The following is a 57671-nucleotide window of genomic DNA, read 5'->3' on the forward strand; positions in this document are numbered from 1 at the left end:
AAACAATGGATTGCAAAGCTTGCCAGCCAGCATGGGTTTCATTTGAAAAACACCCATACTATGCCGGCAAACAATCAACTTCTGGAGTTTCAGCGTTAGTCTTTAACGCATAAGTTTATTTGGTATTGGGAACAATTCTTAGCTCAACACGACGGTTTAGCTGACGACCGCTTTCCGTGTCGTTGTCTGCTACTGGCTGACTTTCACCGTAACCTTCAGTTGTCACACGACGGGTATCAACACCGTTACCAACCAAGTGGTTACGTACTGCGTTCGCTCGGTTTAAAGAAAGCTGCTGATTGTATTCAGCAGTACCCGTACTGTCCGTATGCCCCTGAATAAGCATGGTGGTTTTTTCATACTTTTGCAGCACTCGGGCAACGTCGTCTAAAACCGGGTTGAAGCTTTGCGAAATGGTTGCACTGCCGGTAGCAAAGGTTATGTTGCTTGGTAGCTGCAGACGAATGTTATCGCCTTCACGTATGACTTTAACGCCGCTATCGGCCAACTCTTCCCTAAACTCTTCTTCCTGCTTGTCCATATAGGAACCAATAGCACCACCTGCTAACGCACCAACAGCAGCCCCCCAGACATAACGACTTTTATCGTGGTCACCCGTGCCTTTTCCTAATAAAGCACCTGTCACCGCGCCAATCGTCGCACCTTTTTGAGTGTTACTCATATTCTCACAGCCGACTAAGGCGAGAGATGTCATTACCGTTAATAACGCTAACTTCTTCATACCGTTTCCTTTTTAACGCTTTGAGTACTCATAAAATTAGCATCAAATCAGAAATTCGCTAACGCTATTTGCAGTTCTTTTACGCAACCCAGAGCTAAATATTAGGCTTATATTCAAAACCTTCTTCTGCCTGAGAGTCGGAGAAGGTTTTTATCTTCTCTTTACGGTTCAGCATGGCATTCACCAGTGAGTTCGGGAAAACCTCAATGCCGTTATTAAAGTCTTCAACGTTCTGGTTAAAAATACGAATGGCCGCGCCAATGTTCTCCTGTTGGTCAGTAATTTCGCGCATGAGTTTCTGGTAGGTTTCTGACGCTTTCAACTCAGGGTAATTTTCAACCGTCACATTTAAGCTTTTTAGTAACTCGCCAGTTTTGGCTTCTGCCTGTTCAAGCTTCGCTGTATCGACTTTGCCACTATCTAAACCTTGAAGCGCGCTGCGAAGTTCAGTGACTTTGGTCAGTGTCCCCTGCTCAAACTCTTTGTAGTCTTTCACCACATCTTCTAAATGAGGAATGATTTTATTTTTCTGGCGTTCCTGCGTAATAACGTTCGCCCAGGCTCTCTCAACCGCATTCGCCCGGTTAATAATCGCGTTGTAAATGGCAATAATAGCGATAACCAAAACTACCGCGATACCAATAGCTATCCACATTCCAGTCATTGACGTGCTCCTAAAAGTTACTGTCCAGCTTAGTCATCACATAGTGAACATGACTCAGTGCTGCCTTTAATTTTTCAAACTCCTGCTCGCCTTCTAATGCCTCGATAAAAGCCTCAAACTCACTTATTTTAACCTTATTCGGCGTTGCAATAAGATCCTTGTCAGCAAATGAGAGACATAAGTCAGCCGCATCATTCACTTCAAAATTTACTTTCGATAATACATTGCTAAGCTCTTCAAAAGCGACAACAACCGTTGGTTTCATGGCTTTAGCCGCTTCAATCTCACTAGCAGCGACCACCTTAAATACTTTATTAAACCGGTTAGATGCAGGCTTGTAAGTTGCTTTACCTGCCCCGGGTAGGTTAAAGCCAATAACCGCAAAATTACGCAGTAAGCCAAAAGGTAAAATCAAACCATAGCGATCATAATGATCATATTCACGACGGGTGCGCGTTCTTACCCGACCGTTACTGTCAGTGTAGGTGTCAGTAACAATACGCTCATCGACGTAGTGAAAATGGTAGTAATAGTACTCAAACGAGTATTCATCGCCCTGATAACTGCCTTTAAACAGCTCTTGAATTTCACGGCTGTAATTACCTCGGTGAAACTCACTAAAACGTTGTTGAAACTGGCGCGCTGTCGCTTTCCCATTAAAAGTGACCGGCGTAAGGTTATTATCGAGCAAGCCGTCGCGCTGTAACAAAGCATGAGACACTTTCGCCATAAGATGATGCGGGTAATAAGCGGTAATACCGGAAAGCAACGTTAATGCCCCGCCGGCCGCAATAATAATCCAGGTACTTTGCTGGAAGTACTGTCGCTGAGACCAGTCCCAGTAACTCAGTAGCCCTGTTGCTAATAAGACGACGGTAAAAATAATCCAATAGACTTTTGTATTAAATTGATAACTACCAGAAAAACATTTGAGCTCAGAAATAACTGCGTCCAGCTCCTGCCGGGAGCGGCTTAATGACACTTGCCTTTTAATGTTTTTTAGCAGCGAAATAAGTGCTTTGTTGTTTTTATAATAGAGCACGTTTTGCAATATCAGTTTGTTTGAATTGAGGAAGAAAGCTTAATATTTCTTCCTCACCAGTACCAGCAAAACTTGGAGTTAATGATAAGCTATCGCTAAAACCAGTAATTATTGTTTGCAGTAGGAGTCATTATGAAAGCGGTAATCTTAGATAACGACAGTTTGGGTGAAGGCGTTGATTTATCTCCTATTGAAAATCAGGTCAACGAGCTGGTTTGCCATTCACTGACTTCGCCCGAACAAGTCGATGAGCGTATTAAAGACGCTGACATTGTTATTACCAATAAAGTGGTGCTGAACGAAGCTTCTTTAAAGAAGGCAGAAAAGTTAAAGCTCGTTTGTGTGCTAGCTACAGGTATGAATAATATCGACTTAAAAGCTGCTGAAAAGCTTGGTATCCCCGTTAAAAATGTCGAAGCTTACGGAACGCCCAGTGTGGTTCAGCACACATTAATGATGATGCTGTCGCTGGCCACCAAAATGCCGGTAATGCAAAAACGTATGGCCGCTGGCGACTGGCAAAAGTCCCCTTTATTTACTCTGCTTGACCCGCCTACTTATCAACTAGAAGGCAAGCATTTAGTGATTGTCGGCTCGGGTGAACTTGGGCAAGCGGTAAAAAAACAGGCTGAAGCATTGGGTATGCGCGTAACCTTTACCGCTCGACCGGGTAAAACAGACGACTCGCGCCCAAGTTTTGATGAGCTATTGCCTGAAGCCGACGTTATTTCGTTTCATTGCCCGCTCACCGACGAAACAAAAGGCTTGCTTAACCGCCAGAATATCAAGCATTGCCAGCCTCACACTTTAGTCATTAATAATGCCCGAGGTGGCGTTGCAAACGAGCACGACGTGCTGGACGCATTACGGAAAGGCCAAATTGGCGGCTATGCAACGGACGTTCTTCCGCAAGAGCCGCCAAAAGACGGTCATCCGTTGCTAGATGCGTTAAATGAGCCCTTGAACCTCATTGTAACGCCGCATAACGCCTGGACCTCTCCAGAAGCACGACAACGCATTATTGAATTAACGGCTGAAAATATCTCAGCGTTAAAGTGATAGCCTTCTTACTACTGATAGCGGCTTAACTCGTGAAAAGTAACGCGAGTTAAGCACGGTGTTTATAGAAGTGGCGACCCCCGCCACCAATATGTAATATCAATAGCAACGGCAGTATATAAGTACCCAGCACCTTGTGCACTTCCTCTGCAGGCTCATGAATCCATTCGAGAACTCTTAAGTCAAATGATACGGCAAACCAACCAAAAACTGACAGTGGATCATTTTCAGTAAATAAATACAGTGGTCCCGTTACAATTAAAACCAGCATTGTTAATAGCAGAGCGTAATGAAGGTATCTGGCAACCCTTTCTGTGGAAGTGTGGGCCGGCTCAGGGAACCCCTGATACAGTCGTAATACACTGCGCCAGCCTATTAATAAGAAGGCAAAAAAGCCAACACCAATGTGGGCAGCTTCAGAAAAATGTTTTACCTCCCGGGAGTCGGCAAAAAACATCATAAACCCGAGTGTCAGCATGACAATAACTGCCATGGCGCCTAGCCAGTGCAATATGCGCGATAATGGTGAATAATGCCTATCCATAATGTTACTCCTTCTAGTCATTAACTTCAGAGTAACAGGACAATATTAAGCCAACATTAAGGCTTTCTGGAGATTACAGGCTTTTCAAGCAATGCTTGATCAGCCTCAACTTTTGCAACAAACCAATCGTCTTCAAGAGCAAGAGTCAACTTTAACCCTAACTGTTTGGCTAAATTACTGACAATACTCAGACCTAACCCAGCGCCTTCTTCTCTCAACTGCCCACCACGATAAAAACGCTCGGTCAGCCGCTTAGCGTCAACGTGGTGGGATTTTTCAATACGATTGCATATTGTAAAGAGAGAACCATCACATTGAACGTCAATCGATGATTGAGGTGCTGCATATTTAATCGCATTATCAACAAGGTTACTGAATAACATCGTTAGATAACGCTCTTCTGAGCGCCATAAGACGGTGTCGGGAAGATCCACATCCATCACTAACCGCCGCGAATCAGCCCACTGGTAATAATCCGAAATGACTTGTCGAAGAATAGCGGCAGCGTTGACTTGTCTCCAATGCTGCGGCGGTAACTCCGTCTTGGAGAGTAAAAGTAGACTTTCGACCAGACTCACTAATCTATCCGTACTGGCTAACAGCGATTCCAGCTCTTCTTTTTGCTGCTGAGTAGAAGCTTTTTGCCACTGATTCTGCAACTGCGCTTTCAGGCTGGCCAGTGGCGTTCTGAGCTCATGCGCGGCATCCGCAGAAAACTGTTTTTCTCTCAAAAATGTCTGCTCGATACGCGTCAGATAATGATTTAACGCGCCTTTCACCAACGACACTTCCTCGGTGTCATTCGACTCAATGAACGGCCTATAATCGTCAGAGCGCTTGCGTCTAAGTGCTTCTGCCAGCCTTCTGAAGCTGGCAAAATTTCGGTTTATAGTCCACCAACCTAACCACAACATTAACGGTAATAAGGTTAAAATGGGCACAACCATATCGGTCGTCAGATCACTACGTATTTCAGAACGAAATTCATCTTGCTGTAAGAGAAGAATACGATAATCTCTAGCCGGCGAACTCAAACCGAAGCTATGCCAAAGTTCATTATCTACCGTCTTAACTGAAAAGCCTTCTTTAAAAGGGATAACAGAGGGATCCAAAGATCCTTCCGTTTGCATTATGCGCTTACCGTCAATCGTCTCAATACGATAGGAGAGCTTGTCTTCGTATGAATGCGCATTTATACGACTAATCGTTATGTCACGCGCTACACCAGCTCCATCACTCGGCAACAACGCCAATAGCGTTTTTGCCTGCTGAACCATCTCTGCATCAAATAGCTCATCAACCTCGTGACTTATTTCTGCGTAAATCCATATGGCAGATACCGTCGCGCTTAACAAATAAACCGCAGAGACAGCGACAAGGATTCGCCGACGTATCGAGTTGAGTTTCGTTTTTACCCTGCTCTTTAGCCACATGCTAAACGATACCCCACGCCGCGAATGGTCTGAATCCATTCCTTATTGCCAAGCTTTTTGCGCAAGTTGTGGACATGCACTTCCAACGCATTACTCTCTACCTGCTGCTCATTACGAAAAACGATTTGCTCTAACTTATCACGACTATGAACCCGTTCCGGCGCAGCCATCATTGCACGCAACAGCTCAAATTCACGTTTCGACAAGTTCACTGGCTGTTGATTAACAAGCACCTGAAAATTCAGCTCATCCAGGCTGATAGGCCCGCAACTCAACTCTGGTGTCGCATACCCTCGTTGACGCCTTACTAAAGCGCGCAGTCTCGCTGCAAGCTCGTTCATATCAAAAGGCTTTATCATGTAATCATCAGCACCAAGATCCAGCAGCTTCACAGTTTCTGCGCTGTCGTCTCTCGCTGTCAGCACTAGTACCGGCAGCACTTGTCCTTTTTTACGCAAGGAGGACAATACGCGACTACCATCTAAATCCGGCAGCCCCAGGTCAAGAACAACGACATCATAATTAACTCGCTGACTCTCACTAATCGCTGCCGCACCAGTACGAACCCATTGCACGTTAAATTGCCGCTCGGACAAACCAAGTTCAACGGCTTGTCCGAGCATTGCATCATCTTCGACCAACAATAGATCCATGTAGCTATTATCCTTACTATTTATTGTTCGCGTTGTATTTTAGCCAACAACTGACTCACTTCTGCACGACGTGCTTCATCCGCTAATGGTCGTTCAGGTCTGGGAGCCGCTTTCAATGCTTTTTGAGCGTAATGCTCTGCTTTTGCGTAATTGCCCTGCTCAAACCAATAATCCGCGTAAAAGTAGTTAGGGTCAATGCCATCGGGGTTAATTGTTAAGGCTTTTTCAAGCAGTTGCTGTGCCTTATCATCGTCACCAAATCCGAACGGCCAACCCGGGACTTTGTAATACAAGGTACCCAGAGAGGCATAAGCTGAACCATCGAGCGCATTCGGATCTAACTCAAGCGCTTTCTCCAGCGACTTTTTCGACTCTTTCGCCAGACTCAGCGCTCCTAACCCACCTTTTGCACCTGCGTAAGTGCTTTTAATAATACCCAACCATATATGTGCGGGGGCGGACTCAGGTTCTTGCTCAACCCACTGCTGAGCATCTGCGACAAGCGCTTCAAACTCTTGCTTTTGTTTGTCATTTTCTAATTGGTAGTTCACCGTTGCCCAGCGCTGTTGAAGGTCATGCAAGCGTTGCTGACTGTTATCGCTGCTATTAAATTCAGCTGATAACGCTGGCAGCCCCAATAAACCGATTAGAACAAATGCGTATAATTTAGTGCTTTTCATGGCGGTATTCCTCAAGTAATTGATATAAAGTATCTCGTGCTTTTTTTAAACTCCGTCCTACCTGTTCAGGCCACAGCCCGTTTAGGCGAACAAATAGCCGCTCCGGCCATCCGAGTGTTCGCAACCACGACTGTCTCTCTATTTGCGTGGCAAGCTGCTGCGCAACCCGCTGCGGAGCATCCTGTTTCGTTTTTAGTGTTGTATTTAATCGGCTAATCAAACCATTATTCAGTGAGGTCTTAATGGCACGTGGGGCTGCGTACATCACATTAATATCGCTGTTCAGCAACTCCCTATTCAACGCTTCGCTAAAGCCTCGCAAGCCGAATTTGCTGGCACAGTAAAGGCCTTGCCCCGGAAAACCGATAGCACCGAATACCGAGCCGACATTTAAAACCCAACCTTTATTGGCGCTTAACACCGGCAGAAAATCATGAGTCAATGCAATGGGGACCATTAAGTTCGTAGTAATGACACGCTCAATATCATCGGCAGTAGCATTACCGAACAAGCCTTCATGAGTGACTGCGGCATTGTTAATTAATCCGGTTACCGCTGCGCCCTGCTCTGTTATAAATTTAAGCAGCCGCACACGTTCACTCTGTTGAGTCAAGTCAGCCACAAATGACGTCTGATTAAGCCGCTTTGCCAGAGCGTCAAGCGTGCCAATGGTGCGTCCTACCATAATAAGCCTGGCCCCGCGTTGACTCAGTGCTTCTGCAAGGGCTTGACCAAGTCCGCCCGCCGCACCGGTTAGTACAATAGTTTGCTGTTGCCAGTTAAACTGACTCATAGCGGCTCTCCTGCCAGTTCAGGAAGAGCGCGAAACATGTCACCGTAAAGCCGATAAACATGCTTCGCTGTACGCACAATGACTTGCTGAGCTTTTTCATCGGTCACTTGGTTCATCAACTGTTCAAAAAACTGCACATGCTCCTGGTCTAAGTCACCGTGCGACAGTAAATAGCTGAACGCAGAATCCGGTAGTTGCAGTGCGTCTTTTATTTTTCCCGCAGCCTGTGTTGCCAGCTTAACGCTAGTGCCTTCCAGCACATGCGCCATGCCGAAAAATGCCGCAGGGTGCTCATTGTCGATAGCTTGATAAACCAGTGATACCATCGCTTGGGTTGATGTATGTGGTTCACTCGACTGCGCGACTTCAACGTCACCGCCAGCCGCCTTAATATCATTAAGTATCCAGCGTTCATGACCGTATTCTTCATTGATATACTCGATGACTGCTTTACGCAGCCACTCATCCCGAAACGATAGTTTGCTGCCACAACGCATTAATAATGGCGTGGTGTGCTTAACATGGTGGTAAGCCTGAGTTAAAAAAGCACGATATCTTTCTATGGTTATCTCACCCTGCAACGCTTGTTGAATGGCAGGCGCGCTCAGTAAATAGCGTTGTTCGTTTTGGGTTTGTTCGCATAAAGTATTAAAGAACATCATCGTATACCTCGTTAGCAGATGAATAAGTTGTAGGGTCAATAGCAACCCGATAAGCGTCTTTGATAGCGAGACGTCGTAAGCGCCCGGTGCCGGTTAACAAACCGTTGCTGACCGTGAAAGGTTCTTTCAAAACAACATAACGTTGAATGCGCGCGTAGTCCGGAAGCTGTTGGTTGACCTGATAAATAACCGAACTAACCTGCTCAGCTGTTGAAGGACTCGTCAGCACCACCAACGCTGTCAGCGGTATTTCTTCATCGCCAAATACTGCCGCTTGGTGAATCGCTTGCTGACTGCACAGTTCCGCCTCTAGCCACTCAGGGTCAATATTACGGCCATAGGCATTCACAATGATGTGCTTTCGACGCCCTAAAATGATTAATCGCCCGTCTTCATCAAACTGCCCTAAATCACCCGTGTTAATCTCGCTGGGAAACCAGCTGTCAGGGTTGTCCCAATAACCCAGCATGGTATTTCCTCTGACGACCACACCACCGTCGCGTACTGTGACAACGGCATGGTTCAGAGGGTGTCCAACCGTTCCTGGCACGACCGCAGCGGGCGCATTCAGCGCAACCACCGAACTGAATTCAGATAACCCATACCCCTGAACAACTGGCAGCCCCAACGTCAGCGCTTGTCGTTCAAGTGTTGCACTCAGACGAGCACCACCGACGGCGAGTAACTTGAACTGTTTCGCATCAATAGTCCCGCGTTTAGCTCCTTCGACAAGAGCATTAAGCAACGCCGGCGTGAGAATTAAGCTATCGGGTTGATAGTGAGATAATGCTGAAAAGAGCGTATTAGCGTGTATTGATGACGAGCCTTTCAGCCCTAGTGTTTCGCCTTTAAAAAGCAGAACTTCTGCTCCTAGCCACAATGCCAGATAAACACCCGCAATATTCTCCAGAAGAATAGATAACGGCATAATAACCATGTGGCGATTGACACTAACCTCAGCAACACGCTCAGCCAAAGCAGCAACCGTGTTCAGTTGGTTTTCGACAGATAAGCAGACACCTTTGGGTTCGCCGGTACTACCTGAAGTAAAAGTAACTTTTGATGTTCCAGACGGAAGCGGTTTGTTATCACTTACCTTTTTCTGTAAGTAGGACTGCTGTTGCTGACTGAAAAATGGCGGTACCGGTATGCAAACCTTATTAGCCAGCATGAGCGCTAAGTCTTCAATCACCCACGCAATAGAGTCTGGGTTTTGTAAAAGAAAGATTCTCTGAGGTTGCTGATTAAGTTGCTCAACTCGCTTATAAACCGCGTCTACAAGCGATTGGTAACTCAACTTTTGCTGTTCAGAGGACAGTGCAATTGCATCAGGAGCAGTTAACGCGTGCTGCTGTATTCGTTCGAACAAAGTATTCATAAGGCAACCTCGCGAACAGAGATATGATTTGAATCTTGTGTCGTAATAAGTTGCTCAAAAACGCAGCCTTGCTCTAACCACCCGGCCAACACCACCGGCTGATGCTGATAGTAGTTCCCCCAGAGGTCACGTGTTGACTCAGGTAACGCGCTTTGTTGCGCGGTTTCTAATGCTGTTAATGCAATACCCAAGCGACTAAAGTACTTTTGTAGCGCACGAGTGGCGGTAAATATCACAGCGGTTCGGTTATGCGAGTTCAGAAGCCTAACTACCGCACGAAATAATAAGGGTAAGTAACTTGGATCTAATGCCGCCATTGACCCAACTTCGGCCAGGCGTTCCGGGGGAGGCAGAGGTCTGGAGTTCACCTGGTAACCTGTAATAGGTTTGGTTAAATACGTCTGCGAAAATAGCGGTTGTTCGTCAGCCAACTGAACTCCGCAAGCAGCAATCAGCTTAGCGTCATCGAATACAGCGATAAGTAAACGCGGCAAAGAGCGTAGACAGGCATTGAAGTTAAGCCAGTAACGTTCACAAATAAATGATTCAACCTGCTCACGTAACGGATGATCCGGTAATATCCAGCAGTGACGCATATGTTTACTCCTTAAGTCAGCGGCTGAAACAGCTTCGATGCTGTCACTTTATAAATAAAGACTTAAGGAAAGCTTAAGTTGCAGTCAGAAATCATGGCTTAAGCGTTTGATTAAAAGTTCTAAATTTTTTAGAAAATTAGAAAAACAAAATACTGATCCAGGTGACTATTAACAGCAGCAACGCAAAGAATACCGCAGCTGACGCTATGTCTTTTGCGCGACCACTCAACTCGTGAAACTCAGCACCAATACGATCAACAACCGCTTCTACAGCCGAATTAAGTAGCTCAGTAATGACTAAAACAAATAAGCTCATAATGAGTAGCAGGCGTTCTGCAACGGACGCTTCAACGAGCAATGCGACCGGTATTAGAGCAGCACACATAAGAGCTTCCTGTCGAAACGCGGCTTCATAACGCCAGGCAGTTTTTATTCCTCTTAGTGAGTTAAACGTCGCTTTCCAAATTCGAGTCATACCGGTATAGGCTGGCTTCATTGTCTATCCTCTCCTGGCCCCTGATTTAAAATACTCGGCACAGTTTATTAAAGCAGTCTTAAGCTTTACTTAAGGAATGCCTGTTAGTTTCTTCACGTAGTCAGTAAAAAAGAAGAGCTAACATCTATGCGGGCAGCAACGTCTAACAATACCTTATGGCAAACTCTAGCACTGTTTAAACCAGTAGCCTATTTCGCAGGAGCCACTTTGGCGCTGTTAACCTGCTGTCGTTTATTACTTGCTGGACTCTATGCAGAGCGCGTTGACAGCGCTATTAACTGGCTCGACTTTATTGTACTTGGCGTACGCGCAGACTTAATTCAAGTAGGATACTTTACACTGATTCCATTATTAGTATTGTCGCCATTAAGTGTGGTTTTACACAAATCGATAGCTCAGAGGTGGTGGCGGCGATTATGGACAGCCTGGTTTTTGATTTGTGCATTAGTGTTGTGGTTCATGGAAATCTCAACACCCGCATTCTTAGCGCAGTATGATACTCGCCCAAACCGATTGTTCTTTGAGTACCTTGCGTACCCAAAAGAGGTTTTATCTACCCTAATACATGGCTTTACTGGTTGGCTTTTCACCGGAATTGCCTCAACACTGGTATTCGTTTACCTTTCATATCGTTGGTATAAGAAATCCGAACATAACTTCCAACCAAGAGCCATAAAACGGCGTTACCTAATCGCAGTCATTCCAGTATTAATCGTTACAACATTGTTCGGCATTCGATCGACTCTTGCACATCGGCCTGCCAATCCGGCATTTTTTGCGGTCACCTCCGATGCAATGGTTAATTCATTAATTTTAAACTCCACTTACACCCTTGAGTACGCACTGTATAACCTTAAGCACGAAGCACAGGCAAATCGTGTTTACGGGAAACTCACTGACGACGAGATCATTAATGAAGTACGAAAAGTGCCCTATTTAGCCAATTTAGAGTTTCCATTTGCTGAGTATCCTACCGTGCATTACCAACCTGCCTCAGCCAAGCGCAAAGTACCTTTAAATATTGTGGTCATTCTGGAGGAAAGCCTTGGTGCGACCTTTGTTGAGTCGCTCGGTGGTAAGCCATTAACGCCGAACCTTGAGCGTTTAAAGAAACAGGGATGGTGGTTTGAAAACCTCTACGCAACCGGTACTCGCTCAGTCAGAGGTATCGAAGCCGTAATTTCCGGTTTTTTACCAACCCGTGCTCGCTCAACCGTCAAGCTGTCTGGGTCACAGCGTCAGTTTTTCACGCTCGCAGACGCGCTTTCCAGAAAAGGCTACAACACTGAGTTTATATACGGAGGACAAGCCCACTTTGACAATATGGCGAGTTTCTTTGTTGGTAATGGGTTTCAGTCTGTCATCGACCAGGACGACTATGAATCTCCCCAGTTTGCTGGTAGCTGGGGAGTTAGTGACCAAGACTTACTGAATAAGTTACATCAACGCTTGTCACAAGCCGATAACTCAGCCCCCCAGTTTACTCTTGCGTTTACCTCGTCAAACCACGAGCCATTTGAGTTCCCTGATGGTGAGATTACATTAGCAGAACAACCTAAGCAGACGGTCAACAATGCGGTTAAATATGCTGACCATGCACTCGGTGAATTTTTTGAAAAAGCACAGAAGAGTGACTACTGGCAAAATACATTATTTCTAGTGGTCGCTGACCACGACACTCGAGTTTACGGCGATGAGTTAGTCCCCGTCAGCAAATTCCATATTCCGGGACTCATTCTGGGTTCGGATATTAAGCCAAGAACCATTTCTGCAATCAGCAGCCAAATCGACTTAGCGCCAACGCTATTATCTCTTGCCGGCATATCGGCCTACTTACCGATGGTAGGGCAGGATCTTAGTCAGTCCGATGTGCAACCGGCCAATCGAGCTATGATGCAATTTGGCGACAATTATGGTTGGCTGGAACAGCATATTAACGGTCCACGTTTAACGGTGCTGCACGTCGATAAATCAGTAAAACAATTTCGCTATCAATCATCGTCACAGTCACTAGCGCCAATTGAGGGCAAACCGCAACCGGAGCATATCCGCAAGGTCCAGGCTTTTGCGATGCTGCCGTCTATTTTATATCAGCAACGAGCGTACTTTGTGCCCAGGCAATAAGTTAGCTATCAACTATCCCCTCCTGCACACAAACGCAGTTCCGACCGGCATTTTTCGCTTTATATAATTGCCGGTCGGCCCGCCGAATTGCATCGGCGGCCGCTTCATTGGCTTCAACAGGCGCAGCCCCCATACTTAAGGTTAATACAGGCAGATCAGCTTGTTTGTACTCATGCGTAATCGCTAGCTCGACTATGGCATCACGCAATTCATTCAACTTCTGCTCAATGGGTTCAGCTGCCGGGATAATTATTGCAAACTCTTCGCCTCCATAGCGATATACTTTCAGGGGTGTTTTGTCGCGCAAACAATCGGCTATTTTTTTCAGGGCACGATCGCCCGCCTCATGCCCGTAGTTGTCGTTGTATGGCTTAAATTCGTCAATGTCGGCCATCATTAAATAATAGGACTTCCCTGACTCGATAGAGGCATTCAAATCCTTGTCAAAAGCTCGGCGATTAAACAGCCCTGTTAAACCATCCATATGCGCCAGCGCGTCTAATTGCTTGTTAGCCTCAGCCAACTCTGCCGTGCGCGACTCTACCTGCTGCTCCAACTCATTTTGTGCAGCAATAAACCGAGCCGCCATCGTTTTAAATGCATCTAGCGCTTGTTTAACTTCACCCCGGGCTTTTATAGATGCCGCTCTATGAGATAAAGCTTCCTGATAATTACGCTGCCCCATTAATGACGCTACTGTTGCTACTTCGTGCAAAGGTTTACTAATTTCTCTTTGAATAAGCCAGTACGTCATCAACAAAATAAGTATGACTAAGCCGACACCCGCCGCTACCAATCTAATTGGAAGTTCTACCGCTTGTTTACGAATGTCACTCAATGGGTAGGCGGTAATGTGCCACCAATTCGGACCAGCTATTTTATCGATAATAAGCAGTTGTCCTTCTATCTCGTTTTCTAAGATAAAGGACTTATTCGTCCAGTTTTCGCTTGTTACCAAATGACTTAGTTGCTGATACAGAGGCTCGTCATAGGTTTCTGAAGTAAGCGTTGAGCGCTCAACAATAGCCTCTTGCGCCAGGTTTGAAGCAGCAATTAAATCGCCTTTTGCATTTAAAACAATGTGTTCTGACTTCGGCCTTTTTTTCTGTGTTAAATCACTCAGCAAACTACCTAAAGCAACATCAAAGCTGGCATTGGCTAAATGCTGTCCATTTAAATCAATAGGTTTTTGGTAGGTAATAGTCCACACATCAGCAGAAATATCGTAATAGAGACCGGTCCAGTTAGGAGTTCGCTCTGGGTTTTCATTTCGAAGTGTTGATTTAACCACTGAAAAGTCAGTAATCACCAAGTCTTTGTCGGCCAAAAGTCCCCAAGGGGAGTCGACCGAATACATTAAAAGAATATTCTCAGGCATGGAAAAATGCGTGTTCGCAACATCATTCCGCCAAGCTGGCCCCAATTTGCTCAATGTCAATTGAGCGGCTATAACCCGTGCTTTCAGCTCATCACTTATTGACTTATCTCGGGGGCCCAAAAAAGCACTCAAGTTCTCAAAGTGATTAGAGTTAACCGCTATACCGCGATTAAATTCAGGCTTTAACCGTAAAACGCCGGGAGAGGTTTCTTGATACCATGCATCAAACCGTTGAGTAATGTCTTCGGTAGTTCGCGCTATGTCGTATTGAGAAAGAAACTCGTCCGCTAAAATATTGGCGTTACTTTCAATACGCTTAAATAATGCCTGGTTTCGTTCAAGAGTCGGTGCTAAGTCTTGCTGTAAAACCGTTATAACCCGCTCTCTGGCATTGTTATAGGTGGTTAGAAAGGTAACTGCAGAAGCGATAACAACAATGGAAATAGCCCAGATACTGATTTTTACCAGCAAAGCTGTTGTTAGTTTCTCCCGCCGCTGTAACCGGCGATCATCCTTTCGTCTTTCCAAAATACTAGACCATTGTTTTTTCGGTAAATCTAACAAGTATTTTGAACAAATGCTATTATCAAGACAAGCTAAACAACAATAATCGGAACCAAGGTCAACGTTATGAAAGAAATTAAATGGGGCTTAATTTTTGTAGTAGCCATTATTCTGTGGATGATAATTGAGAGGTTGGCAGGCCTGCATACCCACAATATTCAGTACCACGCTATATTTACTAACGTGTTTGCCGTAGTCGCAATCGTCATTTATATCTTAGCGCTACGAGACAAAAGAGCGTCATTACCCAATCAGGAAATGACATGGCTACAAGGCTTTATTAGCGGTCTGAAAATTGCCGTTGTCGTCGCTGTGCTATCGCCAGCTGTGCAGTTACTGGTTCACTACGTTATTTCGCCGCAGTTCTTTCCAAATATGAAAAATCACGCCATTGAATCTGGCATGATGAGTGAAGACCGAGCTGAAAAATATTTTAACCTGACATCGTACATGATGCAGTCAGCAATAGGCGCCTTGGCTATGGGAGCTATAACCGCCGCTATTGTCGCTTTCTTTCTAAAACGACGCTCTTAAGGGCGTCGTTATTTCACTTTACCACTTACGTAAAACCAACGCCCCTGTTCGCGGATAAAATCGGAGTGCTCTTCCATAAAGCCCACGTCACTACCCTCTTTGTAAAAGGCTCGGAAATGCACTTTACCTTTATCGCCTGTTTGTTCAGAGGACATGACCTGTAATTTTAGCCAATCGGGCGAGTCGGATAGGTCAAGCGACATGGGACGTGTACTGGGATGCCAGGTTTTAAGTAGGTAATTGGTCAGCTGTTTTACAAAGGCACAATAACGCGAGCGCATGAGTTGCTCTGGGGTTTGAGCGTAAGCTTGATTATGGTGAAGTTTTTCACAACACTGTGCGTAGCTATTGCCGCTGCCACATGGGCATTGTTCGTTAGTCATCCGTTACGCCTGGCTGTTTTCCAATAGAGGTTGAGAAGACCCGTTTTACCACCTATTAGAATCATAGGCAACGAAGCGCCGAACTTAAGATCCGGCGCTATCGTCTCGTTCGTGGTTATGCTTAGAAAGTAACCGTCACGCCCATCCATAAATTACGGGCTTTATCTTTGACGTTATAGTCATCAGTAAAAACAACTTCACTGACTGCGCCGCGTCCCGTGACGTACTCATATTCCCCGTCGCCGTTTAAGTCCGTGTAGGTCGTTGAATAGGTTGTAAAGTCGCGATCGAGCAAGTTATTCACACGCAAGTTTACCTGGGTATAGTCATTCAGTTGATAACTTAGTCCCAAGTTCAACAAGCTGTAATTTTCATAGTACTGCTGTTCTTCAATAACCGCGTCATAGCCACGATAGCGATCAGAGCGAATTTCTCCCTGCAGGTAAATGTTTAAGTCATCCGCTGCCTGCCATTCTAGCCAGAGGTTGGCCATGTGCTCTGCGGTATTTGTTAGCGGCTGACCAGCCTGGCTCCCCGTGATCTGCTCACTGTCTGTCCAGGTATAGTTACCACGTACCGCCCAAAGTTGACTAATGGCATAACGTCCGGCAACTTCAACGCCTTGCAAGTCCACTTCATCAATATTGATAACCTGACTAGACGAGTCATAACCCAACGCCTGGTAATCACCTAAGTTCACACATGGTCTCTCACCGCCGGTGACATCGCAGCTTGGAACGGTATCGCCTCGGCCAATTTTGTCTTCGAACTGAGTATTGAAATAGGTGATATTAAAGTTGTGATCAGCTCGTTGCGAATTCCAGTAAAGTGCTATTTCCGAGTTAACACTGGTCTCAGGCTCGAGGTTGGGGTTACCGGCAAATGGAATCGTACCTTGTCCGCCAAACCCCGTTATTCCATCGTACAAGTCGGTCGTTTTAGGTGTTTTATAGCCGGTGCTCACACCGCCTTTTACCACCCAGCTTGGCGACAGGTTATAAACAGCGTATAAACGCGGCGAGACCTGACTACCAAACACGTCGTGCTCGTCATAACGAACACCACCAGTTAGCGTAAAGTCAGCAATAGGCATCCAGTTATCTTCAACAAACAGCGAGTACATTTTTTGCTCTTGAATAGCGCCAGCGCTTCCTTCTTCCAGACCAAAAACACCGTCTTTTAGCTCGCCGTCAATAAGCTGACCACCAACAACCAGATTGTGATGCCCCGCAACATTTTCAATGGGAATATCAAAGCGCAGGTCTACCGTATACTGGCTGCTCTCCAAAGGTCTTGCCGGACGTGGCAGGAAAGTATCTTCCGCAATTTGTCGACGCTCTTGTTCAGTGAGCCCTTCGTAGTCCCCTGTGCCGTCATACATTTCCTGCAATAACAAACGCTCGTCGACGCTTAACGGCAATGTCCGGCCATTATTTTGCGTATCAACATGCGACACTGAGAATAAACTACTACCAAACGACCATTCAGCGTCGTGAATTAATGACCACCAGGTACGATCATAAGATTGGTCCTGAGCATAGCCAGCTCGTGGTGCGACATTACCCCCACGATCCTGCCACAGTGATTCGATACTGTCTTTTGTTCCCAGCGGATAAGTAATAGTACCGGTTTCTAAGTCATAGCTTGGCGTGTTGTCATAAGACTGATGCGAGTCGTCAAAATTGAACTTCAGGTTTTGGTTTTCTGCAGGCGTAAATGACAACGAAAAACCGTAATGCTCGTCGGTATTGTCAACAGTACGCCCGCCGCTACCGAAACCTAGTTGACGCACATGAACGGTGCCATTCGGGTCTACTGCCGGTTCAAACTCTGGACTGGACGCTTGCTGATCATACAGGCTGCCGCGTATACCCAGTGTCAGAACATCTTTAATAATGGGTCCGCTAACATTAAAGTCGGTGGTAAAGTCATCGCCAAAATCGTCATCAGTCTGCAAGCTACGGCCAAAGCTGATTGAACCATTCCATTCGTTAGCATGTTTCTTAGTGATGACGTTAATAACACCGCCGAGCGCATCAGCACCATATAACGTCGACGCCGGGCCTCTTATGACCTCAATTCTGTCAATAGCCGTTAATGGCGGAATATGATTAAACGCGTTGCCGCCAAAGTTATTTGGATAAATATCACCATGATTGTTCTGCCGCACTCCGCCAACCAGTATGAGAGTGTATTCGCCGGTTAACCCTCGCATACTAATGCTGCCCTGGCCCGTTTTGTCGCGCGACACGCCAATATCAACACCCTCCTGGAATTTCACCGCATCAAGCAAAGAGGTAAACGAGCGTAAACGGAGATCTTCATTAGTAATGACAGAAATACTGGCAGGTGCTTCAGTTAGCTTTTGCTCAAAACCAGACGCAGTAACGACCATGCGCTCAATGTCGTCCATGTTTATCGCTGCCGCTTTGGCCATAGCACCGTGAGAGAAAGTAGCAGCAAGAGAGAGTGCAACCGCACTCGGCAGAAACCTTTTCATATGTTCATCCCCTGTTATATGTTTAGCGGCGCTCATCATACTCAGGGGATATCATTTAGTAAATGCGAATTATTCTTATTTTTATTTCAAGTTTCTAATAACTATTTTCAGATACTTTTAATTGGCACCGACTATTCAAACAAAAAGTAAAAGCCATATGCGGCGACAAAGGCCGGTATAGCGGAGTATAACGTTGCCAAAAGTGCTGCTTTCGGGGCTAAAGCTATGGCAGGAAATAGCGCATCTCCGTCATTACTAATAGCATTACCAAGTTGGGCAGAAAAAGGAATAGAACCATTAATGTACAAACTAGTCACGAGTATTTGCGGTCCACAGCCTGGCAAAAAGCCAATAACCACAGCCATTAATACGACCATTGGTCCCCAGGAATTAAACATGCCAGCCACATCAATACCAAAAAGCTGTACCGGAATTTCGAAAGCTAAGAAGGCCAGCACAACCCAGCCTGTTACGAACTGAGTGTCTAGCACCGATTTATTCAGCCAGCCTTCATGATGCGTTGTAGGCTCTTCGCTGGTAATTGACGAATAACCGGTGAGATCTGACGTAAACGCCCATAACACCAAAATAAGAAAAGTCACTGTTGCGGCAATGGTCTCAACGGTATTTGAGGGTAAATTTAACGGCTCGTTAAGCTCAAACTGAAGTGCAACCGCTACTGCCCCAATAAGTGCGGGTATAAAAATAACTTTCCAAAAACGCACAGACCATCTCAGCACCGTTTTGCGGGTTCTGCTTGGCTCGGGTCCACACAGGCTTTCTTTGCTGTCAGAAGCGCCTTTACTCAGCAGCCAGTCGGTTTTTCCTTTATGAAACAGATTAACGATATAGCCACTGATGGCTCCAACTACCAAACTTATTGCGACAATAAGTAACGCATCGGCAGGCTTTTGTGCCAGCAGTAAGAACGCAGCGTCACCCATAGTACTGGTTAACACAGCAACTACCGCACCAAAACTTGTCAAACCGCGAGTGAACTGTGTAACGACAATAATCGCGCCGCCACAGCCGGGCAACGCGCCCAGTAACGCAGCTATAGCGACTTCCTGTAGTGGATGCCGTTGCATATAACTGGCTAAACGCTCTTTATCGAGGTTGCGAGTTAAACTGTAATACAGCGCCAGCGACGCAAAGACAAATACAGATACCTGCAAAAACGCGTCCGACAACACTTGAAGTGTCACCGCACGAGTAACAGGAACAAGCAACAATATGGCAAGCAGAATAGGAAGAATAATGCGGAGGTTCGGCTTCAGCTGACCTTCTTTGCATTCCATCATGAGCTCGTTAAATTTCAATTTTGAGTCCATACTGCCGGACTACTCCTCTATGAGTCGAAATCGAGGCAGGCTCTGCCCTCCAACGTCGACTGACTCGGTAAACATATCATACGGTCTTACCCATAGTTTTTGTGCACCATACAGCGGCTGATACAGTACCAGCGTTTCTTCCGTTTCACTGTGCGTTACCGTGTCTATCACTCGGTAACGGTTGCCTTTGTAGTGTTCGTAAATACCTGGGGTTATTGTCATAAGCTTCTTTGTTGCGTGTTTTTTTCATAGTAAAGCTTTTTGACCGCATCGCAAATAAAGACTATATTTAAACCAAATTTAGTCACCCTGATCTGTTATGGCACTTTCTGACAAAATTAAACCGATAAGCTATTTAAAAGCCAATGCTGCGAAAATTTCATTAGAGCTCACTGAGAGTGAAGGCCCAATGTACATTACTCAGAATGGTGAAGCGAAGATGGTGGTTCAGGACGTAAAGAGCTTTGAAAAGACTCAGGAAACACTGGCCATGCTTAAAATTCTAGCCTTGGGTAACCAGCAAATAGAGAGCGGCAACATTCAAGCGGCCGACAGCGCTTTTGATAATCTAAAACAAGAGCTTAGTGATCGTTAATGACCTACTCTGTAAAACTGACCGCTGACGCAATTAAAGATATTCAGGACATTGTTGATTACATAGCTCTAAACGACTCTAAAGCTAAAGCGCTTAATACTCTTGAAAAGTTAAGGTCTTCAGTTGCCAGCTTAAGCGAATCGCCGGAGCGTGGGGCATACCCAAACGAACTTACGTCACTTGGTATAAAAGAGTTTCGTCAAATTCAAACGCCTCCGTATCGCTGTATATACAGAATAATAAACACCGATGTTTTTGTTCTTATCGTTGCTGATGGTCGCCGGGATATGCAAGCATTACTGCAGCGGCGTTTGCTGCAAGGTTAGGCTCAACTAGAAGCTTTATGTCTGAGAATAGAAAAACACTCCAACATTTTTTAGAGCAGAATAAACCAGTAACCGTGTTAACAGGTGCAGGCTTAAGTACGGCTTCAGGTATTCCCGACTACCGCGACAGTAACGGTAACTGGAAAAGCGCTCCGCCGATGCAGCATCGCGACTTTATGACTAACGAGCTACTGCGCAAGCGTTACTGGGCACGCGCTTTACACGGTTGGCCGGTGCTTTATAACGCACAGCCTAATGCTTCACATTTGGCACTAGCAAAAATGCAGAAAGAAGGCTTAATAGGTACTATTATTACTCAAAATGTAGACGGCTTACACCAAAGAGCCGGAGCCACAGACGTAATAAATTTACATGGCTACGCTAATGAAATGGTTTGCATGAGCTGTGGCGCACAATCGCCTCGTTTGGAAATGCACGAACGTTGCCTGGCACTGAACCCAGAGTTCGCTGAAATGGACGCCGTCGCCCTACCCGACGGCGATGCTGACATAGAAACCGACTTTTCAGCCTTCCAAATAGCCGACTGCTTAAATTGCGGCGGTATTTTAAAACCAGACGTAGTGTACTTTGGCGACACGGTGCCGAAGACCCGTGTCGCAGAAGCAAAGCAGGCGTTAGCTGAAAGCGAAGGGTTATTAGTTATAGGATCATCATTAATGGTGTTTTCGGGTTATCGCTTTGCCCGCCAGGCCGCTAAAAATAACCAACCCATCGCCATTTTAACACGCGGTAAAACCCGCGCTGATGACTTAGCTACATTTAAAATAGATGAAGATATTGAGAGTGTGTTGGTGTGAAACAAGCACTTCCTTATGGTTGCATCGAAAAATTTGACTAGTAGTTTTAATAACTTACCTTATGAAGATTAATAAACAACCGAAGGAATATGCCGTTATGGTTTCAGACAGTAACCCGGTACTCTCTACGCTATACTTAACACTAGTATTGGTTGGTGGTTACTCAGTTGCCGCCATGCTCGTCACTTACTTTCAAACTGGGGAGTTTACCTGGGGACACGCCGGCGTTTTACACTTTGCCACGGCTTTCACCATTTCGTTGGTTTATCACGTGTGGAAAAACTTTCGTCATAAAAAGCTCGAACAGTAATACCCATGTCATTTAATACACTCATCACGGAAGCGGCTGATAACCTTTCCAGTCAGGAATCAAAGGCTGGCTTTTGCCGTCGTGGTACAAGTGAATGTAGTGACTATCGATAAGATCGAGACACAGGCAATCGTCGACAGCTATCAAGTCATCTTTATGCAATTGCTCCGCACCAGCTAAGCCTTTATTGATAACTTGTACTTTCGCCAACTGCTTAGCCGCTTGTGCAGATTCTGCCACAACAACCGTAAAATCATGAAACTCCGCCAACTTACCATCAAAGTAGCCACCAAAATTCACGAAATAAAGCTTTTTAGCACAAGCCGATTGTGGTTCTTGTGCAAGTTCAATACGATAACCATCAACGTGATGCAACTGAACATAGCTGTCCAGATGCAAGCCTTTTTGCGTACCGAACCAGCCCGCTCGAATGGCCGAATAGGTATGCTCAATAGTTTCCCCCACAACAAAACGCACATCATGTAGCTCAATATTCGCGCCGGGAGCAGTACCGCCAACGTAAGTTAAGTAGAGTTTTTGCATGAGAGGTGTTTTATCCGTTGCTTTCATTTCAAACTTTCGTCCAGTTTAACTGAAATTGGGTAAAGTAGGACATACTGATGTGAAATCTCTCAGTCGACAATTTGACCTCCTCAGTATGTAATTAGCCTTTTGTTGACAAGTGTACACTGTACACCTAAAATAAACTTAAGGATTAAGCATGGTCGAAGCTATCGAGTTTGTAGAAACTTCAGTTTTCACAAGTCAAATAAAGCAACTTGCAAGCGATGAAGACCTTCTAAAACTACAAGTTGAATTAATCGCACAGCCAAGAAAAGGTAGGCTTATTGAAGGAACAGGAGGATTACGTAAAGTAAGAATGTCCGTGGGGAAGCGAGGAAAGAGTGCGGGAGTAAGAGTTGTCTATCTAATTGCTCATAGGGGCAGAATCTATTTTTTATACGCTTATCCTAAAAGTAAAAAGGATAACCTAACTAATGTTGAGAAATCTGAGTTAAAGCAACTTTCAGCTCACCTTAAAGGAGGCATGTAATGAGTATTTTTAATGAGTTAAAAAGCTCACTGGAAGAAGCCGTTGAAATAGAGCAACGGAATAAACCAGCACACAAAGTAACCCGATATGAAATAGCTGATGTAAAGGCTATTCGTTCTCGCTTAAATGTCTCTCAAGTTGATTTCGCCCAAGCCCTGGGAACCAGCTTAGATACAATAAAAAGCTGGGAAAGCAAAAGAAGAAACCCTACTGGGTTAGCTGCTAAAGTATTAGAAACTATCAACGAAGACCCTGAGGTCTACTTTAAAATAGCCGCCCACTAAGAATAGGATCACAAAATGAAAACAACAATAAAAATGGCTCTAGCAGCGGTAGCACTCAGTTTCGCTACGTTCAGCCAGGCTGAAGTCGCTTCATCATCAGAGCACGGCTTTCAAATACAACTAGAGCAAAGCTTTGAGGGCTCTGCTCAACAGGGTTATAGACATTTTATCAATAACGTTAGTGAATGGTGGCTGGATGATCATACCTGGTTTGGCGATGCGGCGAACTTAAGTATTGATGCAACTGCCGGCGGGTGTTTCTGCGAAATTAACGGAGATTTGCAGGCAATGCACATGCAGGTTGCTTATGTTGACCCACGAAAAACCCTGCGGTTAGTAGGTGGTCTAGGACCATTACAATCCTTAGGTATGAATGGCACCATGACCATTAGTTTTAGCGATAACAAAGTGTCGCTGAATTACATCGTCGGCGGCTACCCAACCACCGACTTTACCAAGCTAGCTCCGATAGTTGATGGTGTGTTGGCACAGCAATTAGCGTCGTTTTCACAGACTCTCTAACTAAAGGCTAATTTAGCTGCCAGTAAAACATTCGAGCTTCTTTATTGAGTGCTGTTACGGTAATAGCTTCGTCACTGGCTTTTCCGGCAGCGCCGTAGCAAACGTGTAACGGTAACAAGTGTTCTTCGCGCGGATGACAAAATTCGGCAAATGGTGCTTGTTGCCAATGACTGAGTTTATCAGCGCGCTCTTCTTCATTTAACGTTTTACTACTGCATACTTGCTCTAACCAGCTTTGGAACTCTGCGTTTTTACTATCTGCTGTCGCGTCTTCCGGAGAGAAAAATGCCTTCATATTGTGGAATGAAAAGCCGGAACCCAAAATTAGCAGGTTGTCATAATTGAAGTTCGCCAAAGCTTTCCCAAGTTTGATATGAGCATTAGCATCAAGCGTATTCAACAGCGACAGCTGTACGCAAGGAATATCAGCCTGTGGGAACATAATTTTAAGCGGCACGAAAAGGCCATGGTCAAAACCACGCTCCGGCTCCCCCACCGACTCGATGCCCGCCGCCGTTATTGCTCCAAGTAGTTCTTTAGCTAAATTAGGCTCGCCAGGTGCTGGATAAGTGATTTGGTACGATTCTGGCGGGAAACCGTAATAATCATAAATTAGCTCCGGTTTTTCACCGGTCGTTACATGCGGAATATCAGCTTCCCAGTGAGCGCTAACGACAAGAATGGCATCGGGTTTTGGCATATGCGAGACAACATCCTGAAGCGCGTTGTTCAGGCTTTCATGAGTTTTATCGCCTAATAGTGGCATAGGGCCGCCACCATGAGCGATATATAAAACCTGTCTCATTAGTCACTCCTCATTTATACGGCTCACTTCTTAGGATAGAGTCTACACCTGACGCGCAACGTCGGCTACAGGCAATAAAAAAGCCGCTCGGGTGAGCGGCTTTTTATGGAATTGGTGGAGCTGGCGGGAGTTGAACCCGCGTCCGCAATACCTACATCCTCGGTCCTACATGCTTATTCAGTCTTTTAATTAACGCGTGCGACGCCGACTGACAGGCTTCGTTCACGCGCGAGTCCGATTAAGTTTAACGCTTCAGCTCCGGACAAAGCATCCACGCGAGTCTACCTTAGGTCGAGCCGTCCTGATCCAGTCTCGCAGACAAAGCGCTGGGGGACGGGCTTAGCGGGTTATTAAGCCGCTAGAGCGTAGTTGTCGTCGTTTGCAACTATAACGTTGAGGCTTTTTACGAGGCCAGCCTCACCTCGGCATGCACCTTGGGTTTCGTGTATCCCGTCGAATCCTGATCAGCCCCAAAGTTTTCTGTCAGTTCTTAATGACGTAATGTCGATACTATAACTCAGACACCGTTTAAGCGCTATAAGTTCCGCACTTAAACGGTGAATTATTAGGCTTTCACGCCTTATGCTGCCATATAAAGCACTTTTTCGACCAATTTGCGAATGCCCTCTTCTGCATCCACCAGGTTATCCGCCAACATATACGCCGGTGTGGTCACTAATTTATGCTTGTCATCAACGACAATATCACGCACATCGCACTTAACGTGTTCGCCCCCCAAAGTGTTAATAGCATTCGCCACTTCGTCATTATGGCCTATGGTGGCTTTTACCCCATTACCATAAATATGTGGCAGTAAAACAGGCGCAATGCACATATAGCCGGCAGGCTTCTCAGCATCTACAAACGCCTTGCCAACTTTCATGACTTGCTCATTAACCGTCATTTCGGCACCGTTAACCGCAAAATCACAGAAGTTCTTAGCAACACCGAAGCCGCCCGGTAGAATTAATGCATCGAACTCATCCGCATTTAACTCGCTGAGCGGTTTCACTTCGCCCCGGGCAATGCGTGCAGCTTCTTCCAGTACATTGCGTTTGTCACTGCTTTCCTCACCTTTTAAGTGATTAATGGTGTGCATTTGTTCAACGTCCGGGGCGAAGCACTGGTAAGCAGCACCTTGTTTGGTAAGGTGCAACAGGGTTAATACCGCTTCATTCACTTCAGCGCCGTCAAAAACACCACAACCTGACAATAGTACCGCTACTTTTTTCATAAAATCCTCTGCTTAAACGTGAGTTTATTCGTCGTTTATGTGTTTATCGTGCTCATCTCGCCACTTCCACTCGTTTTCAAGCGTTGCAGTTGGTTGCAACATGGCAAAGTCTAAGTCTTCAATTTTGTCACCGGACTTCAAACGCTTCGGTAAGTCAGGGTTCGCCAGAGCGGCTTTACCTATTGCCAGCATGGCATTGGGGTAATGCGCAGCCACGTGCTCATAGTTGCTCTTGTCAACTCCACCGTTCACTATCAATGGAATATCGCTGAACTCCTGCACAATTTCCGCCAGCGTTTTCGCACTACCGCCTTTAAACGGCTTACGGTTTACGTCGGTGTCTGTTGTATGAATATAGTCGACTCCCGCTTCTTTCAAGGCTTTCACCAGTTTTATCATAGCGTCTTCGCCTTCCGGCCATTGATAATCCGGGTCAGTCACCGTAATTTGACCAAGACGAATACCCACAATAAAGTCGTCTTTTGCGGCCGCTTTCGCGGCTTTTGCTACCATTGCAACAAACTTAATACGCTTACCAATGTTGCCACCCCACTGGTCTTCGCGTTGGTTGAAGTAGTCACTTAAAAACTCATTCAATAAGTAACCATTAGCGGCATGTAACTCCACGCCATCAAACCCGGCTTCTTCAGCACGGTTCACGGCTCCAACAAAGCCCTGCATCACCGCATCGAAATCACCTTCATCCATCGCCTTAACTTCCGGCCAGCCGTCCGTTTCACCATACAAACTCAAAGGTTCGCCCTTAGGTTGAACGGCACTTGGTGCAATCGGCGTGTCAGTATATTCGTTATGCTGGAACTGAGCCCCTGCGTGCATCAGTTGTAGTATGAATTTGCAGTCATGCTCATGCACTCTTTCAACAATTTCTTTCCAGGCATCGGTTTGCGGCGCATCAGTAATACCCGGCTGATTAATATAGCCCTGGCTTGCCTGACGGTCGGTATAAACACCTTCACTGATAATCATACTCCAGCCACCTTTAGCGAATCGCTCGTAGTATTCGCCCATAAGCTCGGTTGGCTTACCTTTTTTATCGGCACTGGTGCGGGTCATTGGCGCTACCACAAAGCGGTTATCAAATTTGTGGCCTTTTAACTCGAAATCATCAAATGCAGAGCTCATACGGAATCCTTTTTTGTTAGGAACTAATCTATGACTTTGTGCATATTTACGGAGATTTCAAGGTGATTTGATCACTTTACTCCGTTTTAACCGACAGAATTACCGCCGCTTTCTGCTTCTTACCGCCATAACCAAAGGCTTTGCTAAACGTTTTGACGGGCACAGGTAAATACTGCCGCTCTGTTGGCGACTCCCACGGCAGCGTGTCGTAGTCCGGGTCGTTAATGTAAATAAAGTCGTCGTCAGCAGCGCATATAAGAACCCAGTGCGGCGCCCGGATTCCGTCAAATAAATAGGTGGAAATTAATGCCATAACTAAACACCCGCCGGCTAGATCTTTAAGCAGTGACTCTATTGAGTAATCTCCCACGCAAACCGGCACATTCTTTTCTCGTAAATACCCTATATCGACCTGCTGTATTCGTTCTACCACCGCCTTTTTCTGCTCTTGGCGAACCGAGTCGACAAACAAAGGTTGATCAGTATTCACTTCTACACGCACCTTAAGCCCACGTTTTAGCGCTGCCCTCGCAAGTCCATAAGGCCCGCAACCGCCGTGTCCAGACGTCATATAAATAGTGGTAGCTTCGCGCCAAATTTCCAGTTCTTCAGACTGAGGATCCTGGCTTGGGTACCCAAAGTAATCAAGCGCCATCAATAAACTCGCCGGCCCACAGGTAAACTCTGTCGACTGAGTTAACATAGGAACGTAGGTTTCGGTAGCGCCCACGCCGGCGTCTTCGCCGAGTTCATAACGTGGTAAAAGTTTTTGCAGAACGAGTGCGTCTCTCGACTGTGCTGCGCTCACCGGGAAGTACGCTTCACGAAGTTCGATAGAATGAAAGCCGTCACTGATGAGCAGCTCTTGAGCGACCTTGTTGGACACCGCTACTTCGGTGCGTAAAAACAGAGAGTGCCGTTCATCGGCTAACGCTTCGGCTTTTTGCAGTAATAGTCGCCCGTAACCTTTTTGCCGATAAGCGTCGCTGACAACCAACGCATACAGGCGCGCCAGGTTAGTGTTAGTTCGGTACAACACCACAATGTAGCCTTCAACGTTATTATCCACTTCCAACACAAAAAAGTCGGCCGTTTCAGACTCAATAAAACGGCGGAAGCTACGCTTGCTGATGGCATCTTCGGGGTAAGTCCGGGCTTCCAGTATTGCTACTGCATCCAGATGAAGCGGTTGAGCACAGGTTATTTTATAGCTTTGAGAAGCCATACTTAGAGCACACCTCATAACAAAGTTCCTGAGGGAATAACCTCAGGCTTCAGACTACCTTTTGTACCACGAATCGTGTTAAACTTGCGCGCAAATTTTTTTGCCTGTCGGGATAATTCTGTGAGCGATAACAAACCTTCTTTAAGTTACAAAGACGCGGGCGTCGATATTGACGCTGGTAATGCATTGGTTGACCGTATTAAGGGCGTGACGAAACGCACGCATCGACCAGAAGTAATGGGTAACATTGGTGGGTTTGGCGCACTTTGTGAAATTCCGGCAGGTTATAAGCAACCGGTTCTGGTTTCCGGAACCGACGGTGTTGGTACAAAATTACGTTTAGCTATCGACCTTAAACGCCACCGCGGTGTTGGCATCGACTTGGTCGCTATGTGTGTGAACGACCTTATTGTTCAAGGCGCAGAGCCTCTGTTCTTTCTCGACTACTATGCAACAGGCAAACTGGACGTTGACGTCGCAGCCGATGTCGTTGCCGGTATCGGTGACGGCTGTGAACAATCAGGCTGCGCACTTATCGGCGGTGAAACAGCAGAAATGCCAGGCATGTACGAACACGGCGACTACGACTTAGCAGGCTTTTGTACCGGTGTTGTCGAAAAGTCAGAAATTATCGATGGCACCAAAGTCGCTGACGGCGATGCCTTAATCGCTCTGGCATCAAGCGGCCCTCACTCAAATGGTTACTCGCTTATTCGTAAAATTATTGAAGTCAGCGGTGCCGACTTAGAGTCTCACCTACAAGGCAAAACACTGGCTGATCACTTGTTAGAGCCTACTCGCATTTATGTGAAGTCAGTGCTTGAACTGATTAAGCACGTTCCTGTGCATGCCTTGTCACACATTACCGGTGGAGGCTTCTGGGAAAACATTCCACGAGTCCTTCCTAAGGGTAGTAAAGCGGTTATTGACGGTAACAGTTGGGACTGGCCAGTTATTTTCGACTGGTTAAAAGACAACGGCAACGTCAGCATGAAAGAAATGTACCGCACCTTTAACTGTGGCGTAGGTATGGTTATCGCGGTACCTAATGATCAGGCCGATAAAGCCATTCAAATACTGACTGACGCTGGCGAAGACGCCTGGAAAATTGGCCGTATTGCTAATGCCGCAGAAGGTGAAGAGCAAGTCGACATTCTGGCCGACGAGACTCACTAATGAAACGTATTGTTGTACTAATATCAGGCACCGGTAGTAATATGCAGGCCATTCAGCAGGCCTGCGAAAACGGTAAAGTCGCCGGTGAAGTGGTTGCCGTTATTTCGAATAAAGCGTCAGCCAAAGGTCTGGAGAAAGCTTCCGCAAAGGGTATTAGCACCGAAGTGCTTAGCCACAAAGAATTTGATACGCGGGAAGCTTACGACGCTGAACTTAAAGCATTAATTGATAGTTATCAGCCTGACTTAGTAGTACTGGCCGGCTTTATGCGCATTCTGACCGGTGACTTCACGCGCCATTACGAAGGTCGTATGTTCAACATACATCCGTCTCTTTTGCCGAAATACAAAGGTATAAACACCCATCAACGGGCGTTAGATGCCGGCGATACTGAACACGGTGTCAGTGTTCACTTCGTAACGGAAGAACTCGACGGTGGTCCGGTCGTATTACAGGCAAAAGTGCCTATTTTCGAGGGTGACACCGTTGACGAAGTTCAAGCCCGTGTTCACGAACAAGAGCACCGCATTTATCCGCTTGTAGTCAACTGGTTCTGCCAGGAGCGTTTAAAGCTCGAAAACGGCCGCGTGACCTTAGACGGTGAAGTATTAGGCTCTCAGGGCTACGCCTCGGAGTAATTAAACTCTTACATTTCCAAACTTTTCAAAGACATGGTGGCTTGTTCGTCACCTTCTTTGAATTGCTGCATTTTAACCATCACGTAGTTTAATTCCGGCGCAAACCAAAAAAACGTCTGGCGGCGGTTGTTGTCACGAATGCGCCCCACTTTTATCGCTTCGACCTTGCCATACGGCAGTTTTAGTAGTTCACTGTCGGCCATCACTCGAAAACGATACTCATCTTCCCGGCCTTTTTCATCCACCAGTCGATACTCAAACGTTTTAGCTCCTCGGGCCAAGTCTATGCGCAACTGCTCTGTTACATTGGCTTCATCAAATAAAGCGTCTTTCCAGTTAATGTCGAGCATTCGGCCGGTATCGACATTGCGAACCGTCTTGTCATCTGCTCGGAATTCACCATGAAACGACTTGTCCGATCCAGTTCCGGTACGCATATAGATAAACTCACGCGGCTCCAGGCGTTTACTTTCGTCGTCAACAATAAACACTGAGCGGGCTTCCCGAGTATCGGACAGAATAAACCAGGAAATATCAGACTTTGTGCGCAGCTGCCATTCGTCATCAGGCGATACCTCTAAATAACGGTAGCCTTCACCATATTCGCTGTCACCACGCGTAATAACGTAATTCGCTTCGTAGGGCTTCATGGTATCGTTAATGCCCTGAGTCTCTTTTACAGTATCGTCTGCATGAACCGGCGCAAGCTGAGCGAAACTCAGTACAGCAGAAGCCATTAAAAAATGCATTGTCCGTTTTAACATCACCACTCCATTCACCGTGACAACTGGATACTTACATTGACAGAAAATTCAAACGCGCGTTCAAATTTTCCTTGAAAATAATGTCTGGTTGATCTAACTTGCACAGTATAACTGGTCAGACCTCCAAATCGGAGTATTACACTATGAGTATTGCACTTTGGATTATCGCTACCGTTATTGTTGCGGCAGCTCTCATTTACAAGCGCGCCAGCCTGCTGTTATTCAGTGTCGGCATGGTCGCTATGTTTGCTATTGGTAACGTACTGGAAATTGTCGGCCCTGTGCTTTGGACAATTCTTGCCGTTATCTTAGTACCTATTAATTTAGCACCCGTTCGCCTGAACTTGCTAACCAAGCCAATTCTTAAAGCGTACCGCAAAGTCATGCCAGAAATGTCTGACACCGAACGCGATGCGTTAGAAGCCGGTACAGTTTGGTGGGACGGCGACTTATTCAGTGGCGACCCGGACTGGAAGAAGTTACTGGACGTACCAAAAGCTGAGCTAACAGCAGAAGAGCAAGAGTTCTTAGACGGCCCGTGTGAAGAAGTCTGCAAAATGCTGGACGACTGGGAAGTTACGCATGAACTGACAGACATGCCTGAGCACGTCTGGCAGTACCTGAAAGAGAAAAAATTCTTCGCCATGATCATCAAAAAAGAATACGGTGGTCTTGAGTTTTCAGCGTACGCTCAGTCTCGTGTGCTGCAAAAGCTTGCGGGCGTTAGTACGGTATTAGCATCAACAGTCGGTGTACCTAACTCATTAGGCCCGGGCGAGTTGCTTCAGCACTATGGTACCAAAGAGCAGCAGGATCATTACCTGCCACGCTTGGCTAGTGGCGACGAAATTCCATGTTTCGCGCTGACCAGTCCGGAAGCAGGCTCTGACGCAGGGGCTATTCCTGACTCAGGTGTTGTCTGTAAAGGCGAATGGAACGGCGAAGAAATTGTTGGTATTAAACTTAACTTCAACAAGCGTTACATCACGCTTGCACCGGTTGCGACGGTATTAGGTCTGGCATTCAAAATGTACGACCCTGACGGTTTAATCGGTGAAGAAGAAGAGCTGGGTATTACCTGTGCGCTTATTCCGCGTGACACCAAAGGCGTTGAAATTGGTCGTCGTCACTTCCCGCTTAACGTTCCGTTCCAAAACGGTCCTATTCGCGGTAACGACGTATTTGTACCACTTGATTACATTATCGGTGGTCAGAAAAATGCCGGTAAAGGCTGGCGTATGCTGGTTGAGTGTTTGTCGGTTGGTCGCTCAATTACCCTACCGTCAAACAGTGCTGGTGGTATTAAATCTATTGCTCTGGCGACCGGTGCGTATTCACGCATTCGTCGTCAGTTCAAATTACCAATTGGTAAAATGGAAGGTGTTGAAGAGCCAATGGCTCGCCTGGCTGGTAATGCGTACTTAATGGACGCAGTCACTACCCTTTCAACAAAAGGCATCGACTTGGGTGAAAAGCCTAGCGTTATCGGTGCTATCGCGAAATACCACATGACCGAAAAATTGCGTGCCTGCATGGATGACGCAATGGATGTTCATGGTGGTAAAGGTATTTGTTTAGGTCCAAACAACTACTTAGGTCGTGGTTATCAGGGCGTGCCAGTGGCTATTACCGTTGAAGGTGCGAACATTCTGACTCGTAACATGATGATTTACGGTCAAGGCGCCATTCGCTGCCATCCTTACGTTCTTAAGGAAATGGAAGCGTCTGCAGAACAAGGTCCTGAAGCACTGAAGAAGTTCGATAACGCCCTATTCGGTCATATCGGTTTTGCGGCAAGCAACTTCATGCGCTCGGTATTCTATGGTTTTGGTGGTCACCGCTTAAGTTCAGTACCAGTCAGTGGTCCTGCACGTAAGTACTACCAACAAATGAACCGTTTCAGCGCCAACATGGCATTATTATCTGACGTTGCTATGGGTGTGCTTGGCGGCAGCCTGAAGCGTAAAGAGCGTGTATCGGCCCGCTTAGGCGATATGTTGAGCTACCTATACATTGGCTCTGCAATTTTGAAACGTTTCCATGATGAAGGGCAAATTAAAGAAGACTTGCCACTGATGCATTGGGCTATGCAGGATACCTTGCACAAGCTTCAGGAAGCTCAACTGTCTATGTTGGATAACTTTGGTGGTGTTGGCTCTGTCATGCGCGCCATTATGTTCCCGCTGGGCCGCATTGCGAAGCGTCCAAGCGACAAGAACGATCACAAAATTGCGCGTATGCTGATGTCACCTAATGACGTACGTACTCGCCTGGGTAAAGGCCAGTTCCTGAGCCCTGAAGGTCACTTTGGCTTCTTAGAAGAAACACTACAAAACGTTATTGCCGCTGAGCCACTGTACGACAAAGTTTGTAAAGCAGCGGGTAAACGCTTCAGCTTTACTCAGTTGGACCAAATTGGTGCCAAAGGTAAAGAACTGGGCGTACTAAGCGATGACGAAGTTGCTCTTCTGGAAAAAGCGGAAGAAGGCCGTTTACGCACTATCAATGTTGACGACTTCGCACCGGAAGACTTATTGGCAGGTAAAGCGGCGTTTGATTACGCGCTGAAAAACCTAAAAGAAAGTGATGCAGCTTAAACGCTAAGCGTCTTAACGCAAATAAGGCGACTCTGTTTTGCAGGGTCGCCTTTTTTTTATGCTAGAATTCTGCGCTGTTTTAAACATTCTGACTTTAAAATAATAAAGGCGAAAGGTATGCAGTCTTCCAATAATGGTTACTCAGAGACCAGCAAGCGCGGCTGGTTTACTCGCTTCCTCGACATGGTCGAGTGGTTGGGTAATTTACTTCCTCACCCTATAACGCTATTCGCAATTTTTTGTCTGCTGGTTATTGTCGCTAGTGGCATTGCTGCTTATTTTGGTGTCAGCGCTATCGACCCTCGCGACGGCGAGACTGTTATCCAGGCAGTCAGCTTATTAAACGCCGAAGGTATACAAAAAATTGTGACCAACCTGGTGACGAACTTTACTGGCTTTACGCCATTGGGGACGGTGCTTGTCGCTTTATTAGGTGTTGGTGTGGCTGAGCGTTCAGGTCTCATTTCTGCGGCTATGCGTGGCTTGGTTATGAAAGCGCCACCTAAGTTAATTACCGTAACGGTCGTTTTTGCCGGTGTTATCTCTAACACGGCGTCGGAGCTCGGCTACGTAGTGTTGGTTCCGCTTGCCGCGATGATCTTCTACGGCTTAGGCCGCCACCCACTCGCTGGTTTGGCCGCTGCATTTGCCGGTGTCTCTGCAGGTTACAGTGCCAATTTATTAATTGGTACCGTTGACCCATTACTGTCAGGGATAACCCAGGAAGCGGCAAAGATTGTCGACGAGAACTATACCGTTGGCGCTGAAGCCAACTGGTACTTCATGATGATAAGCACCTTCCTCATCGCCATTCTGGGTGCAGTCATTACGGACAAAATCGTGGAGCCCAAACTTGGCAAGTACAATAAAGACGAAGCGTCCATCGATTTGTCCGATCAGTCTTCTATGGAGCCGCTAAGTGCTCTGGAAAAGCGTGGCTTAAAGTTAGCCGGACTAAGTGTGTTAGTACTGTCAGGTATTCTCGCTCTCACTGTGGTACCCGAATGGGGCATTCTCCGACACCCGGAAACCGGCTTAGTGAAAGGCTCTCCATTCTTAAAAGGTGTCGTGGTTTATATTTTCTTCTTCTTTGCCATTCCGGGTTTTGTTTACGGCCGTGTCGTAAACACCATGAAAAACGACCGTGACGTCATTGACGCAATGTCGCACAGCATGGGAACCATGGGTATGTACATTGTGCTGGTTTTCTTCGCCGCGCAGTTCGTTAACTTCTTTAAATGGACCAACTTTGGCACCATCTTCGCTATTAACGGCGCAGAGTTTCTGACCAATATAGGCATGACCGGCCCACTCATTTTTGTGTTCTTCATTATGGTCTGTGGGTTTGTAAACCTAATGCTGGGTTCAGCATCGGCACAATGGGCTATTACTGCGCCAATTTTCGTACCTATGCTGATGCTTATTGGTTACTCACCAGAAGTGATTCAGGCGGCTTACCGTATCGGCGATTCGGTGACTAACGTCATAACACCGATGATGAGTTACTTTGGTTTGATACTGGCTGTTGCAGCTCGTTACAAGAAAGATTTAGGTATTGGCACATTGGTCGCGATGATGCTGCCTTACTCAATGATGTTTTTCATCGGTTGGACAATATTGTTCTTTATTTGGGTATTCGGCTTTGGGCTACCAGTTGGTCCGGCAGCCCCAACTTATTACGGATAAACTCTTATTCTGGCCGGCGCATTACGCGGTATGCAATAACCGCTAATAAGCCGGCCACACCTATCACCCACGCCATTGCGTAATCGGTAAAACTCCCTGCCTGGCTCACGCCGACCGATACCAACCCAGCAATTAAAAACTGTAAGCTACCAGTAACGGCGGACGCCGAACCTGCGCGCTCCTGTTGCTCTGCCAACGCCCCCGCCATAGCATTAGGAAAGACTAAGCCAAGCGTTGAAATATAAGCAAATAAAGGCAGCAAAATGCCCCAGAAGCTGGCATGAATATAAGCCATCACGCACATGACAGTCGAAACAACCGCCAGTATCGGCAAAGATATATTCAATATTTTTCGTGAGGAATGATATTTCAGTAACCAGCCATTGAGCTGAGAAAAACCGATAATACCAATAGCATTCACACCAAATAACCAACTGTAGTGCGTTGGATCCAACCCGAAAATTTCAATAAACATTTTCGGCGAGCCGGTGATATAGGCGAACAGCCCGGATTGAGCAATAGCCCCTGTCAGTGAATAGCGTAAAAAGGAAGGATCCCGAAATACCGCCCAATAGGTTGTTCCGGTATGGCGCATACGCACATCGTAACGGCGTCCGCGTGTTTCCGGCAGCACAAAGTGAATAGTCACTGCGGAAGCAACTCCCAGAGCAGCAACAATGAGAAAGAGTGCTCGCCAGCCCATCCATTCGGTAATATAAGCGCCGAATAATGGTGCCAAAATAGGCGCAACGCCCATAACCAATATTAAAAACGAAAAGACTCGCGCTGATGCTTGCGGCGTATAGAGATCACGCACTACGGCACGGGCTATAACAATCCCCGCGCAGGCTCCAATAGCCTGAAAGAATCGCAGCACAATCAACCACTGAATGTCCGGTGCATAAGCACAGGCAACGGAAGTCACCACATAAATTGCCAAACCGATATACAGTGGGTTCTTACGACCAAACTTATCGGTTGCCGTACCATACAGCAACTGCCCTATGAATAAGCCAAAGAAAAACGCAGTCAGTGATAATTCTACGTGATGAGTGTCGGTGGCGTAGTCACTGGCAATTGCGCTAAACGCCGGCAAATACATATCAATAGACAGCGGCGCAAACGCGGTAAGTAACGCCAGAATGACAACAATAAAGTCGAATCTGGCGTTATCGGAGACCGGTCTTGGCTCAAACGAGTGAGCCATTATTTATCCTCTACAGGCGTATATGACTGAGTTGCAAACTCTTCAGGTCGTTGCAGAACCTCTTGAGCTCTGGCGTAATTCACTAGTGACTCAGCATAGTCAATACCGGTATTGCGGGCACGCCCCCGCTCACTAATACGGTAGAATGTATTCCAACCATCCTGGCCGCCAGCAATGAAGCTGTTCGTTACCAAAATATAAGTCGCTCTGGCCGACATTGGCTGCCAGCTCTGGCTGCCTTTATCCCACACTTCTAGGTCAGACACGCGGGAGCCGGTTTCTTCGGTTAAATCGACTGAATAACGAATGCCCGCCCCATAGGGGTAAGCGCCCTGTGAACCGCCGTCTGACACAGCGTAGGCCAAAGCCTCTTCCATTGCCTGTTTAAACTCAGAGCCGGTCAGCTCTAGTTTCACTAAGGTATTTGCGAACGGTAATACGGTAAAGGCATCACCCACCGTAAAGTCACCTTCAGGAATATCCGCTCGCACGCCACCACCATTTTGAATAGCAAAGTCGGCTTCGGGTACTGAGTGCAGAAAGGCTTCCGCAACCACTCGGTGAGCGCCTGAGCTGATTACCTGCGCACAGCCGGCCCGGCGGTTTCTATCAACTTGTTGAGAACAAATTTGCTGAGGTACGTCCGCAATAACCTCTGCTGAAAAATCGTCAACTTTACTTCGATAGTCTTCTAATATGGACTGAAGCTCGGTATCGGGTTCAACGAAGCTATAAACACCGCTCTCTTTTAATGCGGTGGTAATCGGTTCATAGGTCGTCACAATACCGTCAGACACCTGAATGTCTTTACCCAATAAGTAGTGAGGTCGCCCACCACAAGCTGCGATTTTATCGCCATCAAACTCAGCTTTTAGTTCACCGACAACCAGCGAGTACTGATAGGCGTGGGCAATACACACTTTGTCACCATCCGCATTGGTTAATTCTGTCGGATACGATCCGGCAGACTTCATACCAAACTCACTAAAATCACCGAGTAAAGTATGCGAGTCACCACCAATAATCACATCAACGCCAGGTAATTGTTTAACCAGTTCCCTGTCACGCTCATATTGAATGTGAGTGAGCAAAACAATTTTCTCAACGCCCTGGCGCTGAACTTCGGCAATGTATTTTTGCGCCGTCTCAAGTTCGTCTAAAAACTCGGTGCTTCGGTCTGGCTGGGAAGACTTTTTTGTTTTACTGGCAATGGTTAAACCAATAATTGCCACCTCTTCACCGCCACGCTCAACAATGGTGTAAGGCTTAAACATATGCCACTCGTTGTCTGGTGTCAGTGGCGACTCACCCACCTCAGGCTTAATATTGGCACTTAATTTGGCGGTTTGGCACTGCTCGGTACCTAACTGCTGTAAGAACTTAGCAAGGCCTGCATCACCGTTATCAAACTCATGGTTACCAATAGTGAAGGCATCAAAACAAACCTTATTCATCATGCGAGCATCGGCTTCACTGCCAAACAGCGTGAAATACAAGCTGCCTGTTACAGCATCACCGGCATGCAGGGTAAGAACATTGTCATTAGCCGATCGCAGCGCTTTTATCTGCGCGCCAACGCGTGGAAAGCCTCCGGCTTCTATCTGCCACTCCTGGTCCGCCCATGCCAGCGTTTGCTGTTTGGCGTCTAAGGTTGAGTGGTGATCATTCACGTGCAGCACTGTCAGCTCAAAATTCTCATTTTGGGGCACTTGCTCTGGTGCTGATGCGCAGCTCAGTAATGCAACCGAGCCGAACGCAATAGCAGCACCACGCATCAACGGACTCAAAAGACGCTTGTTCTTATTCACCTGCATACTCCTTAGTGTCGGTTGCTATTAGTCTTTAATAAGACCAATTTCACGCAAACGCTGCATTAAATAATCATCCGCCGTAATGGGTTCGTCACGCTGCGGGTTTTGTTCAGTTATACAGCTCTCCAACGGGGTTATCATTACGTCCGGGTTAAAGTGTAAGAAGAACGGAATAGAGTAACGCGACTTCTCATTGTAAGGCGCAGGCGGATTAACCACACGATGCGTAGTCGAGGGCAACACATGGTTGGTTAAACGCTGTAGCATATCACCCACGTTACAAATAATGGCACCTTCAATAATGGTTACCGGCACCCAGCTACCGTCTTTCGCCAGAACTTCCAGACCCGGCTCTCTTGAGCCAACTAATAAGGTCAGAACGTTGATATCTTCATGCGCACCCGCTCGTACAGACGGTGTATCTTCATCAATAATAGGCGGGTAATGCAGTGGGCGCAAAATTGAGTTGCCGTTATTCACCTTGTTGCGGAAAAAGTCTTTTGGCTGACCCAAGTAAACGGCCAGTGCATCTAACACCTGGTTACCCAGCTTATCCAGTGCTTCATAGATGGCCAGCATGTCGTCTTTAAACTTTGGTAACTCTTCTGGCCAAACATTCGGTAACAGCTGCGGATAAGCCGGTGTACCTTCCACTTCGCGGCCAACATGCCAAAATTCTTTTAAGTCCACATGCTCTGCGTCTTTCGCTATTTCAGTACCAAAGGGTGTATAACCGCGTGCGCCACCTTCTCCGGGACGGTGATATTGCTTTTTAACCTCATCCGGCAATGCGAATAACTCACGACAAGTGTCTAGCGCGCGTTCTATAAGCGCTGTATCAACACCGTGTTGCGTTAACGCAATAAAGCCATACTTTTCATAGCCTTGGCCAACATCCTGAGTAAATGCATCAAAATTATCGTGATAACGTCGCATATCGACGTGCGGAATAGACTGCATGGTGGCGTTCCAACTTATTAATTTAGGAAAACGGAAAGAGCCCTGTATTTTAGGGCTTAGGCAACAAAATCACAAGTTAGCCAGCGCCTCTCGAACCGGCTTGTAGTCACGTCGGTGAATGGGGCAAGGTCCGTATTTCTTCAGTAGTTCAATGTGCCGTGCTGTTCCGTATGCCTTGTGCTTATTAAATTCATACTGCGGGTAGCGTTCGTGCCATTCCAGCATCTGTCTGTCACGCTCTACTTTTGCCAAAATAGACGCAGCAGCAATGCTTTCTTCACGAGCGTCACCACCAACAATAGCTTCGGCGGGTACCGTCAATTCGGGCACTCGGTTACCGTCAATCAGCACTTTGCTGGGTAATACGGGTAACGCTTCTACTGAGCGTTGCATAGCTTTCATGGTTGCCCAGAGTATATTGATTTGTTCAATCTCGTCAGGGTCTGACTGCGCTATTGCCCAATACAGCGCCTTTTCCTTTATCTCGATGCTGAGCTTCTCGCGCTTCTTCTCACTCAGCTTCTTTGAGTCATTAAGCCCCTCAATAGGACGTTCAGGATCAAGAATAACCGCAGCGGCAACAACGGGTCCTGCAATAGGACCTCTGCCCGCTTCATCGACACCACAAATCATGAGGAAATTTTCACCTTGTTGCTTTGTTCATACGCCAAATAATGGTTATGATACCTGCGCATAATAATTAGACCAATAAAATAACAATCGGGAATACATCATGGCTCAATCTCCACAACCGGACCGTTCGCAAAAGGAAAAGCCGAACAGTCTGCTCAACCGCATGCTCGACGGCGTAGAAAAAGTCGGCAATAAGCTTCCTGATCCGGCCGTTATGTTCTTCGGCTTGCTCATTATTGTTTGGGTAATGTCCTGGGCGATGTCAGGGGTAGTTTTGACGAAACTCACCCGCTAACCGGTGAGGCTATTAGCGTCACCAACTTGCTCAGCGGTCCTGAAATAACTGCGTTTTTGGCCAATATGGTCGACACCTTTATGGGCTTTGCGCCGTTAGGCGTTGTATTGCTGGCAATGCTGGGTGTCGGTGTAGCTGAACGTTCAGGTTATATTGACGTGGCCATTAAGCTTATGCTGAACGTAACGCCAAAAACCTTACTCACACCGATGCTTATTTTGGTCGCAATTGTCAGTCACACTGCAGTCGACGCTGGTTACGTGCTTGTTATTCCACTTGGCGGCGTTATTTTCTACGCCGCAGGTCGTCATCCACTGGCGGGTATTGCAGCGGCATTCGCCGGGGTTTCCGGTGGTTTCAGTGCTAACTTTGTACCTTCAGCTATTGACCCATTACTACAAGGCTTTACTCAAAGCGCGGCGCAAATTATTGATTCTGATATTCAGCTGAACCCGTTGAATAACTACTTCTTTACCGCTGCATCTTCCATTGTGGTAGTAGCTATTGGTTGGTTCCTGACCGACAAAGTGGTTGAACCGCGTCTGCGCGGCGCTGAAATCGACGGCCATCCTGACGATATGCCGGCGGTTGATGATGTATCTCCGCGAGATCGCAAAGCATTTTACGCGGCTTCTCTCACCATGCTTGCTGGTATTGTATTACTGTATTTTTCAGCAACAGTAGAAAATTCGCCGCTGGCCGATCCACAAACGGGTGAATTAGCCTCTCTGGGCGCACCGTTAATGGGCATGATTGTCCCGTTAATTTTCCTGCTGTTTATTATTCCGGGCATTGTTCACGGGTACGTATCAGGTAACTTTACGAACTCACAAGACGTTATTGGCGCCATGAGCAAGTCGATGGAAGGCATGGCTTACTATATGGTCATGGCATTCTTCTGTGCGCTGTTTATAAAGGCTTTTGGTGACTCTCAGCTGGGAACACTTATTTCAGTAAAAGGCGCGAACTTCCTTGCCAGCTTAGAGCTATCAGGCGGCGTTACAATGGTAGGTATTGTCTTCTTGGTCGCGTTTATCAACTTGTTTGTGGGTTCAGCGTCGGCTAAATGGGCACTTATTTCACCTATTTTCGTGCCTATGCTTATGCAACTGGGTTACTCGCCAGACTTAACGCAAGCGGCTTACCGTGTGGGCGACTCGTCCAGTAACATCATTACGCCGTTACTGCCGTACTTCCCTCTGGTTGTGGTTTACTGCCAGCGTTACGTTAAAAAGACCGGTATAGGCACGCTAGTTTCCATGATGCTGCCATACACAGTCTCACTGCTGGTGCTTTGGTCTGCCTTCCTGATTCTATACTGGACTCTAGGCATTCCTCTGGGCTTCCAGGCTAGTTATACCTACCCGGCAGGTTAAACAGTGACTGCTATTGCAAATAAAAGAGTCTGGCTAACCGGTGCCTCTTCAGGCATCGGTTTGGCACTGGCACGTCAACTCGCCGACAAAGGCGCAAAGCTTATTCTCACTTCGCGTCGTGAAGCTCAGCTGGAGGAGTTGCGTCTGTCACTACCAAACCCCGACTCCCATAGCGTCTTAGCTCTTGACCTAAGCCATCCAGAAAAGGCAAAAGAAAAGGCGTCGTCAGCGTTAGCGAGTAAAACGGTAGATATTTTAATTAATAATGCCGGTGTTTCTCAGCGTAGTCTGGCAATGGAAACAGAGCTTCCGGTTTACCGAACCCTAATGGAAGTCGACTACTTCTCCGTTGTCGCTTTAAACCAAGTTGTTCTTCCACAAATGGTAGAGCGCAGCAGCGGACATATCGTGACGGTATCCAGTGTAGCGGGCAAAGTCGGTACAAAACTCCGTAGTGGCTATTCCGGTGCTAAGTTCGCTGTTGTGGGCTATATGGATTGTTTACGGGCTGAAATGGCAGAGCACGGCGTACACTGCACCACCATACTGCCGGGTTTCGTACATACTCAAATTGCCCATAACGCTCTAACCGGAGACGGTTCACTAAGGGGCAAGGAAGACAACGACAACGCGGGTGGTATCAGTCCTGAAAAGTGTGCTTCAGATATTATTCAGGCAATAGAAAACAATAAAGCGGAAGTTATTAGCGGCAAAGGCATGAGTAAAGTAGCGCCACTGTTGCAGCGCTTTATGCCAGGGTTACTAAGGAAAATGCTGGCTAATCGTTAGGCTTGCTAGGAAAGATGGCTGACGGCGTTAACCACATTGGTTGCGCCTTCGTCTATTTCATCCATTATGACTTTCACTTTTTCAATTTGCTCCTGCCCGCGCTTTGCCATTTCCTGAATATCGTCAATAGACAACGAGATAGCTTCCGAAACTTCTGAACTGCGCTGCATAACGCCCGATATCTCGCTTGTTGCCTGCGTCGTTCTGGTTGCCAAATTTCTTACTTCGTCAGCAACGACAGCAAACCCACGGCCATGCTCACCCGCTCTGGCTGCTTCAATTGCCGCATTTAATGCCAGGAGATTAGTTTGCTCCGCCAGAGCATTAATGGTTTTAACAATGTCTTCAATACTAACGGCCTGCTCTTGTAACTGCTCAATAATATTGTCGGTTTTCTGGCTTTTGGTCAGAATTTCATTAGAGGTTTCCACAGAGACATCAATAGAGGCTTTACCGTCTTTCACTATCATCGCCGTTTGTTGAGACGTCGAATACGCAATTTCTGCAGCTTCTGTGGTTTGTTGGGCTTTTAACACTTGCTCCGTCACGTCGCTGGCAAACTTAATGACTTTTACAACTCGGCCATTACTGTCAAAAACTGGGTTATAACTGGCCTCCAGCCAAATCGGTTGCCCGTGTTTGCTGACACGCTTAAAACGCCCGGTTTTAAACTCACCTTTACCAAGTTCACGCCAAAAACCCGGGTTTTCATCGTAAAAGCTTTGCTCACAAAACAGCTTATGGTGCTTGCCGGTAATATCGCTGAGCGAATAACCCACGGTATTCAGAAAGTTATCATTTGCCCAGGTAATAATTCCGTCAGGGGAGAACTCAATAGTCGCCATCGACTTATTAATTGCCGTATTAACGGCGGTTTGCTGCTCTAAGGCGGTAACTTCGTCAGTGACATCACTGGCAATTTTCGTAATGAAAACAACCTCACCTTTCTCGTTTTTAACAGGAAAGTACGTCGCTTCTAACCAAATAATGTCGCCATTACTGCGAATGCGCTTAAATCGCTCATGCTGCGACTTACCCTCTGCCAGCTGCTGCCAAAAATTTCGATACGCCTGAGAAGATGAATAACTCGGTTCACAAAACATTTTGTGATGTTTAGAGATAACATCATCGAGACCATATCCCATGGTTTCCAGAAACTGGTTATTGGCATTTAAAACATAGCCCTGAGGGGTAAAGTCAATACGCGCAACATTACTGTCAATGGCATTCATTAACTGTTTATATTGCGACAGCTCTTCAGTGGTTTTAGCGAGCTGGTGTTTCGTTTTAGCGCAAAGCATTAAGGTATTCCTACAACAAACAAAGAACTTTTGAATGCGATAGTTTACGCTTTGCTGGTCTAATCAGATCAAAAAAAGATCTATTTTAGAGTAAATACTCACCAATACTTGATCTGTATCAAATTCGCTAAAGCCGGCATTAAGAACTCCATGCCGGGTTCCAGGTAACTTCCCAAATATGGCCGTCCGGATCTTTGAAGAAACCGCCGTAGCCACCCCAAAATAAGTCTTTAGCCTCATGAAGAATGGTTGCTCCTGCCAATTTAGCCTCATTCATAACTGCATCAACTTCAGAGTGGGAACTGACATTATGGCTCAGCAGCACCTCATTGGCATTTTTAGCGACATCAACACCCATTTCAGCAGCAATGCTTTTACGCGGCCACAAAGCCAGTCTCAAACCACTAGGCAGCTTAAAGAAGGCAACAGCGCCATTTTCAAAGTCCTCACCGACAATGCCCTTCGTTTCCCAGCCTAAACCGTCCTGATAAAAAGCAAGTGCGCGCTTTAAGTCATCGACTCCCAGCGTAATAACACTAATACTTGGGTTCATAGAATCTCACTGCCTCAAAAGTTAAAATCTTACTTTAATTAACGCTTAAGTGATGGTCAAAGTATGGACGCAACATTGCTGGAACATTATAAAAATACCGACTACTGGTTTGTTGTGAATGGCCAAAAAATTACTTTATCGGTAGGTAGCACCAATAGCGACTTTGATACACTCTCTCATGACTTAAACTGCAAAACAGGGGCCTTTATTACCGCTTTTAACCCTCAGAGTCGGCAGTTAACCTTTGACGAGAATTGCGAAAGGAACCAACAGTTAGAAGCTGAATTAGTGGATTTTAAAGGCATTCGATACTTTTACGGAGTAGGTCAAGACCGCAGTTTCCAATGGCCAGCCGAAAAAAGCTTTATGGTTTTAGGGTTGAGTCAACAAACAGTCATTGACCTTGCCCGCCGATATCAGCAGAATGCCTTTCTCTGGATTGAACACCAACAAGCTGCAGTGCTCATCGACGTATGAGTTAAGGGGGGCACCATGCCATCACACCATAGCCGCTGATAAACTCGCGTTTATCTACGCCCTTATTGCCGTTTTATTATGGTCGACGGTCGCTACGGCGTTTAAAATCACACTAGAGTACATGACGCCATTACAAATGGTAACAGCCGCCAGTGTCGTTTCCTTTGCTATTCTAAGCCTAGTCTGTGTGATTCAGAGAAAGTCTCACTTGTTGCTGCTTGAGCTGCGGAAAATGCCCTTGTACTACGTACTAATGGGGCTTATTAACCCTCTTATCTACTATTTAGTGCTCTTTCAAGCTTATAAACTGCTACCCGCCTCCGAAGCTCAGCCCCTGAATTACACATGGGCAATAGCACTCAGTATTATGGCCGCCCTGTTTCTAAAGCAGCATATTCGTCGCCGCGACTGGGTCGCCTGCGCACTGGGTTATTTCGGTGTGTTAATTATAGCGACCCGCGGTGACCTATTTGGGCTTAGCTTTAGTAATCCCTGGGGTGTTTTATTAGCCTTGATATCAACCTTCCTGTGGGCCGGTTACTGGATACTCAACACCCGACGTAATGCGGACTCAGTCGTTAGCCTAGTCTTGTCCTTTGGCTTAGCATTGCCAATTTTAATTATTGCCAGCTTTGTCTGGAGCGACTGGTCGAACATACCCTGGCAAGGCTGGGCAGCTGTCAGTTATGTCGGATTATTTGAAATGGGTATTACCTTTTTATTTTGGCTAAAAGCTATGAAAACAGCCACCAACACCGCACTTATTAGCAACCTGATATTTATATCGCCGTTTATTTCACTGCTGCTACTGTCAGCAATTATTGGCGAGACCATTTATGTCAGCACTATTGTGGGCTTGGCACTTATTATTACCGGTTTATTAGTGCAGCGGCTTCACTTTAAGAAAAAGCTTAAGCCATAGCCTTTTTAACGATTTCATCCGCCGCTTCTTTGTCCTCTTCGTCAGGCGAAGGGCCATCATTAATACTATTTTCACCAGGCGAGAGAGCCAGTTCCGTTAGCAGAGGAAAATGATCAGACCCAAAGCCAGGCAGTCGCGTCATTGAAACCAGTGCAAAATGGTGGCTATGAAAAATATGATCAAGCGGCCAGCGAGCAAACCAATAGTCCGCGTGAAAAGTGTTGAACATACCCCGCCCCACCCGCGGGTCTAACAATCCACTGATTTTACGGAAGAGCAAAGTGGTTCTCGACCAGGCCACATCGTTCAAGTCGCCAGTGACTATAGTCGGATGCTTCTCGGGCTCTACATGTTTCGCAACTAACAGAAGTTCACCATCACGCTCCTCCGACTCCTCATTTTCCGTTGGACTCGGCGGCGCCGGATGCACAAAGTGCGCTTTCACTTTTTGCCCGGTCGGTAACTCAATAAAGCAATGTATCGACGGCTTATCGTCCTCAATTAAGTACTCAACGCTAACGTCAGATAACGGCAGCCGAGAATAGAGATGCATACCATAGAGATTATCCAGAGGCACCTTAACCGTATGAGGGTAGTTCGATTCAATAGCCTCTAACTGCTCCCCCCACCATCCATCAGACTCAAGCGTTACCAGAACATCCGGCGTATAGTCCCGAACCAACTTAATAAGGCCATCACTGTTACGGTTAGGCGTCAGTACATTCGCCGCCATAATTCTAAGCCGAGCCCCTGCCTCGCCTGCATCAACCGCTTTCACTTCTTTCGGAAATAAAGCCGTATAAGGCACCACCCACCACAGCTGACAAACAAGACAGCCAATAATCAGCCCCATAGCCACCGCAGTGACCGACGTCCAGTCACGTATAACCACAAAACCAATGATCAACAGTACCCCAAGCAGCACCGAAAGCTGCAAACGCGGAAAATCCAATCCGCGAATCCACCAAACCTGCGACCACGACAACGGCGCTAACGTCAGTACCGCCAGTAATATCGCTAAAGAAAGGTAAATAATTTCAAACATCTTGGCTCTCTATGCTTCTCAGATAAGAAAACCATAGCACAGCTACAGAAAAGAAGGGGAAAGGAAGTGTTAAAGCTTCGGAGGAGTTCCTACGGATAGAGCGCTCCGCTTGGAGTTAAAACCCTCTGCTCACTACAGCTCACGGCGGGACTTAGTGAAGCGGTAAGAGTTAAGGCCCTCTACTACAGGAGTGTCGGAGGCCATGGATGGCCTTCGTCAAGCCCTCATGGATGAGCTCGTCGCGTCTCCTGTAGTAGAGGGCCTTAACTCCTAGCGAAACTAAAAGTCCCCCCGGGAGCTGTGTGACGCCAAGGATGGCGTCACTCAAGCCCCCAAGGATGATGGGATGGACACCTCGCTTTACACGGCGTCGCAATGCGCCATTATTAAAGTGATGTGTTCAATAATCTCAAACGAGGTGTCCACCCATGAAAGTTACAACAATTAGTATCGATTTGGCAAAATCTGTTTTTCAAGTTTGCGGAACTAATCAAGGGGGAACCGAAGTGTTCAACCGCCAAGTCCGAAGAAACAAATTGCTCGAGACCGTTATACAGTTCCCAGATGCTGATGTTGTGATGGAGGCATGCAGTGGCTCTAACTACTGGGGCCGTTTGTTTATTAAGCATGGTTTAACCGTCAAACTCATCCCCCCTCAGCATGTAAAACCATTTGTACGTGGAAATAAAAACGACCGTAATGATGCTTTTGCCATATCTGAAGCATCGCGTCGACCCAACCTAACCTTTACGCAGCCACGCTCGGTGGCGGCAACCGATATGGCTGTTCTACACCGTATCCGCGACCGCCGCCAAGGATCATTAACCCGCTTAACAAACCAAATCCGTGGTTTATTAAATGAGTATGGGATTGTTATTCCTCAAGGTATTGAACATTTGCGTCGTTACATTCCATTAATTTTGGAAGATGCAGACAATGAGCTTTCGCAATTAATGCGCTCAGAGCTACACAGCTTGTTTGATGAGTGGAGCATGATGGAATCGCTCATCAAGCAACATGATAGAGCCATTGAGCAGTTTGCACGCGCAGATGAACAAACTACTTTGTTAATGACAGCCCGTGGCATTGGTTCCATTACGGCCACAGCGCTTATGAGTGTGATGGGAAGCCCGGCAAATTATAGAAATGGGCGGCACTTTGCTTCATCGTTAGGGCTAACCCCTTCAGAGCATTCTAGTGGCGGTAAGCAGAAGCTTGGGCGTATCACAAAACGAGGGAATCGCTATGTGCGCAAGCTTCTTGTTCAGTGCGCGATGAGCCATGTTCGGCATCTGGAAAGCCGAACGGATAATCTGTCATTATGGCTGAAGAAGCTGAAAGACCGGCGAGGCGTGCAAGTTGCCGCTATCGCATTAGCAAATAAACTGGCCCGAATCTCCTGGGCTATGCTACACAAGCAGCAGGAATTTAAATTGAATTAAAACAGTATTTAAGTCTCATCCAGCAATGCGTAGTTGCATGGTGCAACAGGTAAAACCGACCCTTGAGATGCCGAGAGAACCTAGTGAGTTATAACTCAGAAGGGACGATATAGCGCCAAGGGTGCGGTTATCCATGAAGGCCAGAGCTCACTGAGGAATCACTTGCAGCTCAAAACAGGCCGTATATACGAGTGCAGTTTTATCCTGTCCACCTCACGCAAAGCTGGTTAGCAACAAGGTGAAATTATGTAACTAAACAACTTGCGTAATGTGAGGTGTCCATATAAGGGTTCACGGCGTGTTTCTTAACTTTCCTAACTCTTAGTTTCTGGCTCTTCCGTTATCTCAGACCATGTTAACCAGCATGCTGGTTGGGTCTTCGAGGTATTCCTGCCAGAGCTTGTTGAAGCGAGCAATGGTACCGCCGTCGATAATACGATGGTCGCCTGACCAGCTTACCGTCATTATCTTACGGGCTACGACGTTGCCGTTTTCGTCAAAACGCGGTAATTCCTGCACTTTACCTAAGGCAACAATAGCTGCTTCCGGCTTATTAATGATAGGTGTTGCCACCGTACCGCCGATAACACCAATGTTCGAAATGCTAATAGTACCGCCTTTCATATCAGCCTGGGGCACTTTGCCTTCTCGAGCAGCTTGAGTCAGACGAGTCACTTCATTGGCCACATCGATAATACTCTTGTTCTGTACCTGTTTTACGTTAGGCACTAACAAGCCAATTTTGGTATCGACTGCCATACCGATATTGTGATCATCGAAGTAGGTAATTTCAGTGCAGTCTTCGTTCACCTGAGCATTTATTACCGGGAACTCTTTTAGTGCCAGCGACAGAGCTTTAATAAAGAATGGCATGACGGTTAAGCGTACGCCTTTCTCTTTGTATTGCTCTTTCAGCTTTTCACGCAGCGCAATGAGGTTCGTAACGTCAAACTCATCGGCATAAGTGAAGTGCGGAATGGTGCTAACAGAATTCATCATCTGCTTAGCCATAGCCGCTTTTACGCCACGAATAGCTTCGGTACGCGTGCCGCCGCTATTCGCTGCTGGCTGCTGTGCTGGTTTGCTGTCGGTGCTGGTTGTAGCACTTTGACCACCCGACTTGAAGGCTTCAATGTCTTTTTTCAAGACACGACCTTTCTTACCAGAGCCAGAAACGTCAGCGATATTAATATCATTCTCGCGAGCTAAGCGACGCACTGCCGGACTGGCAATCGCTTTGCCCTGACGTGCTTTAACTGGCGGTTCCGCTTCTGCTTTTGCGGCTGCCTGCGGCTTAGACTCTGCACTGTTTTGCGAAGAGCTGCCTGAAGCAGTCTCGCCGGAGACTGAAGCCTGAACGCCGCCGGCTGGTTGCAGGGCAAATAAAGGCTTATGTACTTCGGCGATATCGCCTTTTTTGTGGTACAGCTTAACGACTTTACCGTCATCTTTCGCTGGAATTTCAACCGTGGCTTTATCGGTCATAACCTCAACCACTGGTTGGTCTTCTTTCACTTCATCGCCTTCAGCAACCAACCACTCAACGATTTCACACTCAACAATACCTTCACCGATATCCGGTAAAATAAAGTCAGTGGTTCCACCGCCAGCTGCTTGGTTACTATCTGGCTTACTGTCAGATTTTGGCGCTGCTTTCTCAGCCGTTTTTTCTTCAGCAGCGTCGCTTGAATCGCCCGCAGCATTAATGCGGAATAACGGCTCGTGGACTTTAGCAATATCGCCTTTTTGGTAATACAGCTTTTCAACCACACCGTCGTCTTTCGCCGGTATCTCAACCATGGCTTTGTCAGTCATGACTTCAACAACGGGCTGATCTTCTTTAACTTCGTCGCCTTCGGCTACCAGCCACTCAACGATTTCGCACTCTACGATCCCTTCGCCGATATCGGGTAGAATAAAATCTTTACTCATGTCGATGGGTCCTTAGTAGTTCATTGAGCGTTTGATGGCTTCGTAGATCTTCAAATGATCAGCCATGTACTCTTTCTCGTGACACAACGGATACGGCACATCAATACCTGATACGCGCGCAATTGGCGACTCAAGGTATAAGAAGCACTTATCCTGCACCGTTGCTGCAATCTCGCTAGCAAAGCCGCCGGTAATTGGGGCTTCCTGAGAAATAACCAAACGTCCGGTTTTCAATACCGACTGAGTGACTGTTTCAACGTCCCACGGCAAAATAGTCCGTAAGTCGATCACTTCACAAGAAACACCATCTTGTTCGGCTTTTTCGACTGCTTTTTCGGTCATTTCCATCTGCGCGCCCCAGCCCAGTACAGTAATATCCGTACCTTCTTTAACGACGTCAGCTTTGCCTAATGGAATAGTGTATTCTTCTTCAGGAACCTCACCCGTCGATGCACGATACAGGCGCTTCGGCTCCATAAATAACACCGGGTTTTTATCAAAAATGGCGCTCAGCAATAGACCCTTAGCTTCGTATGGGTTACGCGGCGTTACAATTTTCATACCCGGGGTATGAGCAAAATACGCTTCCGGCGACTGCGAGTGATAGTGACCACCAGCAATACCACCACCGTATGGCGTACGAATGGTTAAACCGCCTACATCAAACTCGTTGCCTGAGCGGTAACGGAACTTAGCCGATTCGTTAACGATTTGGTCAAACGCCGGGAATATGTAGTCACCAAACTGAATTTCCGCAACCGCATAGCTACCTTGTGAAGCCAGGCCGTTAGCGAAGCCAATGATGCCCTGTTCAACCAGTGGTGTATTAAAGTTGCGGTGCTTGCCGTATTTTTCGGTCAAACCTGAGGTTGCGCGGAATACGCCACCAAAGCCACCGGTGTCTTCACCAAAGCTGTAAACATTGTCGTGTTTGGCCATCGCCAGGTCGAGTGCGCTGTTGATGGCTTGTAGCAAATTCATTTTAGCCATTAGTCGATTCTCCCTGACGTTTTCGGATACGCATCCGGATACTTACGGATATGCTCTTTCAACTCTTCCAATTGCTCTTTCAGCAATGGCGTCGGTTCGTCATATACGTCATTAATCAGTTCATCGATATGTGGCGCAGGTACTTTTTCGGCTTCTTTTAATGCCGCCAGAACCTTCGCTTTTACTTCTGCATGATGCTCTTCAACATGGTCTTTATCCAACCAGCCTTCGTTCATCATCCATTTTTGCAGGCGATCAAGCGGATCTTTTACTTTCCAGTCGTCTTCTTCTTCGCGCGTACGGTAACCCGTTGGGTCGTCCGACGTCGAGTGACCCGACATACGATAAGACATGGCTTCAATCAGTACAGGTTCGTTTTCTTCTACCGCTAAGCGACGTGCTTCCTGTGTCGCTCTTAGTACGGCAAACACGTCGTTGCCATCAATACGGATGGTTTTCATGCCATAGCCAATACCGCGTGGCGCAATGCCATCACCGCCATACTGCTCGCCTTGCGACGGCGTTGAAATGGCGTAACCGTTGTTGCGACAGAAGAAAATAACCGGCACTTTGTAAACCGATGCCATGTTCAAGGCAGCGTGGAAGTCACCTTCAGAAGCTGCACCTTCGCCAAAGTAGCAAATAGTACACTTGCCGGTTTTATCCATCTTCTGCCCGAACGCATAACCGGTCGCTTGTGGTATTTGTGTACCCAGCGGCGAAGAGATGGTCATAAAGTTTAAGTCAGCACAGCCATAGTGAACTGGCATTTGACGACCTTTACCTAAGTCTTTTTCGTTCGAAAACAACTGGTTCATGAACTGCTCAACGGTAAAGCCACGGTACGCCAACGCACCCTGTTCGCGATACTGCCCCATGATCATATCGCCGTCATCTAATGCGGCCGCAGAAGCGACACTTTCTGCCTCTTCACCGCGCGAAGCCAGGTAAAAGCTAATACGCCCCTGACGCTGCGCGGCAATCATGCGCTCATCGAGCGTACGAATAAATTGCATTGTGTCGTGAATTTTAACGATAAGGTCTTTATCGTACTCAGGCATGTCAGCGCCTTTATGGAAGCTACCGTCCTCTTTGAGGATCTGTAGCATCGGAATTGTAACCGACTCACCGTCAAACCATTGCGGCTTAGTCACAATCTCTGTGTTGTGTTTTTTATCCTTTGCCATAACCTTCTCTTTCGGTTGCAAGCTGGGTGAAATTTGCCGCTACTTTACCTTTACGTAAAGTGACATGCAAACCACAAACTAACGAAAAGTTAACGCAGTAAGTGTAAATAGAAACGAACAGGATTAACAATAAAGCCTGACTACTTAGACCAGTTTAGTCTACTCCAATTCGAGTGATTCTGTCGGTACTCTCACGACAGTCAGTAAGGCTCTTTGTCCCAAAGCAACCTTGGCGTTCGGGAAAATAATATGCTCGCCGTCATGCTGTGCGTAAAGGTTGTCATCACCGTCTCGCGCCAGTAAATCGCCCTTGTCAAAAGACGTAAAGTTAGCCACATCGTCTGCAAAGTTAAGCTCAAAATCTTCGTTCATGCGATTAATTGTCTGAGCTTCTTTAAAGATAAAGTGTTTATTAGGCTCGAACGAGCCAAAGTCGAGCGAGTCTTCGCTAATTAACCGGCGTAGCGTTTGCTCTGCAGCAGCGAACTTCGAACGGTCATTCTCGCCAAACGGGCGTACTTTTCCCAACTCAACAGTAAACGCGTGCGCGTTAAATTCATTCACGCTGAAGTATGAGAACGTGGTTGTCGGTGCTTGATTCAGCAACACCGTGTCCACGCCGCAGGCTAGTAAAAACTGAAGCTGGTGTTTGTTATAAGGCTTGCCATGAGTAAATGGGTAGACAGCGAACTTCTCGCGCTTTGAGTCACGTATAGCCGTGTGCAAATCATAGTGCAGTCGCTCTCGCTCGCCTTCTGGCGACGTTTCATAAAAGCGTTTCACATACTGTTCTATTTTCGCCGCACGCTCACGCTCTTTGTTGTGCGCTTTACCATTACTGTGCGCACCGCTGAACAACCGGTTCATGTTTTCTTCAACGAAGCGTTCGCCTTTATTGATAGACGCCGGGTTCGCTATCAAAAATAAGGTTCTATGAATGACTGTCTGCTTTTCAGTGATAATGTCATTAATAATATCGCGGCATATTTCAATAGGAGCAGTTTCATTACCGTGCACAGCACAAGACAAGACGATATCTTTTTTACCAGGTTTTGGCGGCGAGACTTCCAATACACCGCTGTCCCATATTGACAGGGTTACACCGTTATTCAGTGTCTTTTTCTGAGTCTCTTCACTGCCCCACTCATTGGCGCATGTCCAAGCTAAAAAGTCCTCAAATGCCTTATTCAAACCAAACTCCTATGATTTTTTACCAGGTACGAAACCTTTTGTTGCCAGCAACTCACGCAATACTCGAGAGCGATACTCACGACGATAGAGAACAGCAACAACAATGAGACTTGAAACGACTAACATTGCCGGATGCAAGAACCACGATAAGTACGCTAATGCAAAATAGTAAGTCCGCAGCCCTTTGTTGTATTCATGTCCAGACTGATCCAACACTTTTGCAGCGTGGCGGGCAAAGCGGTCGCGCTCTTCTTCTGTCTTGTTTTCCTGATGAAACTCAACCGATGCGCCGAGTAACACAGAAACAAAGCCAAATTGGCGTATCGACCAGGTGAATTTGAAAAACGCATACACAAATATGAGCGCCAGCACTGCCAGTTTAAACTGTACCAGCAACGCATTCGTGTCCGGGCTTAACGGAATCTCATTTAAAACTGTCACAACTTCTTCGGCATGTGCCAGTACCGTTATAACCCCCGCCAGTACAAGAATGGTAGACGATGCAAAGAAGGTCACCGTGCGCTCAACATTACCGATAAGTGACGCATCAGCAACCTGGTTTTCTTTATGAACCACGGTGTTAAACCAGTCAATTCGCAAAGAACATAAAATACTCGATAGACAGTGGGTGGTCTTAGCGCGCTTTCGGGCAAAAAGAGAGTAGCCTATCCAGCAAAAGAAGAACAAGGCCAACGCAAAAATATCAAGGAATGACAGCAGCATGTAAATGACCCGAAGCCTCAAATAGTGTCTCAAAATTTATAACATCAAGTTTACCAGTTTATGACAGCACATACGACAAAGCCGGCGCATTTTGCCCCGGCTTTGTATTCTTCTGACTTAAAGCTAATAGTCTTTTAATGCTTCTTCTGTCGTCATATCTTTTGGCTCCGGTGGCTTCGCCAATCCATACCAGGATAAAAACGACTGCGTATTGCGTTTTGCGTCCGCTAATATCAAATACAGACATGGTATTAATAACAGCGTAATGATCGTCGCAAAAATAATACCGAACGCTAATGATATTGCCATTGGAATAACCAGCTTCGCCTGCATACTCTTTTCAAGCACAATGGGTAGCAGCCCGAAGAAGGTTGTCAACGAGGTTAAGGTAATGGCTCGGAAGCGACGGCAACCTGCATCTAAGACCGCATGTCGCAAGTCGGTACCCGCTTCTTTCGCCTTATTGACGTAGTCGACCATAACCAGACTGTCGTTAACCACAACACCAGACAGCGCGATAATACCAAACAGACTTAAAATGCTGACCGGCATACCCAATATCCAGTGTCCAATAACCGCACCGATAATACCGAAAGGAATAACGGACATGATAATAAGCGGCTGACTGTATGACTTCAGTGGAATCGCCATTAGTGCATACACTGCCAGCATTGCCAACAAGCCACCTAAAGCTAAAGAGTCTGTCGCTTCCGCTTCGTCCTGTGTAGCGCCTTGCAGTTTAAAGCCCACACTGGAGTACTGGTCAAGAATGTCAGGTAACTTCTGCTCTCGCACTTCATTAACCACACGGAATGGCTCAACCCGGTCTTTGTTAACTCGAGCCCGCACATTCACCGAACGCTCACGGTCAATACGCGTAATGGTTGAATAGCCTTCTGCAAACTCAATATCAGCCAATTCAGTGAACGGAATTTCAGACCCGTCAGCCATGCGTAACTTCATGTCTTGCAGGTTCCCCACAGACTGTCGCTGCTCTTCCGGATAACGAACCATGACTTTCACTTCTTCGTCACCACGTTGTATACGCTGAGCTTCAGCACCGTAAAACGCATAGCGTACCTGAGTCGCCAATTCCGCCAGGTTAATGCCCATTGCTTCAGCTAACGGCTTGGTCGTTAACAGAACTTCGTCTTTACCGTCACCAAAAGTATCTTCAATGTCAAAAACACCGTCGTACTCGCCTAGCACAGCTTTCAGCTCGTCGGCAGCCGCTTTCAGTTCATCAAGGTCATCACCCACTAACTGAAACTCAATGTCGAAGCCGCCACCGCCGCCTATGCCACCCTGAAAGTTAATAGTACGAACACCAGCTAGCTCAGGCACCGACTCTCGCCACTGATTAACAATCTCATAGCCGTCGATATTACGGTCTTCACCTTTCTTAAGCTCTGCGAAAACAGTACCGGCTTCAGTGCCATTCATCCAAATGTTAGTATGACGCACCACACCGTCACCTTCAGCCGCTTCGGTTTTCTCATCAACCTGAGCCAGACCTTTAGATACACTTTCCAGAACTTCAATAGTCCGCTCTTCCGAGGTGCCCGGCTGCATTTCAACATTGGCCTGAATAAAGTCGCTTGGAATATCCGGGAAAAAGACCCAGCGAACAATACCGCCGCTCATAAGGCCTATCATCAGAATCATCATGCCAACGAAGCTTGCCAATGTCGCATAACGATAATGCAGGCACTTTTTCAAAAACGGGCGGTAATACTTATAGACAAAGCGCTGAATTGCCTCGGCAAACTTATTACGAAAACGCTGGAAGCCATTCGGCTTCTCACTGCCGTCTTTTGAATATTTCATTTGCGCAATGTGAGCCGGCAAAATCCACTTTGACTCGATTAAAGAGAAAGCCAGCGCAATAATTACGACGTAGGCTATCGACTCCCAAATAGCCCCCATTCCGCCTTCGACCATCAGCATCGGAATAAAGGCCACCATTGTCGTCAGTACCCCGAAGGTCGCAGGAATCGCGACACGCTTGGCGCCAGCAACAACGTTGTCGACACTCTTTCCCTTCTCTTCTATTTCGGTATAGGCACTTTCTCCTATGACAATAGCGTCATCGACTACTATCCCGAGGACCAATATGAACCCGAATAAGGAAATCATGTTGATAGACACATCAACCATCGGTAGTGGCAGTAACGCGATGGTTCCCAGGAAGCATACCGGAATACCAATCATGACCCAGAATGCCAAGCGCAACTGAAGGAAGAGAGACAACATCAGGAATACCAACAAGCCACCAATCCACATGTTGTTTAACATTAGGTCCAGTCGGCCCTGCAAGTAATAAGAAGAGTCCCCCCAGGCTGCTAACTGAATTTCATCCGGTAGCTCCTGTTGTTTGCGATCGACATAGTTATTCACGTACTCAGCTATTTTCAGGTCGTTTTGGTCACCGACCGAATTGACACGAATAAATGTGGCTGGCTTACCATCAAAGCGCGTGAATGCCTCAGTTTCGACGAAGCCGTCTTCCACCGTTGCAATGTCCCCCAGGGTTAAACGGGTACCGTCGGGGCGACTAATGAGGACAATTTTCTCAAATTCACTGCCATAGTACGCTTGGTTATTGGCACGCAAAAGAATGTCACCGTTGGGGGTTTTTATAGAGCCGCCAGCAACATCTATCGAGGTGCCCCGAACCGCATTCACTATTTGCTGGAAGGTTAAACCGTAACGTTCGAGATCTTCCTGCGAAATTTCAACGGCAATTTCGTAGTCGCGTGCACCAACCACTGACACTTTGGTTATGCCGCCAACGCTTTTGAGCTCATCCCGAATGCTTTTCGCCAGCTCTTTGCGGGTTCGTTCGTTGGCGTCACCAAATACCGTCATCCAAATAACGTCGCGATTCGGTCGTACTCGATAAATATTCGGTTTTTCGATTTGCTGCGGAAAGTTGGGTATGGCATCGACAAGCATTTTAACCTCGTCCATGACCACCTGAACGTCATAGTCAGGCTCAACCTCCAGCGTGACACTACCAATTCCCTCACGAGATTGTGAGGTCATTTCCTCAATACCATCAACATCTTCAATGGCGTCCTCAATAAGCATGATGACACCCTGCTCAACTTCCTGCGGCGCAGCACCAGGGAACGGTACTTGAATACTGATAATATTAAGTTCAATTTCAGGGAACATCTGCTTGCGAACAGTAAAGACCGACAGCGTGCCCGCAACCAAAATGACTATCATTAACAGGTTCGCAGCGACCGGATTATTCGCGAACCAAGCGATAATACCTTTTTGCTTTTCGTTTTCCATGACGCTTACTCACCTTGCTCGTTGTCGTTTGCGGCAACTGTATCTTCATTTTTAGCGGAGGTTTCCATTTGCGCTGGCAACGGGTCGCCTTCCAAACGAACTTTCATGCCATTCAGCGCGTTTTTCAGCTGTGTAAGAACAACTAAGTCGCCCTCTTTAAGGCCTTCACTGACAATGCTGGTGTTGGCTTGCGTTCGAATGACTTCAATTTCTCTCTTCTGAAGTTTGCGCTCATCGGCAACGGTCCAAACCGTTCCATCAGGGTTAATCGCATAGGTCGGAACTTCCATAACCCCGGTCACTTGCTGCCCTTCCACTTGTGCCTGCACAAAGCGACCAAAACGCAAAGGCTCTTCGTGTGTTTGACCATTAAGGTTATAAGGGTCTTCAACCTGGACTACGCCGTAAATAACCCGGCTTGCTTCATCCAGCACACCTTCCGTTCTAACCAGCTTTCCTAGCCACTGAGTATCAACACCAGATACCTGTGACTCTAGTAACACTTTAGGCTCTGTCTGCGACTCTTCCGGAAGGTTAAGGTAAGTAACGTCCAGGTCACTGAGTGGCAAACGAATTTCGGCCACTTCGGTGCCATACAATGTTGCAATTTGAGCACCGGCACCAACAAACTGTCCTAAATCAGCTTGCTTGCTACGCAGAACGCTGTCATAAGGCGCTCTAATTGTAGTACGTTCCAGGTTACGCTCTGCCATGGCTAGGTTTGCTTCAGCAGATTCCAGTGAAGCTAATGCACTGGCTAGCTGAGGTTTACGTAAGCCCAGAGCAGGCGCTTCTCCTTCGGTA

At 46.8% G+C, this 57671-nt stretch carries 55 protein-coding genes, 1 other RNA gene and 1 pseudogene (1 of these 57 cut by a window edge); 19 read left to right on the forward strand and 38 right to left on the reverse strand.

The window, feature by feature from the left end; all coding sequences use genetic code 11:
- Positions 1-115: 115 nt before the first annotated feature.
- The 3 genes from B3850_RS04040 to B3850_RS04050 form a co-directional block, all read right to left on the reverse strand.
- A complete protein-coding gene (locus tag B3850_RS04040) occupies positions 116-742 on the reverse strand; it encodes an OmpA family protein (protein ID WP_058578917.1) in 627 nt (208 codons plus the stop codon).
- A 94-nt stretch (positions 743-836) separates the two neighbouring features.
- Positions 837-1406: a LemA family protein gene (locus tag B3850_RS04045; RefSeq protein ID WP_058578916.1), complete on the reverse strand. Its 570-nt coding sequence runs from the start codon at positions 1404-1406 to the stop codon at positions 837-839.
- 10 nt (positions 1407-1416) lie between these two features.
- Entirely contained in the window at positions 1417-2388 is a 972-nt protein-coding gene (locus B3850_RS04050) for a hypothetical protein (protein ID WP_286911420.1), read from the reverse strand.
- 192 nt (positions 2389-2580) lie between these two features.
- Here B3850_RS04050 and B3850_RS04055 point away from each other — a divergent pair, with 192 nt between their 5' ends.
- Positions 2581-3507, forward strand: coding sequence for a D-2-hydroxyacid dehydrogenase (locus B3850_RS04055; protein WP_286875770.1), 927 nt, complete (start codon positions 2581-2583; stop codon positions 3505-3507).
- Positions 3508-3556: 49 nt separating this feature from the next.
- Here B3850_RS04055 and B3850_RS04060 read toward each other — a convergent pair whose 3' ends face one another.
- The 9 genes from B3850_RS04060 to B3850_RS04100 form a co-directional block, all read right to left on the reverse strand.
- Positions 3557-4051, reverse strand: coding sequence for a cytochrome b/b6 domain-containing protein (locus tag B3850_RS04060; protein WP_058578913.1), 495 nt, complete (start codon positions 4049-4051; stop codon positions 3557-3559).
- Positions 4052-4107: 56 nt separating this feature from the next.
- Complete coding sequence (locus B3850_RS04065) at positions 4108-5484, reverse strand: histidine kinase dimerization/phospho-acceptor domain-containing protein (protein ID WP_286875772.1); 1377 nt, start codon at positions 5482-5484, stop codon at positions 4108-4110.
- The gene (locus B3850_RS04070) at positions 5475-6137 is read right to left on the reverse strand and encodes a response regulator (protein WP_058578912.1); all 663 of its coding nucleotides are present in this window, start codon (positions 6135-6137) and stop codon (positions 5475-5477) included. The genes B3850_RS04065 and B3850_RS04070 overlap by 10 nt, the downstream gene beginning before the upstream one ends.
- A gap of 20 nt (positions 6138-6157) precedes the next feature.
- Complete coding sequence (locus B3850_RS04075; RefSeq protein ID WP_058578911.1) at positions 6158-6817, reverse strand: tetratricopeptide repeat protein; 660 nt, start codon at positions 6815-6817, stop codon at positions 6158-6160.
- Positions 6804-7610, reverse strand: coding sequence for an SDR family oxidoreductase (locus tag B3850_RS04080; protein ID WP_058578910.1), 807 nt, complete (start codon positions 7608-7610; stop codon positions 6804-6806). Before B3850_RS04080 ends, B3850_RS04075 begins: the two co-directional genes overlap by 14 nt.
- The gene (locus tag B3850_RS04085) at positions 7607-8272 is read right to left on the reverse strand and encodes a TenA family transcriptional regulator (RefSeq protein ID WP_058578909.1); all 666 of its coding nucleotides are present in this window, start codon (positions 8270-8272) and stop codon (positions 7607-7609) included. The genes B3850_RS04080 and B3850_RS04085 overlap by 4 nt, the downstream gene beginning before the upstream one ends.
- Positions 8259-9650 (reverse strand): AMP-binding protein, encoded by a 1392-nt coding sequence (locus B3850_RS04090; RefSeq protein ID WP_286875777.1) that lies wholly within the window; start codon positions 9648-9650, stop codon positions 8259-8261. Before B3850_RS04090 ends, B3850_RS04085 begins: the two co-directional genes overlap by 14 nt.
- Complete coding sequence (locus B3850_RS04095; RefSeq protein ID WP_058578908.1) at positions 9647-10246, reverse strand: thermostable hemolysin; 600 nt, start codon at positions 10244-10246, stop codon at positions 9647-9649. The genes B3850_RS04090 and B3850_RS04095 overlap by 4 nt, the downstream gene beginning before the upstream one ends.
- Positions 10247-10382: 136 nt before the next feature.
- Positions 10383-10742 carry a diacylglycerol kinase gene (locus B3850_RS04100; RefSeq protein ID WP_054487232.1) on the reverse strand — a complete coding sequence of 120 codons (360 nt, stop codon included), beginning with the start codon at positions 10740-10742 and terminating at the stop codon, positions 10383-10385.
- A gap of 126 nt (positions 10743-10868) precedes the next feature.
- Between B3850_RS04100 and B3850_RS04105 the strand changes: the two genes are divergently transcribed.
- Positions 10869-12866: an LTA synthase family protein gene (locus B3850_RS04105; protein WP_286875780.1), complete on the forward strand. Its 1998-nt coding sequence runs from the start codon at positions 10869-10871 to the stop codon at positions 12864-12866.
- A gap of 1 nt (position 12867) precedes the next feature.
- Here B3850_RS04105 and B3850_RS04110 read toward each other — a convergent pair whose 3' ends face one another.
- Positions 12868-14772, reverse strand: coding sequence for a diguanylate cyclase domain-containing protein (locus tag B3850_RS04110; protein WP_286875782.1), 1905 nt, complete (start codon positions 14770-14772; stop codon positions 12868-12870).
- Positions 14773-14874: 102 nt separating this feature from the next.
- Between B3850_RS04110 and B3850_RS04115 the strand changes: the two genes are divergently transcribed.
- Positions 14875-15342: a DUF4199 domain-containing protein gene (locus B3850_RS04115; protein WP_286911421.1), complete on the forward strand. Its 468-nt coding sequence runs from the start codon at positions 14875-14877 to the stop codon at positions 15340-15342.
- A gap of 8 nt (positions 15343-15350) precedes the next feature.
- On the opposite strand, the gene B3850_RS04120 is transcribed toward B3850_RS04115, so the two are convergent.
- The 4 genes from B3850_RS04120 to B3850_RS04135 all read right to left on the reverse strand — a co-directional run bounded on the left by B3850_RS04120 (position 15351) and on the right by B3850_RS04135 (position 19778).
- Positions 15351-15725 (reverse strand): YchJ family protein, encoded by a 375-nt coding sequence (locus B3850_RS04120; protein ID WP_286875786.1) that lies wholly within the window; start codon positions 15723-15725, stop codon positions 15351-15353.
- A 121-nt stretch (positions 15726-15846) separates the two neighbouring features.
- Positions 15847-18225 carry a TonB-dependent receptor domain-containing protein gene (locus tag B3850_RS04125; protein WP_414654206.1) on the reverse strand — a complete coding sequence of 793 codons (2379 nt, stop codon included), beginning with the start codon at positions 18223-18225 and terminating at the stop codon, positions 15847-15849.
- A 131-nt stretch (positions 18226-18356) separates the two neighbouring features.
- Entirely contained in the window at positions 18357-19556 is a 1200-nt protein-coding gene (locus B3850_RS04130) for a putative manganese transporter (protein ID WP_286911422.1), read from the reverse strand.
- A gap of 9 nt (positions 19557-19565) precedes the next feature.
- The gene (locus B3850_RS04135; RefSeq protein ID WP_286875791.1) at positions 19566-19778 is read right to left on the reverse strand and encodes a DUF1653 domain-containing protein; all 213 of its coding nucleotides are present in this window, start codon (positions 19776-19778) and stop codon (positions 19566-19568) included.
- A 97-nt stretch (positions 19779-19875) separates the two neighbouring features.
- Here B3850_RS04135 and B3850_RS04140 point away from each other — a divergent pair, with 97 nt between their 5' ends.
- The 4 genes from B3850_RS04140 to B3850_RS04155 all read left to right on the forward strand — a co-directional run bounded on the left by B3850_RS04140 (position 19876) and on the right by B3850_RS04155 (position 21605).
- A complete protein-coding gene (locus tag B3850_RS04140) occupies positions 19876-20151 on the forward strand; it encodes a type II toxin-antitoxin system Phd/YefM family antitoxin (RefSeq protein ID WP_286911423.1) in 276 nt (91 codons plus the stop codon).
- Positions 20151-20477 (forward strand): type II toxin-antitoxin system RelE/ParE family toxin, encoded by a 327-nt coding sequence (locus B3850_RS04145; protein ID WP_053952432.1) that lies wholly within the window; start codon positions 20151-20153, stop codon positions 20475-20477. The genes B3850_RS04140 and B3850_RS04145 overlap by 1 nt, the downstream gene beginning before the upstream one ends.
- A gap of 17 nt (positions 20478-20494) precedes the next feature.
- Entirely contained in the window at positions 20495-21295 is an 801-nt protein-coding gene (locus B3850_RS04150) for an NAD-dependent protein deacetylase (protein WP_286875796.1), read from the forward strand.
- Between the two features lie 61 nt (positions 21296-21356).
- Positions 21357-21605: a hypothetical protein gene (locus tag B3850_RS04155; RefSeq protein WP_286875797.1), complete on the forward strand. Its 249-nt coding sequence runs from the start codon at positions 21357-21359 to the stop codon at positions 21603-21605.
- Positions 21606-21629: 24 nt separating this feature from the next.
- Here the strand turns inward: B3850_RS04155 and B3850_RS04160 are convergent, their stop codons facing one another.
- Complete coding sequence (locus tag B3850_RS04160; RefSeq protein ID WP_286875798.1) at positions 21630-22175, reverse strand: DUF1543 domain-containing protein; 546 nt, start codon at positions 22173-22175, stop codon at positions 21630-21632.
- Between the two features lie 151 nt (positions 22176-22326).
- Here B3850_RS04160 and B3850_RS04165 point away from each other — a divergent pair, with 151 nt between their 5' ends.
- Genes B3850_RS04165 through B3850_RS04175 form a run of 3 tightly spaced genes read left to right on the forward strand, consistent with a single transcriptional unit; the run spans position 22327 to position 23465 of the window.
- Complete coding sequence (locus tag B3850_RS04165; protein ID WP_414654207.1) at positions 22327-22659, forward strand: type II toxin-antitoxin system RelE/ParE family toxin; 333 nt, start codon at positions 22327-22329, stop codon at positions 22657-22659.
- Entirely contained in the window at positions 22659-22943 is a 285-nt protein-coding gene (gene nadS, locus B3850_RS04170; RefSeq protein WP_058578894.1) for a NadS family protein, read from the forward strand. The genes B3850_RS04165 and nadS overlap by 1 nt, the downstream gene beginning before the upstream one ends.
- Before the next feature lie 15 nt (positions 22944-22958).
- Positions 22959-23465, forward strand: coding sequence for a hypothetical protein (locus B3850_RS04175; RefSeq protein WP_286911424.1), 507 nt, complete (start codon positions 22959-22961; stop codon positions 23463-23465).
- A gap of 7 nt (positions 23466-23472) precedes the next feature.
- On the opposite strand, the gene B3850_RS04180 is transcribed toward B3850_RS04175, so the two are convergent.
- The 5 genes from B3850_RS04180 to B3850_RS04200 form a co-directional block, all read right to left on the reverse strand.
- Positions 23473-24270, reverse strand: a complete 798-nt coding sequence (locus tag B3850_RS04180; RefSeq protein ID WP_058578893.1) for a DODA-type extradiol aromatic ring-opening family dioxygenase — start codon at positions 24268-24270, stop codon at positions 23473-23475.
- A gap of 112 nt (positions 24271-24382) precedes the next feature.
- Positions 24383-24742: a transfer-messenger RNA gene (ssrA, locus tag B3850_RS04185) on the reverse strand.
- Positions 24743-24850: 108 nt separating this feature from the next.
- The gene (gene elbB, locus B3850_RS04190) at positions 24851-25504 is read right to left on the reverse strand and encodes an isoprenoid biosynthesis glyoxalase ElbB (RefSeq protein ID WP_286875800.1); all 654 of its coding nucleotides are present in this window, start codon (positions 25502-25504) and stop codon (positions 24851-24853) included.
- A 24-nt stretch (positions 25505-25528) separates the two neighbouring features.
- Positions 25529-26647: an NADH:flavin oxidoreductase gene (locus B3850_RS04195; protein ID WP_058578863.1), complete on the reverse strand. Its 1119-nt coding sequence runs from the start codon at positions 26645-26647 to the stop codon at positions 25529-25531.
- Between the two features lie 76 nt (positions 26648-26723).
- Positions 26724-27872: a GNAT family N-acetyltransferase/peptidase C39 family protein gene (locus tag B3850_RS04200; protein ID WP_286911425.1), complete on the reverse strand. Its 1149-nt coding sequence runs from the start codon at positions 27870-27872 to the stop codon at positions 26724-26726.
- Between the two features lie 120 nt (positions 27873-27992).
- On the opposite strand from B3850_RS04200, the gene purM reads away from it, so the two are divergent.
- On the forward strand, positions 27993-29048 hold the full coding sequence (gene purM, locus B3850_RS04205; RefSeq protein WP_286875807.1) for a phosphoribosylformylglycinamidine cyclo-ligase: 1056 nt from the start codon (positions 27993-27995) through the stop codon (positions 29046-29048).
- On the forward strand, positions 29048-29686 hold the full coding sequence (gene purN, locus B3850_RS04210) for a phosphoribosylglycinamide formyltransferase (RefSeq protein WP_058578860.1): 639 nt from the start codon (positions 29048-29050) through the stop codon (positions 29684-29686). The genes purM and purN overlap by 1 nt, the downstream gene beginning before the upstream one ends.
- Positions 29687-29694: 8 nt before the next feature.
- On the opposite strand, the gene B3850_RS04215 is transcribed toward purN, so the two are convergent.
- Complete coding sequence (locus B3850_RS04215) at positions 29695-30450, reverse strand: DUF3108 domain-containing protein (protein WP_286911426.1); 756 nt, start codon at positions 30448-30450, stop codon at positions 29695-29697.
- A gap of 143 nt (positions 30451-30593) precedes the next feature.
- Between B3850_RS04215 and fadE the strand changes: the two genes are divergently transcribed.
- Both fadE and B3850_RS04225 read left to right on the forward strand, forming a co-directional pair.
- Complete coding sequence (gene fadE / locus B3850_RS04220; RefSeq protein ID WP_286872453.1) at positions 30594-33047, forward strand: acyl-CoA dehydrogenase FadE; 2454 nt, start codon at positions 30594-30596, stop codon at positions 33045-33047.
- 117 nt (positions 33048-33164) lie between these two features.
- Positions 33165-34733: an AbgT family transporter gene (locus B3850_RS04225; protein ID WP_053952444.1), complete on the forward strand. Its 1569-nt coding sequence runs from the start codon at positions 33165-33167 to the stop codon at positions 34731-34733.
- A gap of 4 nt (positions 34734-34737) precedes the next feature.
- Here the strand turns inward: B3850_RS04225 and B3850_RS04230 are convergent, their stop codons facing one another.
- The 4 genes from B3850_RS04230 to rnhB all read right to left on the reverse strand — a co-directional run bounded on the left by B3850_RS04230 (position 34738) and on the right by rnhB (position 39344).
- Positions 34738-35940, reverse strand: a complete 1203-nt coding sequence (locus B3850_RS04230) for a multidrug effflux MFS transporter (protein ID WP_286872451.1) — start codon at positions 35938-35940, stop codon at positions 34738-34740.
- Positions 35940-37748, reverse strand: a complete 1809-nt coding sequence (locus B3850_RS04235; RefSeq protein WP_286872449.1) for a bifunctional metallophosphatase/5'-nucleotidase — start codon at positions 37746-37748, stop codon at positions 35940-35942. Before B3850_RS04235 ends, B3850_RS04230 begins: the two co-directional genes overlap by 1 nt.
- Before the next feature lie 27 nt (positions 37749-37775).
- The gene (locus tag B3850_RS04240) at positions 37776-38711 is read right to left on the reverse strand and encodes an isopenicillin N synthase family dioxygenase (RefSeq protein WP_053952447.1); all 936 of its coding nucleotides are present in this window, start codon (positions 38709-38711) and stop codon (positions 37776-37778) included.
- A gap of 69 nt (positions 38712-38780) precedes the next feature.
- The gene (gene rnhB, locus B3850_RS04245; RefSeq protein ID WP_286872446.1) at positions 38781-39344 is read right to left on the reverse strand and encodes a ribonuclease HII; all 564 of its coding nucleotides are present in this window, start codon (positions 39342-39344) and stop codon (positions 38781-38783) included.
- Between the two features lie 100 nt (positions 39345-39444).
- Here rnhB and B3850_RS04250 point away from each other — a divergent pair.
- A pseudogene (locus B3850_RS04250) lies at positions 39445-41015 on the forward strand (AbgT family transporter).
- 3 nt (positions 41016-41018) lie between these two features.
- A complete protein-coding gene (locus B3850_RS04255; protein WP_286911427.1) occupies positions 41019-41804 on the forward strand; it encodes an SDR family oxidoreductase in 786 nt (261 codons plus the stop codon).
- A gap of 5 nt (positions 41805-41809) precedes the next feature.
- Here the strand turns inward: B3850_RS04255 and B3850_RS04260 are convergent, their stop codons facing one another.
- Positions 41810-43105, reverse strand: coding sequence for a methyl-accepting chemotaxis protein (locus B3850_RS04260; RefSeq protein WP_286872437.1), 1296 nt, complete (start codon positions 43103-43105; stop codon positions 41810-41812).
- Positions 43106-43244: 139 nt separating this feature from the next.
- On the reverse strand, positions 43245-43658 hold the full coding sequence (locus B3850_RS04265) for a VOC family protein (RefSeq protein WP_286872436.1): 414 nt from the start codon (positions 43656-43658) through the stop codon (positions 43245-43247).
- 63 nt (positions 43659-43721) lie between these two features.
- Between B3850_RS04265 and B3850_RS04270 the strand changes: the two genes are divergently transcribed.
- Complete coding sequence (locus tag B3850_RS04270; RefSeq protein WP_286872434.1) at positions 43722-44135, forward strand: DUF3293 domain-containing protein; 414 nt, start codon at positions 43722-43724, stop codon at positions 44133-44135.
- Positions 44083-45057 carry a DMT family transporter gene (locus tag B3850_RS04275; RefSeq protein ID WP_339612198.1) on the forward strand — a complete coding sequence of 325 codons (975 nt, stop codon included), beginning with the start codon at positions 44083-44085 and terminating at the stop codon, positions 45055-45057. Before B3850_RS04270 ends, B3850_RS04275 begins: the two co-directional genes overlap by 53 nt.
- On the opposite strand, the gene B3850_RS04280 is transcribed toward B3850_RS04275, so the two are convergent.
- A complete protein-coding gene (locus B3850_RS04280) occupies positions 45047-46102 on the reverse strand; it encodes an endonuclease/exonuclease/phosphatase family protein (protein ID WP_286911428.1) in 1056 nt (351 codons plus the stop codon). The two genes, B3850_RS04275 and B3850_RS04280, sit on opposite strands and share 11 nt — an antisense overlap.
- Before the next feature lie 428 nt (positions 46103-46530).
- On the opposite strand from B3850_RS04280, the gene B3850_RS04285 reads away from it, so the two are divergent.
- A complete protein-coding gene (locus tag B3850_RS04285; protein ID WP_053954644.1) occupies positions 46531-47544 on the forward strand; it encodes an IS110 family transposase in 1014 nt (337 codons plus the stop codon).
- Between the two features lie 345 nt (positions 47545-47889).
- Here B3850_RS04285 and B3850_RS04290 read toward each other — a convergent pair whose 3' ends face one another.
- From B3850_RS04290 to B3850_RS04320, 7 genes are all read right to left on the reverse strand, one after another.
- A complete protein-coding gene (locus tag B3850_RS04290; RefSeq protein WP_286872428.1) occupies positions 47890-49476 on the reverse strand; it encodes a dihydrolipoyllysine-residue acetyltransferase in 1587 nt (528 codons plus the stop codon).
- A gap of 12 nt (positions 49477-49488) precedes the next feature.
- Complete coding sequence (locus B3850_RS04295) at positions 49489-50466, reverse strand: alpha-ketoacid dehydrogenase subunit beta (protein WP_286911429.1); 978 nt, start codon at positions 50464-50466, stop codon at positions 49489-49491.
- Positions 50466-51653: a thiamine pyrophosphate-dependent dehydrogenase E1 component subunit alpha gene (locus B3850_RS04300; RefSeq protein ID WP_053952457.1), complete on the reverse strand. Its 1188-nt coding sequence runs from the start codon at positions 51651-51653 to the stop codon at positions 50466-50468. The genes B3850_RS04295 and B3850_RS04300 overlap by 1 nt, the downstream gene beginning before the upstream one ends.
- Before the next feature lie 159 nt (positions 51654-51812).
- Entirely contained in the window at positions 51813-52844 is a 1032-nt protein-coding gene (astE, locus tag B3850_RS04305) for a succinylglutamate desuccinylase (RefSeq protein ID WP_286872422.1), read from the reverse strand.
- A 9-nt stretch (positions 52845-52853) separates the two neighbouring features.
- The gene (locus B3850_RS04310) at positions 52854-53567 is read right to left on the reverse strand and encodes a DUF599 domain-containing protein (RefSeq protein ID WP_053952459.1); all 714 of its coding nucleotides are present in this window, start codon (positions 53565-53567) and stop codon (positions 52854-52856) included.
- Positions 53568-53690: 123 nt separating this feature from the next.
- Entirely contained in the window at positions 53691-56867 is a 3177-nt protein-coding gene (locus tag B3850_RS04315; RefSeq protein ID WP_058578845.1) for an efflux RND transporter permease subunit, read from the reverse strand.
- 5 nt (positions 56868-56872) lie between these two features.
- A protein-coding gene (locus tag B3850_RS04320; protein WP_286911430.1) for an efflux RND transporter periplasmic adaptor subunit crosses the window boundary here: on the reverse strand, positions 56873-57671 show its 3' portion. The gene runs 422 nt beyond the window's last position; only the last 799 of its 1221 coding nucleotides appear in the window; the start codon falls outside the window, past its right edge; the stop codon is at positions 56873-56875.

Origin of the sequence: Idiomarina sp. UBA4520 (genome assembly GCF_002388365.1) — a bacterium.
Taxonomy (GTDB): Bacteria; Pseudomonadota; Gammaproteobacteria; order Enterobacterales; family Alteromonadaceae; genus Idiomarina; species Idiomarina zobellii.

Excerpts from the sequence above, each read along its gene's own strand:
- B3850_RS04040 (WP_058578917.1), bottom strand. The coding sequence starts at position 742 with ATGAAGAAGTTAGCGTTATTAACGGTAATGACATCTCTCGCCTTAGTC.
- B3850_RS04165 (WP_414654207.1), top strand. The coding sequence starts at position 22,327 with ATGGTCGAAGCTATCGAGTTTGTAGAAACTTCAGTTTTCACAAGTCAA.
- B3850_RS04150 (WP_286875796.1), top strand. The coding sequence starts at position 20,495 with ATGTCTGAGAATAGAAAAACACTCCAACATTTTTTAGAGCAGAATAAA.
- rnhB (WP_286872446.1), bottom strand. The coding sequence starts at position 39,344 with ATGATTTGTGGTGTCGATGAAGCGGGCAGAGGTCCTATTGCAGGACCC.
- B3850_RS04070 (WP_058578912.1), bottom strand. The coding sequence starts at position 6,137 with ATGGATCTATTGTTGGTCGAAGATGATGCAATGCTCGGACAAGCCGTT.
- B3850_RS04145 (WP_053952432.1), top strand. The coding sequence starts at position 20,151 with ATGACCTACTCTGTAAAACTGACCGCTGACGCAATTAAAGATATTCAG.
- B3850_RS04225 (WP_053952444.1), top strand. The coding sequence starts at position 33,165 with ATGCAGTCTTCCAATAATGGTTACTCAGAGACCAGCAAGCGCGGCTGG.
- nadS (WP_058578894.1), top strand. The coding sequence starts at position 22,659 with ATGAGTATTTTTAATGAGTTAAAAAGCTCACTGGAAGAAGCCGTTGAA.
- B3850_RS04155 (WP_286875797.1), top strand. The coding sequence starts at position 21,357 with ATGAAGATTAATAAACAACCGAAGGAATATGCCGTTATGGTTTCAGAC.
- B3850_RS04200 (WP_286911425.1), bottom strand. The coding sequence starts at position 27,872 with ATGGCTTCTCAAAGCTATAAAATAACCTGTGCTCAACCGCTTCATCTG.
- B3850_RS04160 (WP_286875798.1), bottom strand. The coding sequence starts at position 22,175 with ATGAAAGCAACGGATAAAACACCTCTCATGCAAAAACTCTACTTAACT.
- B3850_RS04105 (WP_286875780.1), top strand. The coding sequence starts at position 10,869 with ATGCGGGCAGCAACGTCTAACAATACCTTATGGCAAACTCTAGCACTG.
- B3850_RS04090 (WP_286875777.1), bottom strand. The coding sequence starts at position 9,650 with ATGAATACTTTGTTCGAACGAATACAGCAGCACGCGTTAACTGCTCCT.
- fadE (WP_286872453.1), top strand. The coding sequence starts at position 30,594 with ATGAGTATTGCACTTTGGATTATCGCTACCGTTATTGTTGCGGCAGCT.
- B3850_RS04095 (WP_058578908.1), bottom strand. The coding sequence starts at position 10,246 with ATGCGTCACTGCTGGATATTACCGGATCATCCGTTACGTGAGCAGGTT.
- B3850_RS04125 (WP_414654206.1), bottom strand. The coding sequence starts at position 18,225 with ATGAAAAGGTTTCTGCCGAGTGCGGTTGCACTCTCTCTTGCTGCTACT.
- B3850_RS04315 (WP_058578845.1), bottom strand. The coding sequence starts at position 56,867 with ATGGAAAACGAAAAGCAAAAAGGTATTATCGCTTGGTTCGCGAATAAT.
- B3850_RS04115 (WP_286911421.1), top strand. The coding sequence starts at position 14,875 with ATGAAAGAAATTAAATGGGGCTTAATTTTTGTAGTAGCCATTATTCTG.
- B3850_RS04295 (WP_286911429.1), bottom strand. The coding sequence starts at position 50,466 with ATGGCTAAAATGAATTTGCTACAAGCCATCAACAGCGCACTCGACCTG.
- B3850_RS04055 (WP_286875770.1), top strand. The coding sequence starts at position 2,581 with ATGAAAGCGGTAATCTTAGATAACGACAGTTTGGGTGAAGGCGTTGAT.
- B3850_RS04215 (WP_286911426.1), bottom strand. The coding sequence starts at position 30,450 with ATGTTAAAACGGACAATGCATTTTTTAATGGCTTCTGCTGTACTGAGT.
- B3850_RS04100 (WP_054487232.1), bottom strand. The coding sequence starts at position 10,742 with ATGAAGCCAGCCTATACCGGTATGACTCGAATTTGGAAAGCGACGTTT.
- B3850_RS04240 (WP_053952447.1), bottom strand. The coding sequence starts at position 38,711 with ATGCAGTCTATTCCGCACGTCGATATGCGACGTTATCACGATAATTTT.
- B3850_RS04230 (WP_286872451.1), bottom strand. The coding sequence starts at position 35,940 with ATGGCTCACTCGTTTGAGCCAAGACCGGTCTCCGATAACGCCAGATTC.
- B3850_RS04085 (WP_058578909.1), bottom strand. The coding sequence starts at position 8,272 with ATGATGTTCTTTAATACTTTATGCGAACAAACCCAAAACGAACAACGC.
- B3850_RS04175 (WP_286911424.1), top strand. The coding sequence starts at position 22,959 with ATGAAAACAACAATAAAAATGGCTCTAGCAGCGGTAGCACTCAGTTTC.
- B3850_RS04195 (WP_058578863.1), bottom strand. The coding sequence starts at position 26,647 with ATGAGCTCTGCATTTGATGATTTCGAGTTAAAAGGCCACAAATTTGAT.
- elbB (WP_286875800.1), bottom strand. The coding sequence starts at position 25,504 with ATGAAAAAAGTAGCGGTACTATTGTCAGGTTGTGGTGTTTTTGACGGC.
- B3850_RS04285 (WP_053954644.1), top strand. The coding sequence starts at position 46,531 with ATGAAAGTTACAACAATTAGTATCGATTTGGCAAAATCTGTTTTTCAA.
- B3850_RS04270 (WP_286872434.1), top strand. The coding sequence starts at position 43,722 with ATGGACGCAACATTGCTGGAACATTATAAAAATACCGACTACTGGTTT.
- B3850_RS04065 (WP_286875772.1), bottom strand. The coding sequence starts at position 5,484 with ATGTGGCTAAAGAGCAGGGTAAAAACGAAACTCAACTCGATACGTCGG.
- B3850_RS04280 (WP_286911428.1), bottom strand. The coding sequence starts at position 46,102 with ATGTTTGAAATTATTTACCTTTCTTTAGCGATATTACTGGCGGTACTG.
- B3850_RS04130 (WP_286911422.1), bottom strand. The coding sequence starts at position 19,556 with ATGGACTCAAAATTGAAATTTAACGAGCTCATGATGGAATGCAAAGAA.
- B3850_RS04300 (WP_053952457.1), bottom strand. The coding sequence starts at position 51,653 with ATGGCAAAGGATAAAAAACACAACACAGAGATTGTGACTAAGCCGCAA.
- B3850_RS04265 (WP_286872436.1), bottom strand. The coding sequence starts at position 43,658 with ATGAACCCAAGTATTAGTGTTATTACGCTGGGAGTCGATGACTTAAAG.
- B3850_RS04275 (WP_339612198.1), top strand. The coding sequence starts at position 44,083 with ATGCCTTTCTCTGGATTGAACACCAACAAGCTGCAGTGCTCATCGACG.
- B3850_RS04260 (WP_286872437.1), bottom strand. The coding sequence starts at position 43,105 with ATGCTTTGCGCTAAAACGAAACACCAGCTCGCTAAAACCACTGAAGAG.
- B3850_RS04310 (WP_053952459.1), bottom strand. The coding sequence starts at position 53,567 with ATGCTGCTGTCATTCCTTGATATTTTTGCGTTGGCCTTGTTCTTCTTT.
- B3850_RS04120 (WP_286875786.1), bottom strand. The coding sequence starts at position 15,725 with ATGACTAACGAACAATGCCCATGTGGCAGCGGCAATAGCTACGCACAG.
- B3850_RS04140 (WP_286911423.1), top strand. The coding sequence starts at position 19,876 with ATGGCACTTTCTGACAAAATTAAACCGATAAGCTATTTAAAAGCCAAT.
- B3850_RS04075 (WP_058578911.1), bottom strand. The coding sequence starts at position 6,817 with ATGAAAAGCACTAAATTATACGCATTTGTTCTAATCGGTTTATTGGGG.
- purN (WP_058578860.1), top strand. The coding sequence starts at position 29,048 with ATGAAACGTATTGTTGTACTAATATCAGGCACCGGTAGTAATATGCAG.
- B3850_RS04080 (WP_058578910.1), bottom strand. The coding sequence starts at position 7,610 with ATGAGTCAGTTTAACTGGCAACAGCAAACTATTGTACTAACCGGTGCG.
- B3850_RS04045 (WP_058578916.1), bottom strand. The coding sequence starts at position 1,406 with ATGACTGGAATGTGGATAGCTATTGGTATCGCGGTAGTTTTGGTTATC.
- B3850_RS04290 (WP_286872428.1), bottom strand. The coding sequence starts at position 49,476 with ATGAGTAAAGATTTTATTCTACCCGATATCGGCGAAGGGATCGTAGAG.
- B3850_RS04060 (WP_058578913.1), bottom strand. The coding sequence starts at position 4,051 with ATGGATAGGCATTATTCACCATTATCGCGCATATTGCACTGGCTAGGC.
- B3850_RS04180 (WP_058578893.1), bottom strand. The coding sequence starts at position 24,270 with ATGAGACAGGTTTTATATATCGCTCATGGTGGCGGCCCTATGCCACTA.
- B3850_RS04135 (WP_286875791.1), bottom strand. The coding sequence starts at position 19,778 with ATGACAATAACCCCAGGTATTTACGAACACTACAAAGGCAACCGTTAC.